Source organism: Desulfobulbus sp. (assembly GCF_030824455.1).
In the GTDB taxonomy this organism is placed as follows: domain Bacteria; phylum Desulfobacterota; class Desulfobulbia; order Desulfobulbales; family Desulfobulbaceae; genus Desulfobulbus.
This window is the reverse complement of record NZ_JAVBXR010000018.1, coordinates 1-57,671: the sequence shown is the minus strand read 5'-3', so window position 1 is coordinate 57,671 and position 57,671 is coordinate 1. Positions and strand designations below refer to the sequence as shown.

The 57,671-nt window shown below is 57.1% G+C and carries 55 protein-coding genes (1 of these 55 running past the window's edge); 48 read left to right on the top strand and 7 right to left on the bottom strand.

Annotated features, from left to right (window positions below):
• The 44 genes from nuoF to ribD all read left to right on the top strand — a co-directional run.
• Positions 1–1,245, top strand: partial view of an NADH-quinone oxidoreductase subunit NuoF gene (gene nuoF, locus RCH93_RS03250; protein ID WP_306546880.1) — the 3' portion only. The gene continues 27 nt to the left of window position 1, outside the view; the window shows 1,245 of its 1,272 coding nt (coding positions 28–1,272); its start codon lies beyond the left edge, outside the window; it ends in the stop codon at positions 1,243–1,245.
• Positions 1,246–1,262: 17 nt separating this feature from the next.
• Entirely contained in the window at positions 1,263–2,825 is a 1,563-nt protein-coding gene (locus RCH93_RS03245) for a 2Fe-2S iron-sulfur cluster-binding protein (RefSeq protein ID WP_306546879.1), read from the top strand.
• On the top strand, positions 2,812–4,098 hold the full coding sequence (locus RCH93_RS03240; RefSeq protein ID WP_306546878.1) for a complex I subunit 1 family protein: 1,287 nt from the start codon (positions 2,812–2,814) through the stop codon (positions 4,096–4,098). Before RCH93_RS03245 ends, RCH93_RS03240 begins: the two co-directional genes overlap by 14 nt.
• 13 nt (positions 4,099–4,111) lie before the next feature.
• The gene (locus tag RCH93_RS03235) at positions 4,112–4,636 is read left to right on the top strand and encodes an NADH-quinone oxidoreductase subunit I (RefSeq protein ID WP_306546877.1); all 525 of its coding nucleotides are present in this window, start codon (positions 4,112–4,114) and stop codon (positions 4,634–4,636) included.
• Positions 4,637–4,640: 4 nt separating this feature from the next.
• Positions 4,641–5,150 (top strand): NADH-quinone oxidoreductase subunit J, encoded by a 510-nt coding sequence (locus RCH93_RS03230; RefSeq protein WP_306546876.1) that lies wholly within the window; start codon positions 4,641–4,643, stop codon positions 5,148–5,150.
• Complete coding sequence (gene nuoK / locus RCH93_RS03225) at positions 5,147–5,443, top strand: NADH-quinone oxidoreductase subunit NuoK (RefSeq protein WP_306546875.1); 297 nt, start codon at positions 5,147–5,149, stop codon at positions 5,441–5,443. Before RCH93_RS03230 ends, nuoK begins: the two co-directional genes overlap by 4 nt.
• 4 nt (positions 5,444–5,447) lie before the next feature.
• Complete coding sequence (gene nuoL / locus RCH93_RS03220) at positions 5,448–7,349, top strand: NADH-quinone oxidoreductase subunit L (protein WP_306546874.1); 1,902 nt, start codon at positions 5,448–5,450, stop codon at positions 7,347–7,349.
• Between the two features lie 12 nt (positions 7,350–7,361).
• Positions 7,362–8,885 (top strand): NuoM family protein, encoded by a 1,524-nt coding sequence (locus RCH93_RS03215; RefSeq protein WP_306546873.1) that lies wholly within the window; start codon positions 7,362–7,364, stop codon positions 8,883–8,885.
• Positions 8,886–8,915: 30 nt separating this feature from the next.
• Entirely contained in the window at positions 8,916–10,319 is a 1,404-nt protein-coding gene (locus RCH93_RS03210) for an NADH-quinone oxidoreductase subunit N (protein WP_306546872.1), read from the top strand.
• A 412-nt stretch (positions 10,320–10,731) separates the two neighbouring features.
• Positions 10,732–13,266: an ATP-binding protein gene (locus RCH93_RS03205; RefSeq protein ID WP_306546871.1), complete on the top strand. Its 2,535-nt coding sequence runs from the start codon at positions 10,732–10,734 to the stop codon at positions 13,264–13,266.
• Positions 13,263–14,966, top strand: coding sequence for a hypothetical protein (locus RCH93_RS03200; RefSeq protein WP_306546870.1), 1,704 nt, complete (start codon positions 13,263–13,265; stop codon positions 14,964–14,966). Before RCH93_RS03205 ends, RCH93_RS03200 begins: the two co-directional genes overlap by 4 nt.
• A gap of 43 nt (positions 14,967–15,009) precedes the next feature.
• Positions 15,010–15,381 (top strand): hypothetical protein, encoded by a 372-nt coding sequence (locus RCH93_RS03195; protein ID WP_306546869.1) that lies wholly within the window; start codon positions 15,010–15,012, stop codon positions 15,379–15,381.
• Positions 15,378–15,647 carry an HPr family phosphocarrier protein gene (locus tag RCH93_RS03190; protein ID WP_306546868.1) on the top strand — a complete coding sequence of 90 codons (270 nt, stop codon included), beginning with the start codon at positions 15,378–15,380 and terminating at the stop codon, positions 15,645–15,647. Before RCH93_RS03195 ends, RCH93_RS03190 begins: the two co-directional genes overlap by 4 nt.
• A 1-nt stretch (position 15,648) precedes the next feature.
• Positions 15,649–17,448, top strand: a complete 1,800-nt coding sequence (ptsP, locus tag RCH93_RS03185; RefSeq protein WP_306546867.1) for a phosphoenolpyruvate--protein phosphotransferase — start codon at positions 15,649–15,651, stop codon at positions 17,446–17,448.
• Positions 17,445–18,458 carry a thiamine-phosphate kinase gene (thiL, locus tag RCH93_RS03180; protein WP_306546866.1) on the top strand — a complete coding sequence of 338 codons (1,014 nt, stop codon included), beginning with the start codon at positions 17,445–17,447 and terminating at the stop codon, positions 18,456–18,458. The genes ptsP and thiL overlap by 4 nt, the downstream gene beginning before the upstream one ends.
• A gap of 1 nt (position 18,459) precedes the next feature.
• A complete protein-coding gene (locus RCH93_RS03175; protein ID WP_306546865.1) occupies positions 18,460–21,012 on the top strand; it encodes a PEP/pyruvate-binding domain-containing protein in 2,553 nt (850 codons plus the stop codon).
• A gap of 3 nt (positions 21,013–21,015) precedes the next feature.
• Positions 21,016–22,059: a dual specificity protein phosphatase family protein gene (locus RCH93_RS03170; protein WP_306546864.1), complete on the top strand. Its 1,044-nt coding sequence runs from the start codon at positions 21,016–21,018 to the stop codon at positions 22,057–22,059.
• A 9-nt stretch (positions 22,060–22,068) separates the two neighbouring features.
• Positions 22,069–23,538 (top strand): sigma-54 dependent transcriptional regulator, encoded by a 1,470-nt coding sequence (locus tag RCH93_RS03165; RefSeq protein WP_306546863.1) that lies wholly within the window; start codon positions 22,069–22,071, stop codon positions 23,536–23,538.
• Positions 23,538–23,936 carry a YkgJ family cysteine cluster protein gene (locus tag RCH93_RS03160; protein WP_306546862.1) on the top strand — a complete coding sequence of 133 codons (399 nt, stop codon included), beginning with the start codon at positions 23,538–23,540 and terminating at the stop codon, positions 23,934–23,936. The genes RCH93_RS03165 and RCH93_RS03160 overlap by 1 nt, the downstream gene beginning before the upstream one ends.
• A 278-nt stretch (positions 23,937–24,214) precedes the next feature.
• On the top strand, positions 24,215–24,691 hold the full coding sequence (locus RCH93_RS03155; RefSeq protein ID WP_306546861.1) for a hypothetical protein: 477 nt from the start codon (positions 24,215–24,217) through the stop codon (positions 24,689–24,691).
• Complete coding sequence (locus RCH93_RS03150) at positions 24,688–26,253, top strand: nitrogen regulation protein NR(II) (protein ID WP_306546860.1); 1,566 nt, start codon at positions 24,688–24,690, stop codon at positions 26,251–26,253. The genes RCH93_RS03155 and RCH93_RS03150 overlap by 4 nt, the downstream gene beginning before the upstream one ends.
• A 32-nt stretch (positions 26,254–26,285) precedes the next feature.
• Positions 26,286–26,657 carry a response regulator gene (locus RCH93_RS03145; protein ID WP_306546859.1) on the top strand — a complete coding sequence of 124 codons (372 nt, stop codon included), beginning with the start codon at positions 26,286–26,288 and terminating at the stop codon, positions 26,655–26,657.
• 17 nt (positions 26,658–26,674) lie between these two features.
• Positions 26,675–28,387 (top strand): GAF domain-containing protein, encoded by a 1,713-nt coding sequence (locus tag RCH93_RS03140; RefSeq protein WP_306546858.1) that lies wholly within the window; start codon positions 26,675–26,677, stop codon positions 28,385–28,387.
• Positions 28,388–28,572: 185 nt separating this feature from the next.
• Complete coding sequence (locus tag RCH93_RS03135) at positions 28,573–29,814, top strand: sulfite exporter TauE/SafE family protein (RefSeq protein ID WP_306546857.1); 1,242 nt, start codon at positions 28,573–28,575, stop codon at positions 29,812–29,814.
• A 25-nt stretch (positions 29,815–29,839) separates the two neighbouring features.
• Complete coding sequence (locus tag RCH93_RS03130; protein ID WP_306546856.1) at positions 29,840–30,229, top strand: sulfite exporter TauE/SafE family protein; 390 nt, start codon at positions 29,840–29,842, stop codon at positions 30,227–30,229.
• A gap of 651 nt (positions 30,230–30,880) precedes the next feature.
• The gene (locus tag RCH93_RS03125) at positions 30,881–31,288 is read left to right on the top strand and encodes a PilZ domain-containing protein (protein WP_306546855.1); all 408 of its coding nucleotides are present in this window, start codon (positions 30,881–30,883) and stop codon (positions 31,286–31,288) included.
• Positions 31,289–31,399: 111 nt separating this feature from the next.
• Positions 31,400–32,218 (top strand): ABC transporter permease, encoded by an 819-nt coding sequence (locus RCH93_RS03120; RefSeq protein WP_306546854.1) that lies wholly within the window; start codon positions 31,400–31,402, stop codon positions 32,216–32,218.
• A complete protein-coding gene (locus tag RCH93_RS03115; RefSeq protein WP_306546853.1) occupies positions 32,215–33,000 on the top strand; it encodes an ABC transporter ATP-binding protein in 786 nt (261 codons plus the stop codon). Before RCH93_RS03120 ends, RCH93_RS03115 begins: the two co-directional genes overlap by 4 nt.
• Positions 33,001–33,018: 18 nt before the next feature.
• Positions 33,019–33,471, top strand: coding sequence for an outer membrane lipid asymmetry maintenance protein MlaD (gene mlaD, locus RCH93_RS03110; RefSeq protein ID WP_306546852.1), 453 nt, complete (start codon positions 33,019–33,021; stop codon positions 33,469–33,471).
• 13 nt (positions 33,472–33,484) lie between these two features.
• On the top strand, positions 33,485–34,249 hold the full coding sequence (locus RCH93_RS03105) for a VacJ family lipoprotein (RefSeq protein ID WP_306546851.1): 765 nt from the start codon (positions 33,485–33,487) through the stop codon (positions 34,247–34,249).
• Positions 34,250–34,288: 39 nt separating this feature from the next.
• Positions 34,289–34,924: a phospholipid-binding protein MlaC gene (locus tag RCH93_RS17880; protein ID WP_373693249.1), complete on the top strand. Its 636-nt coding sequence runs from the start codon at positions 34,289–34,291 to the stop codon at positions 34,922–34,924.
• Between the two features lie 156 nt (positions 34,925–35,080).
• The gene (locus tag RCH93_RS03095) at positions 35,081–35,596 is read left to right on the top strand and encodes a DUF177 domain-containing protein (protein ID WP_306546849.1); all 516 of its coding nucleotides are present in this window, start codon (positions 35,081–35,083) and stop codon (positions 35,594–35,596) included.
• Positions 35,597–35,676: 80 nt separating this feature from the next.
• The gene (gene rpmF, locus RCH93_RS03090; RefSeq protein ID WP_373693248.1) at positions 35,677–35,865 is read left to right on the top strand and encodes a 50S ribosomal protein L32; all 189 of its coding nucleotides are present in this window, start codon (positions 35,677–35,679) and stop codon (positions 35,863–35,865) included.
• An 11-nt stretch (positions 35,866–35,876) separates the two neighbouring features.
• A complete protein-coding gene (gene plsX / locus RCH93_RS03085) occupies positions 35,877–36,887 on the top strand; it encodes a phosphate acyltransferase PlsX (RefSeq protein ID WP_373693247.1) in 1,011 nt (336 codons plus the stop codon).
• 16 nt (positions 36,888–36,903) lie between these two features.
• Positions 36,904–37,881, top strand: coding sequence for a beta-ketoacyl-ACP synthase III (locus RCH93_RS03080; RefSeq protein WP_373693251.1), 978 nt, complete (start codon positions 36,904–36,906; stop codon positions 37,879–37,881).
• Positions 37,882–37,900: 19 nt separating this feature from the next.
• On the top strand, positions 37,901–39,049 hold the full coding sequence (locus tag RCH93_RS03075) for an acyl-CoA dehydrogenase family protein (RefSeq protein ID WP_306546845.1): 1,149 nt from the start codon (positions 37,901–37,903) through the stop codon (positions 39,047–39,049).
• Between the two features lie 14 nt (positions 39,050–39,063).
• Positions 39,064–39,843, top strand: a complete 780-nt coding sequence (locus tag RCH93_RS03070; protein ID WP_306546844.1) for an electron transfer flavoprotein subunit beta/FixA family protein — start codon at positions 39,064–39,066, stop codon at positions 39,841–39,843.
• Between the two features lie 39 nt (positions 39,844–39,882).
• Positions 39,883–41,073 (top strand): electron transfer flavoprotein subunit alpha, encoded by a 1,191-nt coding sequence (locus RCH93_RS03065; RefSeq protein WP_306546843.1) that lies wholly within the window; start codon positions 39,883–39,885, stop codon positions 41,071–41,073.
• The gene (gene fabG / locus RCH93_RS03060) at positions 41,070–41,819 is read left to right on the top strand and encodes a 3-oxoacyl-ACP reductase FabG (protein WP_306546842.1); all 750 of its coding nucleotides are present in this window, start codon (positions 41,070–41,072) and stop codon (positions 41,817–41,819) included. Before RCH93_RS03065 ends, fabG begins: the two co-directional genes overlap by 4 nt.
• Before the next feature lie 85 nt (positions 41,820–41,904).
• A complete protein-coding gene (acpP, locus tag RCH93_RS03055; protein ID WP_306546841.1) occupies positions 41,905–42,138 on the top strand; it encodes an acyl carrier protein in 234 nt (77 codons plus the stop codon).
• A 16-nt stretch (positions 42,139–42,154) separates the two neighbouring features.
• Positions 42,155–43,393 carry a beta-ketoacyl-ACP synthase II gene (fabF, locus tag RCH93_RS03050; RefSeq protein ID WP_306546840.1) on the top strand — a complete coding sequence of 413 codons (1,239 nt, stop codon included), beginning with the start codon at positions 42,155–42,157 and terminating at the stop codon, positions 43,391–43,393.
• Between the two features lie 21 nt (positions 43,394–43,414).
• Positions 43,415–43,840, top strand: coding sequence for a ribose 5-phosphate isomerase B (gene rpiB, locus RCH93_RS03045; RefSeq protein WP_306546839.1), 426 nt, complete (start codon positions 43,415–43,417; stop codon positions 43,838–43,840).
• Between the two features lie 115 nt (positions 43,841–43,955).
• A complete protein-coding gene (gene nrdR / locus RCH93_RS03040) occupies positions 43,956–44,420 on the top strand; it encodes a transcriptional regulator NrdR (RefSeq protein WP_306546838.1) in 465 nt (154 codons plus the stop codon).
• A gap of 14 nt (positions 44,421–44,434) precedes the next feature.
• Positions 44,435–45,541, top strand: a complete 1,107-nt coding sequence (ribD, locus tag RCH93_RS03035) for a bifunctional diaminohydroxyphosphoribosylaminopyrimidine deaminase/5-amino-6-(5-phosphoribosylamino)uracil reductase RibD (RefSeq protein ID WP_306546837.1) — start codon at positions 44,435–44,437, stop codon at positions 45,539–45,541.
• Between the two features lie 87 nt (positions 45,542–45,628).
• Here the strand turns inward: ribD and RCH93_RS03030 are convergent, their stop codons facing one another.
• From RCH93_RS03030 to RCH93_RS03020, 3 genes are read right to left on the bottom strand one after another with little or no spacing between them, the layout of a single operon-like run.
• Positions 45,629–46,966: a sigma-54 dependent transcriptional regulator gene (locus RCH93_RS03030; protein WP_306546836.1), complete on the bottom strand. Its 1,338-nt coding sequence runs from the start codon at positions 46,964–46,966 to the stop codon at positions 45,629–45,631.
• Positions 46,936–48,159: a nitrogen regulation protein NR(II) gene (locus tag RCH93_RS03025; RefSeq protein ID WP_306546835.1), complete on the bottom strand. Its 1,224-nt coding sequence runs from the start codon at positions 48,157–48,159 to the stop codon at positions 46,936–46,938. The genes RCH93_RS03030 and RCH93_RS03025 overlap by 31 nt, the downstream gene beginning before the upstream one ends.
• Positions 48,159–49,307 (bottom strand): iron-containing alcohol dehydrogenase, encoded by a 1,149-nt coding sequence (locus RCH93_RS03020; RefSeq protein WP_306546834.1) that lies wholly within the window; start codon positions 49,305–49,307, stop codon positions 48,159–48,161. The genes RCH93_RS03025 and RCH93_RS03020 overlap by 1 nt, the downstream gene beginning before the upstream one ends.
• Before the next feature lie 657 nt (positions 49,308–49,964).
• On the opposite strand from RCH93_RS03020, the gene RCH93_RS03015 reads away from it, so the two are divergent.
• The 4 genes from RCH93_RS03015 (at position 49,965) to RCH93_RS03000 (ending at position 54,280) form a co-directional block, all read left to right on the top strand.
• Complete coding sequence (locus RCH93_RS03015) at positions 49,965–50,198, top strand: hypothetical protein (RefSeq protein ID WP_306546833.1); 234 nt, start codon at positions 49,965–49,967, stop codon at positions 50,196–50,198.
• Between the two features lie 8 nt (positions 50,199–50,206).
• Positions 50,207–51,202 carry a hypothetical protein gene (locus RCH93_RS03010; RefSeq protein ID WP_306546832.1) on the top strand — a complete coding sequence of 332 codons (996 nt, stop codon included), beginning with the start codon at positions 50,207–50,209 and terminating at the stop codon, positions 51,200–51,202.
• A 117-nt stretch (positions 51,203–51,319) separates the two neighbouring features.
• Positions 51,320–52,258 carry a DUF1848 domain-containing protein gene (locus RCH93_RS03005; RefSeq protein WP_306546831.1) on the top strand — a complete coding sequence of 313 codons (939 nt, stop codon included), beginning with the start codon at positions 51,320–51,322 and terminating at the stop codon, positions 52,256–52,258.
• A gap of 228 nt (positions 52,259–52,486) precedes the next feature.
• Positions 52,487–54,280: an NAD-dependent malic enzyme gene (locus RCH93_RS03000; RefSeq protein ID WP_306546830.1), complete on the top strand. Its 1,794-nt coding sequence runs from the start codon at positions 52,487–52,489 to the stop codon at positions 54,278–54,280.
• A gap of 106 nt (positions 54,281–54,386) precedes the next feature.
• Here the strand turns inward: RCH93_RS03000 and RCH93_RS02995 are convergent, their stop codons facing one another.
• The 4 genes from RCH93_RS02995 to RCH93_RS02980 form a co-directional block, all read right to left on the bottom strand.
• Positions 54,387–55,583: an amidohydrolase gene (locus RCH93_RS02995; protein WP_306546829.1), complete on the bottom strand. Its 1,197-nt coding sequence runs from the start codon at positions 55,581–55,583 to the stop codon at positions 54,387–54,389.
• Positions 55,584–55,705: 122 nt separating this feature from the next.
• A complete protein-coding gene (locus RCH93_RS02990) occupies positions 55,706–55,951 on the bottom strand; it encodes a hypothetical protein (protein WP_306546828.1) in 246 nt (81 codons plus the stop codon).
• Between the two features lie 21 nt (positions 55,952–55,972).
• The gene (locus RCH93_RS02985; protein WP_306546827.1) at positions 55,973–56,356 is read right to left on the bottom strand and encodes a hypothetical protein; all 384 of its coding nucleotides are present in this window, start codon (positions 56,354–56,356) and stop codon (positions 55,973–55,975) included.
• A gap of 185 nt (positions 56,357–56,541) precedes the next feature.
• Entirely contained in the window at positions 56,542–57,444 is a 903-nt protein-coding gene (locus tag RCH93_RS02980) for a homocysteine S-methyltransferase family protein (RefSeq protein WP_306546826.1), read from the bottom strand.
• Positions 57,445–57,671 lie beyond the last annotated feature (227 nt).

The window sequence follows — 57,671 nt, the reverse complement described above, 5'->3', positions numbered from 1 at the left end:
TTTGATATACCGGACGCTCATAAGATTGAAGTGGCCAAGGAGCACGGCGCCTACGCGACGCTCGACAAGGTCTTTGCCATGCAGCCCGAGGAAGTTATTGAACTGGTCAAGGCCAGCGGCTTAAGAGGCCGCGGCGGCGCTGGTTTTCCCACGGGGCTGAAATGGAGCTTCCTCCCCAAAAACATCGACAAGCCGGTGTATCTGGCGGTCAACTCGGACGAATCCGAACCGGCCACCTTCAAAGACCGGTACATTCTGGTGCGCGATCCGCATATGCTGATCGAAGGCATCATCATCTGCTGCTACGCAATCAAAAGCCAGGCCGCCTACATCTATATCCGCGGCGAATACACCACCCAGGTCAAAGCACTGCAGGCCGCCATTGATGAGGCTTATGCAGCCGGCTATCTCGGCGAATCCATTGCCGGGCGCGACTACAAGCTCGACGTCACCGTGCATCGCGGCGCCGGAGCCTATGTCTGCGGCGAGGAAACCGCGCTGCTCGAATCCATCGAAGGCCGGAAGGGCCAACCCCGAAGCAAACCACCGTTTCCGGCGGTTGAAGGTCTGTACGGCTGCCCGACCATCATTAACAACGTCCAGAGTATAGCCTCTCTGCCGTTTATTCTGGCCAATGGTCCCGATGCCTACAAGGCTTACGGCACCGAAAAGAGTCCCGGAACCCATTTGTTTGGCATTTCGGGTTTAGTAAAGAAGCCCGGCATGTATGAATTACCCCTGGGACTGCCGATTCTGGAAGTTATTGACAAGGTTGCAGGCGGTCTGCGGGATGGACGCACGCTGAAAGGCGTTATTCCCGGCGGTAGCTCCACGCCTGTACTGACTCCCGAAGAGGCCCAAACCGTCACCCTTGACTACGAATCCATGGCTGCCCACAAAACCATGTTCGGTTCCGGCGGCATTGTTGTTCTCGACGACACCGTGGATATGGTGAAGCTGGTGGAGAATCTTATTTACTTCTACCATCACGAATCCTGCGGACAGTGCACACCCTGCCGCGAGGGCCTTGGCTGGATGCTCAAGATTGTCAAAAAGATTATTCGCGGCGAGGGAACAACAGCCGACATCGATTTGCTGACCGAATTGTGCGATAACATCGAAATGAAAACAGTGTGCGTACTTTCGGCGGCTTGTACCATGTCGACACGCAGTTACTTGAACAAATTCCGGCATGAATTCGAGGCGTACGTCAGTGGCGGCGCTTCAAGTCAGACCGCGATGTAACGGGGATAAGGGTTACCATGGCTGATAAGGTAAAACTGTTTGTTAACGGACAGGAAGTAGAAGTTGAATCAGGCAAAAATCTGATCGACGCTATTGGTGCTGTCGGCATTGAGATTCCCCATCTTTGCTACCATCCGGCGCTTGGTGCAGACGGCAATTGCCGCATGTGCTTGGTGGGTATCGAAGATGGCAGACCTCCTCTCGTCCCGGCATGCAAAACACGGGCAGCTGAAGGCATGAAGGTGCAGTTGGATACGGACAAGATCAAAAAAATCCAGCGCGACATTATGGAGCTGGAACTGATCAACCATCCGATCGACTGCCCCATCTGTGATCAGGCCGGCGAGTGCAAGCTGCAGGATTATTACATGAAATACGACGGTCAGAAGAGCCGAATGACCGTCAAACCCGTGCTGAAAGCCAAAAAAATGGATTTCGGCTGCGGCGTGGTCCACGATCAGGAACGTTGCGTGCTCTGCGCCCGCTGCGTTCGATTTACCCGGTTGATCACCAAAACCGGGGAACTTGGCATTGTCAACCGCACCGACTACGCGCGGGTCAACATTTTCCCGGGGCGGCCGCTTGCCAATCGTTATGCGCTGAATGTGGTTGATTTGTGTCCGGTCGGTGCAATGACCAGCGCTGATTTCCGGTTCAAACAACGGTCCTGGTTCTTGACCAAGAGCAAGGGCATCTGTCGCGGTTGCAGCAAAGGCTGCAACATCTTCATTGATCACAATCGGGAAAAATACAAGGACGACGTTATTTACCGCTTCCGTCCGCGTCTCAACGAGAAGGTCAACGGCTACTTTATGTGCGATGCAGGCCGGATGACCTACAAGCAGGAAAACGACAATCGTTTAACCGTCGCCCTGTTGGATGGAAAAGAGACGGGGCTGAACGAGGCTGTGGAAGCCTTGCGTCGCGCCGTTAGTCAGGCCAAGAAGATCGTCTGCGTCATCTCGCCCAATAATTCGCTGGAGCAGATGTTCGCCATCCAGAAATTCGCCGCAAACTGCAATGCTGCAGTCAGCGGATACAGCGACGGCTACGTCATAGCCGGCGACGGCGACGATTTCCTGATTCAGGACGATAAATCAGCCAACCGCGCCTCGTTTGCTCTGTTGGGCATTGACGCCTCCAAGGCCGGTTTTGACGCCGCCGTCAACGGAGCCGACCTGCTGATCTGTTTCCAAAACGATCTGTCGCTCAGCCTGACCGCTGATGCGCTCAACGCTTTGGCCGGCAATTGCAAACTGGCCTATCTTGGAAGCAACATGGACGCCTGTGCCGAAAAGGCCGCTATCGCCCTGCCGGTAGCCTCCGCAACCGAGGACGCTGGAACCCTGGTCAACGTCGACTCCATTCTTCAACAATATGCTGTTGCGGTTGTCAAAAACACACCCGCTTTCGATATGATTCACGTCGTCAGCCAACTTGGCGGCGAGATCAAAAATTGCTTCGAGGCACGCGCCGGCTTAACAGCCGCCGTTGCCGCCTTGAAAGGGATTGATCTGGAGCAGGTTCCCGGTGAAGGATTAGCATTAACCGTAAGCGAGGTCCCCAATGTCGCAGCTTGATATCCTCTTAATCGTTCTCAGGGTTGCCTTCGGGGCGTTCGTCCCGCTCTGCTTCATTGCGGTGCTGGTCTGGATGGAACGTCGTGGAGCCGCCTACTTTCAGGATCGTTCCGGTCCCAACCGCGCCAACATTTTTGGCTTCCGGGCTGGCGGACTGGTGCAAAATCTGGCGGACGCCGTCAAATTGATCACCAAGGAAGACGTTGTTCCCGGCCACATCACTCACAAGTTTTACTTTGTGATAGCTCCGGTGATTGTTTTCCTCATTGCGCTGGTTTCCTTTGCCGCAATTCCCTTTGCCGACGTTCTGATTCTCGACGGTAAAGAATACATTATGCAGGCCATCCCCACGGACCTCGGCATTCTTTGGTTCCTGGCCGTGGCCGGGTTTGCAGTGTACGGCATCATCCTGGCCGGTTGGTCTTCCCATAACAAATACGGTGTTCTCGGCGGCTTGCGGGCTGCGGCGCAGGTCATCAGCTACGAAATCCCCATGGGACTGGCCGTTATCAGTGCGTTGATTGTATACGGCACCGTCAATCTCACTGAGATGGTTCAATTCCAAGGGCAGCTGCTGTTTGGCTTCATCCCCATGTGGGGGGTTGTACTGCAACCACTTGGAGCCATTATCTTTATCGTGGCGGCTTTTGCGGAAACCAACCGCACCCCCTTTGACTTGGCCGAGGGTGAAAGCGAGCTGGTCGCCGGTTTCCACGTCGAGTACAGCTCGATGAAATTCGGCATGTTCTTCATGGGTGAATATGTGGCCATGTTCACTTCCAGCGCCATCATCGTCAGCCTCTACTTCGGCGGATTCCAGATTCCCTGGCTTGCCACAGACGCCTTGGTCAACAATACGCGTCTGGTCTCCTTTTTGCTGATGCTTCTGCTTCCAGTCCTGGCTCTGTTGTTCGGCGCTTGGATGAGCAAGAACAATCGCAGCCACTACCCGCGGGAAAACGACCCCAGGGTTCGCGAAGCCAATGTCTACGCTAAGATCATGTGGGGACTGGTCATCGCTCTTGAGTTGCTGCTTGTCATATTCCTGATTTCCGGATCCGGCGGCATGGCGGCGCGAATACTGACTGCGGGACTGCAGATCGTTACTTTTCTCGTCAAAGTAACCTTCATGTGCTTCGTTTATGTCTGGGTTCGTTGGACGTTACCTCGTTTTCGCTATGATCAGTTGCAGAAATTAGGTTGGCAAACACTCTTGCCGCTTTCGCTGCTGAACATTTTCGTTACAAGTGCAATCGTCGTTGCATTGAGTTAAGAGAGGAGCTGGCATGAGTGGAAAAATTAAAATAATGGAACGTAAAGGCAAAGACCTTTACGAACGGCTGTATCTGATTGAGGTCTTCAAGGGAATGGCCGTGACCTTTGGTCACTTCCTGTCCAATCTCCTTGACAACTCAAAACTGTACGTCCGACATTACCCCGAGGTGAAACCTGAGATCACCGCGCGCTGGCGCGGTCGGCATCGGCTGACCAAATATGAAGACGGGACCATGAAATGCGTGGCTTGCTTCATGTGCCAGACCAACTGCCCCGCCAAATGCATCATGATTGAAGCCGGCGAGCGCGTTGACGGCAGAACTGAAAAAATGCCGGTCAGATTTGACATTGACCTGCTTGAATGCATCTATTGCGGCTACTGCGTTGAAGCCTGCCCAATGGACGCCATCCGGATGGACACTGGCATATTTTCAGTCACCGGTGACGAGCGAAAATCCTTTGTCTTGAAAATTACGGATTTACTCGAAACTCCCGGTGCATTCACCGAAGAAGAGTATAAAAAAGGGGGCGCTTGATATCATGTTTGCCGACGGGCTGTTTTTAGGATTCGCCGTACTGGCTGTGTTGGGTGCGGCCGGACTGGTAGTGTTTCGACATCCGATGAACGGAGCGATGAGCTTTGTCGTCACGCTGATTTCTCTGGCGGGATTGTACGCGTTGCTCTCTGCGAAGTTGATTTTTGCCCTGCAACTTATTGTGTATGCAGGCGCCATCATGTCGCTCATTGTTTTCATTATCATGTTTTTAAATATTCAACCCAGCGATCTCCCCAAGGAAGAAACCAAATTGGTGTACATCCTTGGCGGTTTGGCGGTGGTTTTACCCATTGGGCTTTTCCTGGCCAAGATCGTCAAAAGTCTGCCGCTCAGTTCCACTGCTATTCTCGGCAACGATTTTGGCGGCGTCAAACAGGTTGGATTGCTGCTGTTTAAGGATTGGCTGGTGCCCTTTGAAATCGTTTCCATTCTGTTGTTGATTTCTTTGATTGGCGCAGTCGTCCTTGCAGGAAAGAAGGAGGCCGTCAAATGATTCACAGCTACCTGTATTTGAGCATCATCCTTTTTTGCTTGGGCATTGTCGGCGTTATTTCCAGGCGCAACGTGTTCACGGTCTTTATGTCCATCGAATTGATGCTGAATGCGGCGAATCTCGCTTTTGTCGCATTTGCTCGGGTCCATGAAAGCATGGACGGACATGTTCTGGCAATGATGGTTATGGCGGTGGCGGCCGCAGAAGCTGCACTGGCGCTCGCCGTTGTAATTTTACTGCACAAACATAAGAGTAAGCTCGACACCAACGTGTTTAGCCTGCTGAAAGGGTGATTCCATGGGACAAAGTGTACATTATCTGGGTCTGATACCGCTTTTTCCATTGATGGGAGCGGTGTTTATCGGACTGCTCCACGTCTTTACCTGTAAAAACGCCAAGCTGCCTGAAAAGGTGTATGGCCTGCTTGCCTGTGTTGGACCGGTGCTGTCGTTTGTAATGGCGCTCAAAGTGTTCTTTCAACTTAAAGCTTTGCCTGTTGACGCCCGTTTTTTGAGCCACAATGCTTTTACTTGGTTCAGCGTTGGCGATTTGCACATCAACATGGGCTTCCTGGCTGATCCGCTGAGTTGCCTGATGTTGTTGTTCGTCACTCTGATCGGCTCGTTGATTCATATCTATTCGATCGGCTACATGAGCGGCGACAAGAATTACGGCAAATTTTTCGCCTACATGAACTTGTTCTTGGGCAGCATGCTGGTGCTGGTGCTTGGCGACAGTCCTGTGGTGATGTTTGTCGGTTGGGAGGGCGTTGGTCTCTGCTCGTACCTCTTGATCAGTTTCTACAGCGAAGACACCAACAACGTGCTGGCCGGCAACAAGGCCTTCATCGTCAACCGCATCGGCGATCTTGGCTTTGTGCTGGGGATGTCCTTTCTCTTCTGGGGAATTGGCGCTTCCGGTTTTGACTATCTGTCGCTCAAGGCCAACATTCATCACTTAACTCCCGCCATCGCCCTGACCGTCTGCCTGTTGCTGTTTGTCGGCGCCACCGGCAAATCGGCCCAGATCCCGCTCTATGTCTGGTTGCCCGACGCCATGGCCGGCCCAACCCCGGTTTCAGCCCTCATCCACGCCGCAACCATGGTCACCGCCGGCGTCTATATGGTTGCTCGTTTCAGCTTTCTGTACGCCCATGTGGAATTGGCCGGTGACATCGTTGCCTGGGTGGGCATCCTGACCGCCTTGCTTGCCGCCATTTTCGGTATGTTTCAGAATGACATTAAAAAAGTGCTGGCATATTCAACGGTCAGTCAGTTGGGCTACATGTTCGCCGGCGTTGGCGTCGCCGCCTACTCCGCAGGCATCTTCCACGTATTCACCCACGCTTTCTTCAAAGCGCTGCTCTTCCTTGGCGCTGGTTCAGTGATTTATGCCATGCACCATGAGCAGAACATCTGGAAGATGGGCGGGTTGAAGGCCAAGATGCCCAAAACCTACCTCACCATGGTGATCGGCGCCCTTGCGTTGGCCGGCTGTCCTCCGTTTTCCGGCTTTTTCAGCAAGGACGAAATTCTGTTCAGCGCCCTAGCCACCGGTCATTACGGCATCTGGGCAGTGGGGCTGCTGGTGGCCTGCATGACCGCCTACTACACCTTCCGGATGATTTTCGTTGTCTTCCACGGCGAGCCGCGTGACCAGCACGCCTTCGATCACGCCAAGGAATCGCCTGCGGTAATGACCGTGCCGCTGATCATTCTGGCAGTTGGCGCCGCCTTTGCCGGTTTCCTGAATATGCCTGGGGTACAAACAGTTTCCCACTGGTTGGCTCCGAGTTTAACCGAGCATCATCCCCACGCCAGTTCCTTTGTCCTTGTTTTTGCCATGGCGACGAGCATTGTCGCTTTCCTGGTGGGCATCAAAATCGCCTACTCGAAATTTGGCAAAGGCGCTGCAGAACCCGTGTTCTCCGGTTTCGAGAAATTCGCCTACAACAAGTTTTATGTGGATGAATTGTACAACGCAGTCATCGTTCAACCATATAAGGCCGTCGGCTCCAGCATTTGGAAGACCATCGAACCGAACGTCACCGATGGACCAGTTAAGGCTGTGACCCGGCTGTATATGATGATTGGCACGGCTTTCAAAGTATTCCAGGTCGGCTACGTCAGGATTTACGCTATATATATGATCGTAGGGCTGAGTCTCATGAGCCTGTTCCTCTCTCAATCGTTGAACTGATAAGGTGAAAGAATGTTCGCACATGTCCTTTCCGTCATAATCTTTTTACCCATCATTGCCGGGTTGCTGCTGCTTGCAACCCCGGCAAGCAGGAATATTGCTCGATTTACAGGAATGATTGTCTCGTTGGCAGCCCTTGTCTTGAGCCTTGATCTGTACATGGGGTTCCAGTCCACCGGTCATCTTGAATTTGTCGAGAACATTCCCTGGATCGCATCCCTAGGCGTTTCTTATGCGCTGGGCGTGGACGGCATCAGCCTGTTCATCCTGATGGCTGGTTCGGTCCTTCTTCCCATGGTCTATTTCGTCTTTGCCACCAAGGAGAAGGGCTATTACGCCAACCTGCTGATTGTGCAGGGCGCAATGGCGGGCGCGGTATGCGCCGCCGACATGATTCTTTTCTACATCTTTTGGGAAGTCATGTTGCTGCCGGTCTTTTTCATGCTGGGTTTGTACGGCGGCCCCAAACGGTTGCCGGCAACCCTAAAGATCACCCTGTACACCATTGCCGGTTCTTTGCTGATGCTGGCCGCCATCGTCTACCTCGGCGTCAGCTATCATGCCCAGTTTAATGAATGGAGCTTTGCTCTAGACAAAATGGCGCAGTTGAATTTGTCCGGACGGGTTGCAGCTGTCGCTTTCTTTGGGTTTATGATCGCCTTTGCCATCAAAATCCCGCTGTTTCCTTTTCACACTTGGTTGCCCGACGCCTACACCGAAGCCCCAACCGCAACGACCTTTGTGCTTTCCGCAATCATGGCCAAGATTGGCGTCTATGGCGTCATCCGATTTGTGGTTCCGGTTTTTGATCAGGAATTTGCCCGGTTTGCGGTTCTCTTGGCTTACTCTGGCGTCATTGGCATGATGTATTGCGGCATTGCCGCGATTACGCAAAAAGATTTCAAACGAATGTTGGCTTTTTCCTCGGCCTCGCATATGGGCATCATCGCCTTGGGCGTGTTCTGTATGAATGTTCAGGCCTTGACCGGCTCCATTTATCAAATTGTCGCTCACGCCACCAGCACCGGCGTGCTCTTTCTCTTTGCCGGTATTCTTGAAGAACGCACGCAGACTCGCACCATCTCCGATCTCGGCGGCATTGCCGCCAAAGCCCCGGTCTTTGCCCTGTATTTCGCCATCGCCATGCTGGCCTCGGTTGGTTTGCCGGGCACCAGCGGGTTCATCGGCGAATTTATGATCATCCTCGGCGCGGTCAAATTTAACACCGCCGTCGGCGTGCTCGCCGGCACTACCCTGATTATCGGCGTCTGCTACATGCTGTGGATGTTTCAGCGGGTCTTTTTTGAAAAAGCCACCCCAAAATCTGAAAACTTTAAAGATTTCAGTCTCATTGAAGGGTTGGCCTTTTTACCCGTTATTATCCTGATCATTGTGATGGGCGTCTATCCGCAGCCCTTCCTCAGCAAGATCACGCCTTCCACCGCGCTTCAGTTTGCATCCGCTGCTCCTGTTGTCGCCCAGGCCGCGTCCGCCACCAATGCTCACCTCCCTGAGCTCACCATTGAACAGAAATAAGGCCGGATTTCCATCATGACGAACGATTTAATGTTACTAATGCCACTGATTATCGTTGGTGCAGGGGCGATCCTGTTGATGCTCTCCTCTGCCTATCAAAAATTAACGCATGAAATGGCGGCTTATGGCAGCGCACTCGTTTTTGCCGTAGCATTTCTTGTTCAACTCAGCGCCTGCATCACCGGCAACGCGGTGCTTTTTTCCGGAGCCTTCAACGGCTTGCTGGTAGCGAGCAGTTTTTCCAAGGCCGCTGGATTGATCATCCTCGCCTGCGGTTTTTTTACCGCCATGAGTTCCCATACCTATTTCAAACAGAATGATTTTTGTAGCCCGGAATACTACAGCCTGATGGTCTTTGCCGCTTCCGGCATGTTGCTGCTGACCATGGCGCAAGAACTGATCACAGTGTTTATCGCTTTAGAGATCATGTCCTTGGCCATCTACATTCTGGTTGGGTATGACCGCAAGAATGTCATCAGCACTGAGGCGGTGTTGAAATATCTCATGCTCGGCGCTTTTGCCGGCGCCTTTCTCACCATGGGCGCCGCGTTTGTGTATGGCGCGACCGGAAGCACAAAATTCGTCAAAATAGCCCAGTATGTAGCCGCCCACGGGTTTATGCAAACCCCGGCCTTGATCGGCGGTTCATTTTTCATTCTGGTAGCTTTTCTCTTCAAAGCCGCCGCATTTCCCTTCCATGCCTGGGTTGTCGACGTCTATGACGGCGCGTCGGTTCCTGTCACCGGTTATATGGCAACCGGGTTGAAAACTGCGATCTTTGCAGTGTTTGCCAATTTTCTGGTGCTTGATGCCTCATTGCAAAGCGGCTGGATCACCTACCTGTTCTACATTGCCGTCTTCACCATGTTTGTCGGCAACCTCATCGCGATCGGTCAGCAATCGCTGAAAAGAATGTTGGCTGCATCGGGCATTGTTCACACCGGTTATCTGCTGATCGCTTTGGTGGCCGTGAGCACCAAAGACTTCACCGGCAGCGTGATCGCCTATTATTTGGCGGCGTATGCAGCAAGCACTTTGGGCATCTTCTGCGCCTTGTCGTATTTAGGCGGCGCCGGCGAGAAACGGAGCACCTTTGACGACTTCAAAGGCTTGGCCAAGTCTCGACCCTACTCCGCCGCCGCTGTCAGCGTCTTCCTGCTGTCGATGGCCGGCATCCCGCCGACCGCTGGCTTCATGGGCAAATTTTACATCATCACCAGCGCCATTGAAGCCGGCCAGGTGACTTTGGCGGTGTTGGGAATCGTCAGCAGCATCATCTCCATGTGGTACTATCTGCGACTGATCATCAACATGTACTTCTGTGAAGCCGAAGAACAATTTGGCGAGGCGGTTCCGTCTAATTTGGCGCCCATCTGCACCTTTGTCCTTGTGGTGTGCGTTTTTGCAATCAGCTTGTATCCTGTGGTCATCTGATCGGCAAGCAGATTGTCTCGAGCGTTCGCGCTCCAGACAATCATCCCCAATCATTCATCTGCTGGTAATTAACGGCCTTGGGAGAATACTTCCAAGGCCGTTTTGATTTTTCAAGAATCTGGCAATCCTTCGGTAGTTCTCCCTTATTGTGAGGTTTGGTTGCCGTAAGCGTCATTCTTCATTGCTTGACAGTTTGTGCAGGCTGGGTAAAACGAGTTCTGCATCATCACACAGGGCCTTCTTTCGACTGCCGCTTTTGTAACTCTTGGTCAGAGAGGCTCGGGCCGTCAACTCCACTCGCTCAATTGATGCACCAACGCCAATGATCCGACAGTCGCCTCACCCCGCCTTCACTTTGCTTGACCAACCGCGTAGCGTTCGTCAGAGACTTGCGTTTATTGGCGCATTCACTTTGCTTGTTCTCATTGTGGTCGCCGTAGGCGCCGATCAACTGACCCTGTTTCTGCATCGGGTCGAACAGGCGCCCATTACCGATAACTTGGTGTTGGAATTAAACACCTTTGTGGTCGATGATTATAAACACGCTGTTCTGGATCTCTCAAAAAGTCTTGAAATTGGCGAGGTTTGCACCGGAAAATCTTCGATTGACAACCCTTCGCTGCTGCGGGTGCTGAATACGGCCCAGGGCGCACTCAATGTGGCGCTGGTCTACGTGATGGACGCCGAGGGAACCGTCATCGGATGCTCCAACAATCCGGAGGAGCAAAGCTTGACCGGCCAGCAGTATCGCTTCCGGCCGTATTTTATCCATGCCATAGCAGGCTCTCCGTATTTTTATCCAGCCGTCGGCGTCACCACTAAACGCAAGGGGTTTTATTTTAGCGCTCCCATCATGGGCGCCGAGAAGGGAAAACCCATAGGTGTTGTGGTTATTAAAACTCGCAGTGAATCAGTCGATTCCTTTTTTTCGGCTTTGCAAGGCAAAATGGATGCGCTTTTGCTCTCAAAAGACGGCGTTGTTTTTGCCTCGACCCATGACGACTGGAATTTGAAAACCGCCTTGCCGCTTGACCCCGGGCAGTTGCGCGAAATCACCAACAGTCGTCAGTTTGGCGATCAGCCTCTGCAACCGTTGACCTTTTCTCTGGAAAAACCCATCGTTTCTGTCAATAATGGCCGAACTCTGGCTGATCGGCAATCGCTCCCTTTGGACGGTTGGCAGATCGCCACATTGCAGCCGACTCCCTTTCCTTGGGCTTTGGTTCTGCTGTTGGACAGCATTGTCCTTTCGTTAGGCATCCTCAGCGGCGTCATTGTTTTACACTCCCAGAAAGAGGAAGATCTCGCTCATCAGGTGCTCGCCGGTCAAGCAGCCAGCGACCGCGCCGAAGCCGCCCGCCAGACCTCTGAACTCGAATTGGAGACAATTTTCAGCGCCAGCCTGGTGGGTATTGTGTTGGTGCGCGATGGGCGAATCGTCAACGTCAACCACCGCATGACCTCCATCTTCGGGTACAGTCGCGAAGAAATATTACAGGGCGACATTCGTCAATTTTTCCCCGGTCGTCGCGCCTTTCGCCGTTTTGTCCGCAGACATCTGCACCTCTTGGCTGTGGGCGACGTCGAACAGGTCGAATACCAGTTGAAGAAAAAAAACGGGGATTTGATTCCCTGCACCCTGAGCGGCAAGGCGATCTCGCCGCTCAATCTCGCCCAGGGCACCGTCTGGGTTATTGAAGACATTTCCAAAAGAAAGGCGGTGGAGGATGAACTGGATCGGGCCCGGAAGTTGGCTGAATCCGCCAGCATCGCCAAAGGCGAGTTCCTCGCCAACATGAGTCACGAGATTCGCACCCCAATGAACGGCATTATTGGCCTGTCCAATATCTTGTTGCGAGAACCCTTGCCTGAAGCCCAGCGGGAACATCTGGAATTGATCCAGCGTTCGGCCATCCGATTGATGACCATTATCAACGACATTCTCGATTTTTCCAAGTTGGAAGCCGGCCGTTTTGAGCTCGATCCGCAACCCTTTTGCCTGCGGACTCTGCTCAAAGAAGTCATCCAACCAATGGAGTTGACCGCTCAACGCAAAAATCTGGCACTTCGCCTGACGGTTGATCCCACCACTCCTGACATGCTGGTCGGCGATCAAACCAAGTTGATGCAGGTTCTGACCAACCTGGTTGACAACAGCTTGAAATTCACCCGCAAGGGACAGGTGACATTGGAGGTCGGCGTACAGGACAAGGACGACGAGGAGGCGCAACTGTTGTTTGAGGTGGCGGACACCGGCATCGGGATTGTGCCAGTTTATCATCCCAAGGTGTTTGAATCCTTTTCCCAGGCCGATTCCTCCCATTCCCGTCGTTTTGGCGGCACCGGCCTGGGCTTGTCGATCTCTAAGGGGTTGGTGGAATTGATGGGCGGGGCCATCTGGTTTGAGAGCGAACCGAGCAAGGGGACCCGATTTTATTTTACCCTGCCGATGGTTTTCCCCAACCAAGGCAATGGGCGAACAACGAGACAACAGAAAACGCACTCTCCCCAGGTCGGGTTGGCGGACTCCGGTCAGGGCAAGCGAATATTGGTGGCCGAGGACGAGTACATCAACAAAATTCTGATCCGCACTCTGCTCGGTCAGGCCGGTTATCACGTCACCGTGGTCTCCAATGGGCGGGAGGCAGTGAACGCCTGGCGAGGCGGCGTTTTTGACTGCATCCTTATGGATATCCAAATGCCTGAGATGGACGGGTACGAGGCGGTGTCCCGCATCCGCGAGGCCGAACAAACCGACCAACACATCCCCATTATCGCCATGACCGCGCACGCCATGACGGGAGACCGGCAAAAATGCCTGATAGTCGGCATGGATGATTACGTGTCCAAACCCATTGACGGGGCTTCGGTGCTGCAGTTGTTGCGACATTATCTGCCAGAGACGACGTCAGACGACGCAGCCGGTGCGGCGGAGAAAGCTCTATGACTCGGCTGGCCGCGTTGTTGCTGCTTTGCTCCGTTTTTGGCCTTGGCGGGTATCTGCTGAGCGTACGCATTCAACCTGCAGTCGACCTGATTGAGTATGTGCCCGCCGAAGCCACCGCCTTGGCTGAAGGGGAGAATTTCGCCCAGACCTGGGCGTTGTGGCGGCATAGTTTGGTGGGCGAGAAATTGCATCAGACCGATTTTCCGGCGCTGCTTGTCAAGCTGGGATGGGAACAACCTCTTGCCGACAGCCTTGCGACGCTGCTCGCCCAAATGGAGCGCTGCGGTCAGATTGCCGCACTTGGGCAAGTGTTTGCCCACAAGGCGGTGGCGGCCCTGGTTCCAGACTCGTCCGCAGAGCATCTCTTGACCGACCCCCTGGAGCGGTTGGTGGTGATCGTTAATGTCGGCAATGGCGGTGCGCCGCAACAGTGGGCTGAGGAGTTGTTTGGCGTTGTCCGTTCGCGCAGCGTTCAACAGTATCAGAATGCGACGCTGATTACCCTGCGGTTCGACGACGAGCGAGCGCTGACCTACTGTCTGCAGCGCGGCGTGCTGATTGCCGCCTTGCGTGAGGAGGTGGTGCGACGCTGCGTCAGTCAATCTTTGCAGCGCATGGTCCAGGTTCGCACGGGACTCCAGCTGAACCGGCAGTATCAGCGGCTCAGAGCCCTGGCCGGCGCCTCGCCTGATTTTTTCCTGTACGCCGATGCCGCAGCGCTTCCCGCCTTCCACCCAGTGCTGCAGGACTGGGGACAAGACCTGGAAGGCCTGCAGCCGCTCCATCTGGCGATTTTTCATCGCGCCCAGGCCAGTCGGCTGGGAATAGTCGCCTTGGCCGACAAGGAGCAGCTCGCCGCGTTCATCCGTCGCCATCAGTTGGCCGAACCGGTCGACGATCCGTCTGTGCCGCATGTCTCCTCGGACACCGATTTTTCCCTGTGGACCAACTGGTTCCAGCCAAAAAAACTCTGGAATCTTGCTCAACTGAAGAGCCCTCCCGAGATTGTCGGTCTGATGTCGTTGTTTGCCCAGTATCTGACAACCGCCACAGGGCAAACCATGGATTCTTTTTTTGATGTCTTCGGCAGCGAATTCGGGGTATTCATTAACCAGCAGCGGGCGCCCCATCAATCAACAAGTTCCATGGCCTGCGTATCGGTTGCGCTTCGCGATCCTGTGCAGACGGCCAACGCGCTCAAAGCGCTGACGGCTGGACTGCAGGCGGTCACCGTCGTGGCGGACGGCACGGAAATCGTTTCAGTGGTCATGGCCGGCGGCTTGCTGCAACCCGCCTATGCCCTGGTTCGCAATCAGCTGGTCCTTGCCGACAGCGTGGAGTTGATCGAACAGTTGCTGCGGCGGAGCGGCGAGCAGGCGACGGCGGCGACGGCAGGGAAGGAGCGCGGCGGCCGGACTGTGCGCGAGCGATGGGGCAATTTTTTTCTTTTTGTCCGCACCGGATCCCTGGCGGAGCGGTTGCTTCCGGTGTTGACCGTGCTTGCTAAAGAGAGCCGCGAGAAAAACGAAATGATTGCCCCGCGCGCCCGGCTGCTGTTGCAGGAAATGGTCCTGCCCTTGCTGTCAGGCCTGCGCGGCGTTGAAGTCAGCCGTCTGCGCGGCTACCTCTATGAAGATGAAATGCTGCTTGAGTTGGAATACGCTCCGCCGCAGACGGCATTGCCTCTTCTTTCACGATAACGAGCATTAGGGAATGGCCGCACGGTCTTCCCAGAGAAACCGTATGGAACAATTGGTTGGCGAACTCAAAAAAATCATGTCGTTGAAATCAACGACCACCGTAGGCGACATTGTTCTGGTCGCCGCTAAAAAGCCGCAGATGCTCGTGTATGCGATGGTCGGCGACATCGAACGCGACCAGACCCGCAAGGCGGAGTGGTGGCACGTCACCCTGCACCTGCTGTCCATACCGATGCAGACCGTGGTTTGGACCCTGCGCACCGCCCAATTCACCGGTCAGGAAATTTTTACCATGGGCGGGGAAGGGCGTTTTATCCAGGCGGTGCGATTTGACTCTCCCGCCAAGCCCACTCCGCCGGTTGAGGAAAAAAGCAAGGGCGGAGAGCGCCGTCCGGGCTTGCGGATTGTCAAATGACCACCTGCGCGAGCGATCTGGTGGTGGGCAACGAGCGCGGCATCCACGGCCGGGTGGCCACCCGTCTGGCGGAAGTGGCTTCGGAGTTTGCCGTGGTGTTGCAAATTCGCCGCGCAGAGGAGACTGTCGAGTGCTCCTCGATTCTTGACGTGCTCTCCCTGGCCCTGGTGCAGGGATCGGAAATCAGCGTGCAGGCCGTGGGCGAGCAGGCCGAGGCCGCAATGGCGGCCGCCGCAGAATTGATCACCGCCCAGGAAGATCCTTGAGATGACAGAGCAGGCAATGGACGACAACCGACAACCGGTTTCCCGCACCCTGCAGGGCATCGGCGTTTCTCCCGGTATTGCGGCGGCCAGGGTCCTGGTCATGAAACGTCACGCCTGGCGGGCAGGCTGGCGGCATCTGCCCGACGACCATGTCGAAAAAGAGGTCGAACGGTTCCTCCTGGCCATCCGCACCGCCGGCGCCGAGCTGGCGCAACTGCGGGAAAAATTGGCCGCCGATCTGGCCGACGCCCTGTCGATCATCGACTCCCATCTGCTGATGCTCAAGGACAAGATGATCATCGAGCGCACCGTGGCCATCATCCGCCGCAACAGCGTCAATGCGGAGTGGGCCCTGGCCCAGGCCCTCAGCGAGATCAAGGAGCGCTTCGAGCAGATTGACGACCGCTATATTCGCGAGCGGTACGCCGACATCAAGCATGTGGCGGATCGGGTTTTCGGGTTGCTGACCGGCCGGGAACACGACGGCCTGGGGGGCGACGACCTGCCCGTTATCCTGGTGGCCAATGATTTTTCCCCGGAGGACGCCCTGCGGATGCAGGCGGGCAACGTTCTTGGCTTCCTCACCGAAAAAGGGGGCGTGACCTCCCACACCGCCATCGTCGCCCGGTCGCTCAACATCCCTGCGGTGGTTGGTTTGGAACACGCCACCTCGATTCTGGCCACCGGCGATCTGATCATCCTTGACGGCCGCACCGGGCAGGTGACGCTGCACCCGGAGCCCTCGGAAATCCGACGACGTCAGGAAGGCAACCGGCGCAACCACGCCAAGGCCGACGATCTGGACCGCTATATCCACCTGGCCTCGGAAACCGAGGACGGCTATGTGGTCCGGCTGAGCGCCAACATCGAGATGCGGCAGGAACTGCCCGCCGTGCTTCGCTACGGTTCAGAGGGCATCGGCCTGTTTCGCAGCGAATTTGACTATTTTCAAGGCCAAGAACCGCCCAGCGAAGAACAGCTGCTGGCCACCTACCGGCAACTCCTGGAAACCATGGCCCCGCATCCGGTGACGGTGCGCACTCTGGATGTGGGCGGCGACAAGTTTCTCCACAGTTTCCCCGGCAACGGAGCCTGGCTTGATCAGGAACGCAATCCGGCCCTGGGGCTCCGTTCCATCCGATTTTCTCTGTACGAACGGGACCTGTTTCGCATTCAACTGCGCGCCCTGTTGCGGGCCTCGGTGTACGGCCGGCTGCGCATTCTTCTGCCCCTGGTCTCCGCCTTGAACGAAGTGCGTCAGGCCAAGGCCGTGATTGCAGGGGTGATGGAGCAACTGGCGGAGGAATCGACGCCTTTTGCGGCCAACGTCGAAATCGGCATGATGGTCGAGGTGCCCAGCGCTGTGGTCATGGCCGACGTCTTTGCGCGGGAGGTCGATTTTTTTGCCATCGGCACTAACGATCTGATTCAGTATTCGCTGGCCATCGACCGCGGCAACCAGTATGTGGCGCACCTGTACGAACCGTTTCATCCGGCGGTGCTGCGGATGATCAGGCAGACGGTCGAGGCCGGTCACGCCAGCAACATTCCGGTGTCGCTCTGCGGCGAGATGGCCGGAGACGGGCTCTGCGCCCCGGTGCTGATGGGATTGGGCCTGGACGAACTGTCGATGCGGCCCGCCGTCATCCCCCGCATCAAACGCATGCTGCGTCATTCGCGCAGCAACGAGTTGCGCAACCTGGCCCGGCAGACGCTGGAATGCGAGGATAGCGAGCGCGTCCGCGAGTTTTTGGCCGCGACCTTGCCCCATTTTTACCCCAAGGATTTCTACCAGTCGTGAACGAACGTCAGATCATTGAATACATCACCGCCCTTGCCGGACCGGCCGATGGGCGACTGCTCCAGGGCATCGGCGACGATTGCGCCGTGGTCGACAAGGACGGCCGGCGCGTCTGGCTGCTGACCATGGACACCTTGATTGAGAACGTCCATTTTGATTGCGCCTTCCATCCTCCTGAACAACTGGGTCGCAAGGCGGTTGCGGTCAATGTCAGCGACGTCGGGGCCATGGGCGGCAGACCGGTGTTTGTCCTCCTTTCGGTGGGCATGCCCCGGGGGTTTGACGAATCCTGGTTTCGCGCCTTTGCCCAGGGCCTGACTGCGGCCTGCCGGGAATACGGCTGCTTCCTGATCGGCGGCGACACGGTCGCCAGCCCCCAGGGGCTTAATTTTTCCCTGACCGTGATTGGCGAAGCCGAGGCCAGTCAGGTGGTGTACCGCAGCGGGGCCCGGCCCGGAGACACCGTCTGGGTCAGCGGCCCGCTGGGATACGCCGCTGCCGGTCTGGAACTGTTGCGCCGGGGATTGGCGCCGGATGCGACCGCCTTTGCGCTGTTTCGCGAGAAGCATCTCAATCCGACCGCCAGGGTGGAACTCGGCTGCCAGTTGGCCGAGAGCGGCTTGGCGCACGCGATGATGGATCTCTCCGACGGCTTGGCCACTGACCTTGCCCATCTGTGCAAACAGTCCGGAGTGGGCGCGCGTCTGCGGGCTCGCGATTTGCCGGGCGTGGCCGCCCTTGCCGAGGCGGCGCGGTTGGTCGGTGCGGACGCCGAGAGCTGGGCCATTGGCGGCGGCGAAGACTATGAGCTGCTGTTTACCGCAGACGCCGACGCGCACGACCAGGTGCAGGATCTCGGCCGTCGGTGCGGATTGTCTCTTTCGCCAGTCGGAACCGTGGTTGCCGGCGAGGGCGTCACCCTGATCCGGCCAGGGGCCGACGGCGTGATCGAGGAAATTGCGGTGGCCTATCAGGGGTTTGATCATTTTCGCAGCAGGGCGGGGGGGTAGGATGGAGGTCGGCGCGCTGTTCAAGCACTGGTCGCTGCGGTTGCTCGCTCCGGACCGGATTCTGCAACAGACCTACGAGGCCTTCAAAACCCTGCTGGCCTTTGACGGCAAGTGCCACGAACTGATGGCCGAGTTCGAGTCGCTCTACCACGAGGGGCGGCGCGAAGACTTGGCCCGGACCCGGATTCGCTGCCGGCAACTGACCGAGGCCGTGGCCGGCATGGTGACCGCGCTGGAGCGAATGCGTCCTGGTCAGGCGGGCGTGCTCCGCGACTATCTGCGCAAATACGAATTCTACATCCAGCTTCTGCTGGCCCCGCCCGAGCGTTTCCTCATCCCGCCCTTTGCCGTCGCCCACGACGAGCTGATCGCTTCCTCCCTTGTCGGCAACAAAAGCCAGCGCCTGCTGCAACTCAAACACGCCGCCAAGGCCCAGGTTCCCGAAGGCTTCACCATCACCGCCGTCGCCTTTGACCTGCTGGTTGCCCACAATCAGCTGCGTCCGGCCATTGATCTGCTGCTGGCCGGGATTGATCCCGATTCCGCCGCCGGCATCGATGAGATCGCGCAGGCCCTGACGACTCTGGTGCGGCGCATGGAAATTCCCGAGCCGGTGCGGCAGGCCATCCTTGGCCAATACGATCAACTGGCTGCTTTCAGCCCTGGAGGCGAACCATGGGTGGCGGTGCGTTCCTCGGCCCTCCACGAGGACGGCGTCCACAGCTTTGCCGGTCAGTATCACACGGTGCTCGGCGTCAACCGGGAGGGGTTGCTGGCGGCCTACCTTGAGGTGCTGGCTTCCAAGTATACGCCCCAGGCCCTGCTGTACCGCCTCCACGCCGGACTTGGCGACGAGGAGGCGGCCATGGCGGCGCTGGTGCTGGTGATGGTCGACGCCGTTGCCAGCGGCGTGGTGTACACCCGCGATCCAGCCAGCGAGGACGATGCGTTGCTGGTGCACAGCATTCACGGGTTGGGGTTGCCCCTGGTGGGCGGCGAGGTTGTGCCGGATGTGTTTGTGTTTGCCCCGGAGAGCGCGACGCCCGCCCCCGTCGTTGCCGGGTCGCAGCGGATCCGGCTGGTTCTGCGCCGGGGCGCGCTTAGCGAAGAACCGCTGGCGCAGGACGCGAACACCCTTTCGCTCAGTCTAAAACAGGCCATGCGTCTGGCGGCAATGGCCAGAGGCTTGGAGCTGTTTTTTGAAGGTCCTCAGGATATTGAATGGGCCATGGACGCGGCCGAGAATTTTTATATCTTGCAAGCGCGGCCGTTGCGCCTTGGCCCAAGACAGGCGAGCGGGCCGGTTCCGGAGGCCGTCGCGCCGTCCGCCGATCAATGCGCGCCCCTGCTGGTCGGAGCCAAACGGGCCGCCGGCGGTATTGCCCATGGGATCGTGCAATGTTTTGATCATACGCTGCCCGCCGACCTGCCGACCGGTTCGATTTTGGCGACCCGCCACATCGCCCCGTCCCTGGTCCGCTACATGGACAAATTGGCGGCCGTGATTTGCGAACAGGGTTCGGTAACCGGCCATTTTGCCACGGTCTGCCGGGAATTCGGCGTAGTTCTGCTGGTGGAGGCCGCCCAGGCCTGCAGCCTCCTGTCCCAGGGGATGGAGGTGACTGTCGACGGCTATGCCGGCAAGGTCTATCCCGGAAAAATTCCAAGCCTGCTGGCGGGCGGCCAACAGCGGGAGGCCCACAAAGATTCCGCCTACGCCCGCAGGCTGCGCGCCCTGATGGACCATATCACCCCGCTGCATCTGCTCGATCCGAACTCCTCCGACTTCCGGCCCCAGTCCTGCCGTTCGCTGCACGACATCATCCGCTACGCCCATGAAAAGGCGGTGCAGACCATGTTCGGCCTGGGCGACATTGCCGGCGGCGCCTCCTCCCACTGCCGCAAACTAGCCACCGAACTGCCGCTGGACATCTACCTGCTTGACGTGGGCGGCGCCTTTGCCCAGGACGCCGCAGCCGAGATCGCGCCCGAATTCCTTCACGCCGCGCCCTTTCTTGCCCTCTGGCAGGGGCTCAGCCATCCGCAGATCGATTGGCAAAGTCACCTCCATTTTGATTGGCAGGGATTTGGCGACATGGCCCTCTCCGGCGGCATTGCCTCCGGCGGCTCCAGGGATTTCGCCTCCTATGCGGTGATCAGCCCGGATTATCTCAATCTCAACATGCGCTTTGGCTTCCATTTTACCTTGATTGATTGCCTCGCCGGCACCGACAGCCGGGCCAATCACTGCCAGTTGCGTTTTGCCGGCGGCGGCGGCGACTATCAGGGCCGGTCGGCGCGGATTGTCCTGCTGCACCGGATTCTTGTTCGCCTGGGGTTTGAGGTGAGCGTTCAGGGCGATCTGCTCGACGCCCGGATGATCGGCTGTTCGGCTGCGGAACTCCAGCGCCTGCTGGTTGAGGTGGGCCGCCTGCTGGGCATGACCAAACTGCTTGACATGGTGCTGCGCGAGGAGGACGTCGACTTGCGAGTGCAGCAATTTTTCCAGGGGGCTGATTGGCAAAACACCCCCGCAACCCCTGAGCGTTTATAGCCCATGTACCAACTGCACTGGATTACTGATCATCTCGCCGCCGGCCACGCCCCCATGTCCTATGAGGATCTGGATTCGATCCGCGAGCAGGGGATTGGCGCCATTGTCAACCTCTGCGGCGAGTTCTGTGATCTGCACCAGATTGAGGAAGGCAGCGGCTTTGAGGTCTATTATCTGCCGGTGGTCGACGAGTGCGCCCCGGATTTGGCGGCCATGGAAAAAGCCTTGGACTGGATGGACGAGGCTATCTATCTCGATAAAAAAGTCCTGGTGCACTGCCGCCTGGGGCATGGCCGCACCGGCACCTTCATCGCCGCCTATCTGCTGCGGCGGGGGTTTGATTTTGGGCTTGCGGAAAAGACCATGCAGGACAAAAACGCCAAGCCGGCCACCTATGAACAGCGCCGTTTTTTGAAGAAATACGGCAAACAGGTCGGACCGTTGCAGACCGTGTCGCCCAAGATCGACAACCGGCCGGCGGAGGACGCGTCGCCGCTGCTCCAGGAGTATGAACGCCTGATCGCCCGGTTTGCCGTGCAGTTGGGCGCAGGCGAGGATCAGCCCTGCTGCGGCCGGGGCGCCAACGAGTGCTGCCGGCAGCCCTTTGAGCTGCTGTTGATTGAGAGCATGCATCTCAGCCAGGCGGTTAACCGCCGCCTCAAACAGGAGCAGCGTCAGGCAGTGATTGAACGGGCCTTTGCCCTGGCAGGTCGCCTCAAAGAACTGCACCACCGGCAACCGGGGCTCAGCGCCGAGGCGTTGGTCGGCGCCTTTCCCGAGGAATTCTTGCAGTGTCCGCTCCTGGAGGACGATCACTGTCTGGTGTTTGCCGACCGGCCGCCGCGTTGCCGGTACTGGGGCGCGGGCAACTTTGAGGCGCAACGGCAGACGCTGGTGCAGGCCTTAGCCGATCTGTCGCGGCAGGCCTACCAGTCCCTTACCGGTTGCGCGCCGCCGGCGGACAATCTCTGCTTTTCCTCGGCCGACACCCTTTCCGGCAAGTTCGTGCAGCTCTATTTTCAGGCCATGATCGGCAAAAACGGGTAACATGGCGCCATGAATGCAACCCAACAACCCAAGGTGCTGGTCGTTGACGACGAGCGCGACATGCTCAACCTGCTGGCTAAGGTGTTGGTCAAGAAATGCGGCTGCAGCGTAGCCGTCGCGACCTCGGCCGAGGAGGCGCTGGAAATGGTCCAAGTCGATCCGCCCGACGCCGTGCTCACCGACATCAAGATGCCGGGCATGGACGGGCTGACCTTTCTGCAGCGGATGGGCGCAATCGACCCGGCCGTCACCACCATCCTCATGACCGGTTACGGCACCATCGAAATGGCGGTGCGGGCGTTGAAAGACGGGGCCTACGATTTCATCGAGAAGCCCTTTGACAACGAGCGCATCATTCGCACCATTGGCCGGGCGGTGGAACGGACCCGACTGTTGCGCGAGAATGTGCAACTCCAGAACCGGCTCTGCGACCAGGACCAGTTCCACGGTTTTATCGGTCGCTCCCGTCGGCTGGCCCAGACCGTGGAACTGCTGCGGCGAATTGCGCCCAGCAACGTCACCGTGCTGATCCGGGGCGAGTCCGGCACCGGCAAGGAACTGGCGGCCAAGGCCCTGCACGCCATGAGCCCCCGGGCTGCGCGGCCGATGATCACGGTCAACTGTCCGGCCCTGCCTGAACATATCCTGGAAAGCGAGCTGTTCGGCTACCGCAAGGGGGCCTTCACCGGCGCCGACCGCGACAAAACCGGCCTGTTTGTTGAGGCCGAGGGCTCGACCATCCTGCTCGACGAGGTCGCGGACATTCCGGTGAGCGTGCAGACCAAGCTGCTGCGCGTTCTGCAGGAAAAGGAGGTCCAGCCCCTGGGGCAGAACAAGACCTTCAGCGTCGACGTCCGGGTGATCGCCTCAACCAACCAGGATCTGGAAGCCAGGATCCGGCGGGGCGAATTTCGCGAGGATCTTTTCTATCGCCTCAACGTCATGACCGTTGTCATGCCGAGTTTGTCGTCCATGGCCGGAGACATTCCCCTCCTGGCCCAGCATTTCCTGGATCGGTACAGCCGCGAGCACGGACGCGACAACCTGGAATTCAGCGCCGAGGCCCTGCAGTCGCTGATGCGGCGTCCCTGGCAGGGCAATGTTCGCGAACTGCAGAACGCGGTCAACCGGGGGGTGCTGCTCTGTCGCGGCGCGGTCATTGAGGAAGACGATCTCTGGGACGATCAAGGGGCCTTTGCCGACCCGGAGGACGACGTTGCGGGGCTGGCTTTGGCCGTGAAAGCCGTGGAAGCCGTGAAAGCCATGGAGGGGAAAGAGCCCCTGGAGGTGTATGGCCAACTGCCCTATCGCGAGGCCAAGAACATCGTGCTGCATCGGTTCAACGCCGCCTATCTGGCGGCGGCGCTCAAGGCGGCGGGCGGCAACGTCACTGCGGCGGCACGGACCTGCGGCATGGAGCGGCAGGCCTTTCAGCGCCTGCTGCGTCGCTACAACATGGAGTCGAGGAGTTTCCGCTGATGCCCAACACCCCGGAAAATTACACGCTGGCCCGCAACAAATCCTTTTGCAACTTCTGCCCCGGCTACTGCTGTTATCGCCTGCCCGGCTCCACCCTGTATCTCCACGCCGAAGACATCAACCGGATCGCCCGGCATTTTGGCGTCAGCGACGGCGAGATCCGCAATCGCTACCTGGAGAATAAAAACACCTTCAAAACCAGGGAAGACGGCTCCTGCATCTTGCTGGCCAACGACCGGATGTGCAAACGCTGCACCGTCCATGAGGCCCGGCCCACACAGTGCCGGGAATTTCCCTACAACAACCCCTGCCCGTATCTGGAAAACCCCGGCCTGCTGGAAATGATCCACCCCCGGATTGAACAGGGGCTGGCCGTCGCCGGCGACGAAGGCAGATAACTTCGTCGCTTTTTTCCATTCAGGAGCCCGAGCCTGATCCGGGCTCTCTTGTCGGCGTTGCCGGCGCATCTCTTTTGTTTCTCCTGCAACCTATTTGTTGCACCTGTAGCTGGTTTGGATTGCCGTCACCCGGCGATCTTGTTGGCTGTGATTTCAATATTTCCTTATATCTTCAACTGATAGTTCTTTTTTGTAGCTTTGGCTTATTCTGGCCTGGAGCATGCTTAGGCTCGGGCAGATGGACAAAGTTGCATGGAACCGAACTCCGGAACGGATTGATGAACAACACAATCAACATCGCATTGCTGCTGACGTTGCTGCTGCTCGGCCTGACGCTGCCCGGGGAGGCCCACGCCCTCCAGGTGCACGGCGAACCCGAGGGCTTGTACGTCCATCAGATGGCCCATTTGCACTACATCTTCGCCTTGGGCTATTTCTTTTGGGACATCCGCCGGACCTCCTTTACCGGCCGGGGCTGGCGCTATCTGCAGATGTTCTGCGTGTTGATGGCCTGCTGGAACGCGCTGGCTTTCATGGGTCATCTGGCCGGCGCCTATCTTGACCCAGCGGCACTGTTGCAGACCGAATGCTACCTGCAAACCCGCCTGCTCAGTCCCTTCACCCTCAATAAATACCTGTATTTCGTCACCAAACTTGATCATTTGATTTATGTTCCGGCCCTGTTTTTTCTCTTTCTCGGCCTACGCTCCTTTTATCATTCGGTGGCAAAATCAACGCAGGGGGGCGGGCAATGAACGGCTTCCCCATGTTGCCGACCATTATTGTCGATATTGCCGGTTCGGCCGCCAATATCCTCTTTTCCTTTCTGTCTCTTTGGTACGCGTTTCGCCTCACCCGACTGAAGCCTGAAAATTTTCTTTGGGGCTACCTCTTTTACGTCACCCTGGCCATCACCGCCTTTGCCATTTCCCGGGCCGTTGGCCACATCGCCAAGGAGGCGTTCTATATCGCCGGCAAAGCCGACCTCTGGCAGGCGATTGCGCCGTATTCCGGCGGCGTCAACACCCTGTGCATGATTTCGGTGGCGGCGGTGATGATCTTCTACCACAAAGGCGTGCAGGCCTATGAGGCGATAGAGCAGGAAGCGGCCAAACTCAAACAGTCGAAGATCCGGTTGACCCAGGCCGCCCGCGAACTGAGAGAGCTGAATCTCAGCCTTGAGGACAAGGTGGAAGAACGGACCGCCGAGTTGTCCAAATCGGAGAAGAAATTCCGCCATTTGTTCACCGCGTCCAAAGACATGGTGTTTTTCTCGGACCGCAACCACACCGTCCAGGATATGAACGCCTCGGGTTCGGAAATGCTTGGCTATTCCCGTCATGAAACCTCGCTGCTTACCCTGCCTGACATCTTTCGTCACGAGGGCGACGTGAGCGTCTACGCCAAGATGTTGCAGTTGGACGGCTACATCCGCGACCTGGAATCTGAATTCAAGAAAAAAGACGGGTCCACCATCTACGTGTTGATTTCGGCCACCGCCCTGCACGACGAGCAGGGGCAGATCATCGGTTCCGAGTGCATTGCCAAGGATCTGACCCGGCTCAAGACCATGATGGAGCAGTTGGTTTCCAGCGAAAAAATGGCCACGGTCGGCCAGATGGCGGCTGGCATTGCCCATGAAATCAATACGCCGCTGGGCATCATTTTGGGATACGCCCAGTTGATGATGGACGATTTTGACAAGGATTCAGAGACCTACCAAAATCTGGAGGTGATCGAACGCCAGACCCAGGCCAGCCGTAAAATCGTTGCCGACCTGCTCAAGTATTCCCGTCAGTCGGGCAGCGCGCGGGTGTCGGTTGATCTCAATGAAATCATCGAAGACGCCGTGGCCATCACTGAACACAGCCTCAACCTCAGCCACATCAAGGTGACGCTGGAATTGGCGGCGGATCTGCCGCCGATCATTGGCGACCCGGAGAAGTTGCGGCAGGTGGTGGTCAATCTGATCAACAACGCCCATCACGCCATGGAACAGTGCGAGGAGGGCGGTCAGTTGCTGCTCCGCACCCGCCATGATCGGGCTGCGGGCAAGGTGATCGCCGAAGTCCGCGACACCGGGCACGGCATCCCCGAACATATCAAAGCGAGAATTTTCGATCCCTTTTTCACCACCAAACCGGTGGGCAAGGGCACCGGGCTGGGCCTTTCCGTTTCCTACGGCATTATTCAGGAACACGGCGGAACCATTGAGATAGAGAGCCCTGTGGCCGGGCCGGACAAGACGCTGCTGCAAGGAACCTTGTTCCGGCTGGCGCTGCCCATGGTCGAAGAAACAGCGGCAATTCAAGAATAATCGGCAAAACCCAAGCTGTTAAGGAGGAAAGCATGGCTGAAATACTCACCCTGGACGATGTGCTCGACGCCACCGTTCTCGTTGGCAAAATTCTTAAGAAAAAGGGGCACGTGGTGCACACCTTCACCGAAGAGGACGAGGCCATCGCCTTTGCCCGCCAGCATCCGGTTGATCTGGCGATCCTTGACATCAAGCTGAAAAAAATGAGCGGCATCGAGGTGTTGGCAATTCTTAAGGAAGACAATCCGGCTATGCGGGTCATCATGCTCACCGGCTACCCGACCGTGGAAACCGCCCGGGAGGCCATCAGTCTGGGCGCCGACGAGTACTGCGTCAAACCGATCGACCGCCTTGAGCTGGAAGAAAAGGTCGAAAAGGTCCTGGCGGCGCGGCAGCGATCCTGAACAAATCAGCGAAAACCATGGGCAGCATACAGACAACCGATGATCCGGGCGGCGCAAACGGCGGCCTGTCCCGTGAGCAGCAATTTCTGGCGGTGTTCCAGAAGGTCACCCGCTTGACCTCCCTGGCCCTTGACCACCAGGAGGTGATGGACACCATTGCGCGCGGCCTGCCCGAACTGCTGGCCATCGACGCCTGCACCATCCGCCTGATCGACGCCTCCATCGGTTCGTTTGTTTTGGGCGCGGCCCACGGGGTGTCGCTGGAGTATCTCTCCCGCGACGTGATCGATTCCGAAGACACCATGGCCATGATTCGTTCCGGCTATCCGGTGTTCAGCGACCATGTCGACCAGGATGCGTTTCTGCCCTTTCATGCGGCTGCAAGTCGCGAAGGCGTCAAGAGCGTGCTGACCTTGCCGATTCTCTACCAGGGGGCGCTGATCGGCATTATGCGGCTATTGACTCGAAGCGCGCGCAGTTTTGCCTCCGAGGAGATTTCGTTTGCCATGGCCTTGGCCGAGCAGGTGGGGATCGCCATTTCCCACGGCCGGATGTTCAAGGAAATGGAGGCTCAACTGACCTTTCTCCGCGAGATTCAGGGCATTTCCGCTTTGGTTAACTCCACCCTCGATCTGGACGGCATCCTCAACGCTCTGGTTGAGCGGGCGGCCCTGACCATGCGGGCCAAGGGTTGCACTCTGCGGCTGATCGATCCTGAATCCGGGCATTTGCAGTTGGCGGCGGCCCATGGCGTTTCCAGCCGATACCTGCGGCGCGGCGAGGTCGAAAACGAAGGCGCCATCAAGATGGTGCTTGCCGGCGAACCGGTGGCCGTCTACGACGTCAGCCACGATCAGCGCATCGACTATCACCAGGAGATGGCGGACGAGGGCATTGTTTCGCTTTTGGCGGTTCCGATCAAGGTCAACCGTGAGGTGATTGGGGTGATGCGCATCCTTACCGACGCGCCCCGGGTGTTTGCCGACGCCGAGGTCCGCTTTTTGGTCACCCTGGCCGAGGTTGGCGGCACAGCCATCCGCAATGGGCGCAACTATCGCCGCATCAACCTGTTGCTGGAAGAGATCAGGGTGCATGAAACCTTCCTGGGGAACATCATCAACAGCCTGCGGCATCAGGTGCTGGTCCTGGATTGCAACCGGCGGGTGGTGCTGGCCAATAAGGTGTATCTCGACGCCGCAGGTAAAAAGGCGGACGAGGTGGTTGGCATGGAGTACCAAGATTTGTGTCGATCCGCGGACTGCGCCTGCCCGGTCGATCAGGTTTTGGAGGGTGTGGAGATGCGGCCCTTTGTCCAGGAATTCCGGTCTGCCGACCAGTCTCAGTGGTTTGAACGCACGGCCTCGCCAGTTTTTGATGCTGATGGCCAAGTGGAGTACGTGGTTGAAATTATTCGTGACATCACCAGCGAGCACATGCTGGAGGCGGAAAAAATCCAGAGCGGCAAGCTGCAGGGCATCGTCGAGTTGGCCGGCGCCGTGGCCCATGAAATCAACAGTCCGCTCTTTGCGGCCTTGGGCACGGCGGAACTGCTGATTGAAGACTGTCAGCAGCCGGAACTGCGCGAGGAGTTGGCGGTGATCATCCGCAATCTGAGGCAGATTGGCGAGTTGACCCGGAAGATGACCGCGATGACCGGATACACCAGCCGGGAGTACGTGGGGGAAAGAAAAATAGTGTCGTTTACCCAAGACGCCAAGGACTGCCGTTGACGGCGTAAAGAGGAGGTGCGAAGCGCGGAAAAAGGGGGAGCAACCCGTTGCCGGCGCAGGATAAATCGCCAGGAGCGATTTTGCCTGATGGGAACGGGAACAAACAATTGCGTGTAAACAGTGCGCCCGATGCCGACGACCGGCCTCGGACGGACCGAATTGAATACAATCATAGGAGATTGAGCATGAAAAAGAAGGCAGGAATGATGCCATGGCTTTTTGCGGCAATGGTGGTGCTTTTGGGAGTCAACACCGCGAACAGCGAGGAGACGGGCGCGCAGGCTCCACCGCAGGCGGCTGCAGCCGTGGCCGCGCCGACCATCGTCCTTGACAAGGCCGAACTCAACAACGGCGGCTCCATCAAAGTGAGCGGCCAGGCCCCCGCCGGCAAGCCGGTGTTCCTTGAGGTTTGGGCCGAGGATCACACTGTGCGCGCCAACCGTTTTGACAGCGAGGTTGACAAGGAAACCGGCAAGCGCCCCTATGTCTTCTACATCACCCAGGACATGCCGGCCTATTACAAAACCTTTGTGCCCAAGGAACTGCAGCCAAAGATTGACGAGGCCAAGAAGAAAGGCAAAAAATGGAGTTATTCTGAACTGCTCAAAGATCTGGGCGCCGACGTTGCCTATACCGTCCCTGCAAAAGCCAAGATTGAGCGCTATCAGTCGACCTTGATGGCCAGCGTTGTCGGCAGTCGCGGCACGCTGCTCGACGCCATGGACGACAAAGAAAACAAAAAGCGTTCCATGCAATTAGTGAAGGCCCGTTTCCAGAGCATCGACAAGGTGGTGGCCGCAGCCGTTGACGTCAAACCGGACGGTTCCTATACCGCTGACATCAAAATTCGCGAAGGACTGGCGCCAGGCAAATACACGATTGTGGCCGTTGTTGACAAAAAGGTGAAGAGCGAGCCTGCCACCTTTGACAACAAAATTGCCTTCCCTCTGGTCTATCTGGAGAACGCGGGCACCAGCCTCAACATTTTCTATCCGTTTTTCCTCTCCCTGGGTGTTGCCATCTTCGGCGTGCTCATGGGCGCGGGCGGCGGTTTCATCATGAACCCACTGCTTCTGGCCCTGTTCCCGGCCCTGCCGCACACCATCGTCGCCGGCACGGTTACCCCGACGGTGCTTTTTTCCCAGGGCAGCGGCATCTATAACTACTCGAAGATCAAATTCATCAATTGGAAACTTGGTTGCGGCATTGGTTGCGCCATGCTCCTGGGCGGCTTTATCGGCCCCAAACTAACCGAGATGATCACCCTGGATCAGTTTAAATTCGCCTTTGGCTGGATTCTGCTCATCCTCGCCGCCTTGATGCTCTGGCAGACAACCCCTGGCTATTTGGCCAAGAACAAGAAGGAGCAATCCATTCTCAAAGAGTTCAAAAAACGCGCCGAAGAAACAGCCAAAGGCAAAAATTAAGGGATCATTCGAGGAGGAATCCGTTATGAAAATAGAATTTTGGGGACAGGAATTTCAGGTAAACATGGTGGTTGGCTGCATCGGCGGTTTTCTCATCGCCATCATGTCTTCGATGTTTGGCTTTGGCGGCGGCCCCTTTATGGTGCCGCTGATGACCGTGGCCTTGCGTCTGCCGATGTACCTGGTGGTCGGCAGCTCGCTTTTGGCCATCTTTTTCAACACCTCGGTCAGCACCATGCGCCACTATCAGTTTGGCAACTTTGATCTGTACTTCTTTCTGGCCATGTTTCCGGCTGCGATCCTCGGCGGCTATATTGCGCCGCAGATCGCCAAACGGGTCAGTCCGCTGGTCGTCAAGCGGATTGCTTGCCTTGGTTTGGTGTTGCTGGCCCTGAACCTGCTGGGCGTGTATTGATCTGATGCGCCATAACGTGCGGAACAACTCCTGTTGAACTGCGCAAAAAGGCGGCATGTCCTTCACGAGGAAGAAAGGTCAGGACGGCATTGCCGTTCTGACCTTTTTGTTTGCCAAGATGCAAAACATTGCAGTGGCGGGCGCGTGTTGCCTGCAGGTTCTCTGCTGTTTTTTTTCGGACGTTGTGCTTGTTTCCCTCATTGCAAGGAAATGCGGCTGGCTTTTGCGATAGGACTGAGGCGTAACTATGGCAAGGAGGGCGCCCTGAATGAGGAAAAGCGTCACGTCGCCAGCGATTGCGGCCGGATTGGCTTGATGCGGTCGAAATGGATTGTGATCCAGGAAGGATCGGGGAGGATCGGCAAAAGCATTGGCGAAATCGCCGACCAGAGGCTGTCTTCACCGACGACACCCGCCAACCGCGCGAGAACTGTTTACAGGTCGGGGCGGACGGGTTTATCGTTAAGAGTGCTTAATTCCCTGAAATCATAAATATGGTTGTTGGTCTAGTTCGCTCGTGAGCCTTGTCGATTCTGCGGGCGACCAATGCCGGATCGGGTTACAAAAGAGAATTACCACTTGCGATAATCCCAGGAGGATGCGATACTAAGATCAAATTTATTTGAAATTTACCAACGCTTGGGGTTGAAAATGACGATTGCCGCACCATCAATGTTCAACCCAGAGAAACGCAAGCATGTCCGGGTGCGTTTTACCCGTGACGTCCGAGTGTTTGCCACCGGGAAAGCCTGCGGTCAGTTCTCAGTAAAAAATCTCAGTTTAGGCGGTCTACTTATTGAAGGCCCCCTTGACGTGCCCGTTGGCGGAGATTGTCGGCTGGAAATCCATGAAACTGGGCGGCGTTCCAGTTTGATTTTGAATTTTTGCGGAAAAATTCTCAGAAACGAGGGAAACGGCGTTGGCATACGGTTTACCGGCATGGAGGAGGACAGTTTCATGTTTCTCCAGACCATGGTCCTCTACTCTGCCGATGATCCTATCGAAGTGGCTGAGTGTTTTCTTGATGATTTTGCGCCCGACGCAGCATCCATTTGTTAATCTGATCCAATTTATAATGAGAAGTTCAAGCCGGCCGGCCTATGGTTTGAGCTTCTTTTTTTCTGTCGCGGGGCCATGTCTGGGCTTCGAAAATTGGCCGACGAACCTTACATGAATCAAACTGAACAGAAACCCGTATCGTTGCTTCGAATTGTCGGCGGGATAGGCGATTCTGCGCTTTATATCCTAACCGATCTTGGCAGGATGGGGATTTTTCTCTTCTTTTCCCTGATTGGACTGTTTAAGCAGCCTTTCCGCTTTAAGGAATTTGTCAAACAACTGGCGTTCATTGGCGCCGGATCGCTCACCGTTATTTTTTTTACCGCCCTTTCTTCCGGGATGGTGCTTGGTCTCCAGGGCTACTATTCCCTGCATAAATTTGGCGCCGAAGGCATGTTGGGCTCGGCGGTTTCTCTCACGCTGATCATGGAGTTGGGCCCGGTGCTGACTGCGTTGATGGTGGCCGGACGGGCTGGATCGGCGATGTGCGCCGAGATTGGCATCATGCGAATTTCCGAACAGATCGACGCCCTTGAATGCATGGCGATCGACCCCTTCCGATATTTCATCTCTCCCAAATTTCTTGCCGCTTTGATCTCGGTTCCGTTGCTGACTGCCGTGTTTGACGTGGTGGGCATCATGGGCGGGTATCTGGCCGGAGTCAAACTGATGGGGGTCAACGGCGGCTCCTTTTTTGCCGGCATGGAGCAGAGCGTCACCAGTCACGACGTTCGTTTGGGAGTGATCAAATCGGTTGTTTTTGCCGTGCTCCTGGTGTGGATCTGCACTGGCCGCGGCTACTTTGTGCAAAAAATTCGCGGCGCCGGGTTTGGCGCCGAGAGCGTGAGCAAGGTGACGACCCAGGCCGTGGTGCTGTCGTCGATTTCAGTGCTGATTTTTGATTATCTGTTGACGGCGGTGCTGTTGTGAGCGACGAGACGACTGTGTCCGGGGAGTCGGCCATCCAGTTTGTCGAGGTCTGTAAATCGTTCGGTGAACGAAGCAAGCGTCATCTGGTGCTTGATCGAGTCTCTTTTTCCGCGCCTCGCGGCAAGACAACGGTCATCGCCGGCGGCAGCGGGCAGGGAAAGAGCGTGATTTTAAAATTGATCCTTGGTCTGTTGCGCCCGGATTCCGGCGAGGTGCTGATCGGTGGGAACAACATATCGAGCATGGGCTACAAGGCCTTGCAGGCCCAGAGGACGTTGTTTGGCGTTTTGTTCCAGGGCTCGGCGCTGTTTGATTCCCTGACCGTGTTTGAAAACATTGCCCTGCCGCTTCGCGAGCGCACCAAACTGACCGCCGAAGAAATTCGCAGCCGGGTGGCGGCAACCCTTGAACAATTGGAATTAACCGGACATGAGGATAAGTTTCCCGCCCAACTGAGCGGGGGCATGAAGAAACGAGTCGGCCTCGCCAGAGCCTTGCAGTTGGAGCCGGAAATTGTCCTGTTTGATGAACCCACCACAGGGCTTGATCCGGTGATGACCAGGGAAATCTACGAGTTGTTTGTTCAAACCCAAAAACGACTTGGATATACGGCGGTCATTGTCAGCCACGATATTCCGCAAATTTTTACCCTTGCCGATCAGATCATTCTATTGAACAAAGGGGAGTTGGACGTTTTCACTGATGCGTCCCAAATTCCATTTTCTACCAAACCCAATATTCGCGAATTTGCCCGTTTGGTCATGGGGCAGCAGACCGCTTAAAGGGGCAGGAGAGAGACAATGACCAATTCACGCGTGGAAATACTCGTTGGTTTTTTTCTGATCATCGGTTTTCTGGCGCTCGCCTGGCTTGCGCTGCAACTCGGCGAAGTGCCGTGGTTGACCGGGGCAAAAACCTATACGCTCAACGCCGAATTCAACAACATTTCTGGAATAAAATCCGGAGCGGATGTCCAAATATCCGGCGTGACCGTGGGCAAAGTGCGGCAACTCCGGCTGAACAAGGAGAATCAGGCTGTGGTCAGTATGCAACTTGACCTCGGCGTGGCCATACCGGTGGATTCAGTTGCCTCTGTCAAATCCCAGGGCATTATCGGCGACAAATATATCCAAATCACTCTGGGGGGGGATGAAACTGTGTATAAGGCCGGGGAAGCTGTTGTGGATACTGAGTCCGCTGTTGATCTAGAATCCCTTATTTCAAAATTCGCCTTTGGTCAGGTGAGCAAATAGAACGGGGCAGTGCATGCATCTAAGACGTCTTCATCCGTTATTGCTGGAAATCAGTCTGTCGATCGCCGTCTCCTTGGCCGTGTTTGCGGGACATGCCGCAGCTGATGATTTTTTAAACGACGAAAGTTACGAGGACAAAGTCTCGACGGACGTTCCCGACCCGATTGAACCTGTGAACCGGGCGGTGTTTACCTTCAACGACAAGGTGTACACGTGGGTGTTGGACCCTGTGGCCACGGGGTACAGCAAGGTGCTGCCCGCGGACATTCGAGGGTGTATAGGTAATTTTTTCTATAACCTCGGTGAACCTGTTCGCTCGGCCAACTGTTTGTTGCAGGGGAGATTCCGCGATTCGGGACTGGCGCTGTCCCGTTTTGCGCTCAACAGCATCTGTGGAGTTTTTGGTTTGGCCGATACCGCTTCGCACGAGTTCGGCATTGCGCCAGTCAAAGCGACGCTTGGGGAAACGTTTTCGGTGTGGGGGATAGGCGATGGGTTTTACCTGGTGGCCCCGTTGCTGGGGCCGTCTACTCTGCGAGATTTTACCGGTTCCGTAGTTGACTCCTATGCTATGGCTGCCTATTATCCATGGGGCAGCGACGAGGTCAGCCCGGTGGTTCCCTTTGGGGTCAACACTGTCAATCGCACCTCGTTGCATCTCGGCGAATATGAAGACCTGAAATCTATGAGTTTTGACCCGTACGTGGCGTTTCGCAACGGTTACTTTCAGATGCGAAGCAAGTCGCGCAATCACTCTCAACCCAACAACCAACAGTAAGGCGATAACCCGGTGGCGACACCGGGGCAACGGTGTGGCATGCAGCGCAAAAATCTAATATTTGGCGGACTTTTTTTTCTTTTATCACTCTTCTTCAGCTTGTCGGCGATGCCGGCGACGGCTTCGACTCCCCCTGATCCCATCGAACAGTTCCAGCCTTTTTTGGACAAGGTCACGGCTTTGCTTGCGGATCCCGCTCTGAAAGCGCTTCCCAAGAAGGAGCAATGCCAGCGAGTGATCAATGTTGTTCGGGAACGGTTTGATTTTCGCGAAATGAGCAAGCGCGTCTTGGGCCAGCAATGGCGCAACCTCAGCGACCAGGAGCAAGATCAATTTGAGCGCCTGTTTACGCAATTGTTGCAATACGCCTATGTTGGAAAAATTGATGACTACTCCGGGCAAAAGGTTGAGTTCACCCAGAAGCGAATCAAAGGCGAGCGGGCGGAGGTTCAAACCTTGCTGGTTGACAAAGATCGATCCATACCTGTTTCCTACATCCTTGTGCTCCGGGGCGATCAGTGGATGGCCTACGATGTTGTGGTTGAGGGGGTAAGTCTGGTGCGGAACTACATGGAGCAATTCAAAGAGATTTTGCAAAAGGAAGAGTACGCAGGATTGATTCAACAAATACAAAGCAAAATCAGTCAGTTTGAGCAGCAGCACAAGCAGTCTTGAGTGTTCGTAGGCAAGACCGCTTTTCTTTTCCGGAAGATTTTTCCCGACTTCGATTTCATTTTCTGTTCTTTTTCCTTGGCGAAGTCTTTTTTTTTATGTATAATTTTCCGTTTCACCGGAAAATGGTAGTCGCGTAATCCGTGAGGGGCACACGTAATGCAGATCAGGTTCGACGAAATCTCCCCACAGGGCAGTCGTTACGAGATTAAAGGGGGAGAGGTCCTCGCGGATCAACAAGATTTTGTGGTGAGAGCCCCCCTGGACGCCCAGTGCGCTCTCAGTCGCAAGGGAGACGCTAAGGTCGCGCTGACGGGGCGTCTGCAAGTCGCCTTGTCGCTTGTTTGTGACCGTTGTCTTGGTCAGTATGATGTTGATCTGGAGAGTGATTTTCAGGTTCTGTTTGAGGTCGAATCTGCGGAGTCCTGGCGGGTTAAGGATTTGGACGCCAGAATTGCCGATCTCGACAGCGAGATGCTTGATGAGCCGGTTATTGATCTTGACGATGTGGTGCGACAACAAGTATATCTTGCGCTCCCTATGAAAAATTTGTGCTCGGAGGCGTGCAAAGGCGTGTGTTCCCAATGCGGAACGAATCTAAATGTTGCAGCCTGCGATTGCGTCGAAGAGAGAAAGGCGTTGCCTTTTGCGGCCCTTGCGCGGTTAAAAAAATAGCGTTATTGAAATAATAATCCAAAAGCACGTAATCTCGGATGGTTGCCGGGGTATGAGCTGCGGATGTAATGGAGGACACAATGGCTTTACCGAAAAGAAGGCACTCGTATTCACGGACAAGACAACGGCGGGCTCATGATTTTCTCACCAAGCCCAATGTCGGGAAGTGCCCTGAGTGCGGCGAGCCGAAAATGCCGCATCAGCTTTGCGGCGGGTGCGGCATGTATAAGGGCCGAAACGTCATCCGTCTCGAGGAAGAACTGAGTTAATAGGCACTGCTGTGAGAATAGCCCTTGACGCCATGGGTGGCGACCGGGGGTCAGAGATGGCGATTCAAGGTGCGCTTGCTGCGGTATGCGACAGGAGAGATCTTCATGTCATCTTGGTTGGCCCCCGCACCCTTTTAGAGCAGCAACTCGCTGAACATGCCCGCAGTTCCGGCGATGCGTTGAGCCGCATTTCCGTGCATCACGCCTCTGAGGTCATCACCATGGATGATTCGCCGGTTGACGCCGTGCGAAGGAAGAAAGAGTCGACGATTATGGTCGGCTTTGACCTAGTGAAGAACGGCGAGGCGGATGCGGTTGTTTCCGCCGGCAATTCCGGGGCGACCATGGCTGCGGCAATCAGGAAGTTGGGCCGTCTGCCCGGTGTTTCCCGTCCCGGTATTGCTAGTTTTTTTCCAACGTTGAAAAAGCCCGTCATGCTGATGGACATCGGCGCAAATGTTGATTGCCGTCCCCAGCATCTGTATCAGTTCGCCGTCATGGCCTCTTCGTGCTCGCAACTTTTGCTCAACCATGACCGGCCGCGGATTGGACTGCTCAGCAACGGCGCAGAAACCGGCAAAGGGAATGCGTTGGTTAAAGAAACTTACGAATTGCTGAAGCAGAGCCCCTTGCATTTTATCGGCAATGTTGAAGGTCGTGACGTCTACCGGGGCGACGTCGATGTTGTTGTTTGTGATGGTTTTGTCGGCAATATTTCCCTGAAGATCAGTGAAGGGCTTGCTGAGGCGGCCATGCAGATGCTGAAGCGGGAAATTATGAAAACGTGGCGCGCCAAGCTCGGATATCTTTTGATCCGCGACGCCTTAGCAGGATTTAAAAAGCAGGTGGATTACGCTGAATACGGCGGGGCTCCCTTGCTCGGCATTGACGGGACCGGCATCATTTGTCACGGCGCCTCCAATGCCGTCGCCATTCGCAACGCCATTGAGGTTGCCGCCAACATGGTCCGCAATCGGATCAATGAAGCCATCGTTCAAGCCTTGGGCGAATACGCCGCTTGAAAAAAGCAGGATGTTCATGAATAAAGCAGTTATTTTAGGGACCGGTTCCTGTCTTCCGGAACGGGTAGTGACCAATGCCGACCTTGAGAAAATGGTCGACACCACGGACGAGTGGATTACCTCCAGGACCGGAATTAGCAGCAGGCACATTGCCGGCGAGAACGAGCAGAATTACCAATTGGCGACCAAAGCGGCCCGCCGGGCGCTGGCGGTCACAGGCATAGACGCCCAGGAGTTGGATCTGATTATTGTCGCGACCATTTCGTCGCACATGATCATGCCGTCCACCGCGTGCTTTGTCCAGGCTGAGTTAGGCGCGGTGAACGCGTTCGCCTACGACATTAACGCCGCCTGCGCTGGTTTCACCTATGGGCTTGACCTCGCGAGCAACTACATTCAAAACCGACCGGATATGAAAATCCTGTTGATCGGCGCTGAAACGCTCTCGGCTCGGGTCAATTGGGAAGATCGGAACACCTGCGTACTGTTTGGCGATGGCGCGGGAGCCGTGGTGCTGAGCGGATCGAAGGACGGCAGGGGCGTTTTTGGCAGCAGTTTGCACGCCGACGGCAAGCTGTGGAACCTGCTGTGTATGGACAGTCCGGAAAGCTTGAATCCGGAATTACGGCATGATGCATGGCAGGGCACCCATATTCGCATGAGCGGCAGCGACATTTTCAAGCACGCTGTTCGCATGATGGAAGACTCGGTCACCGGGTTGTTGCGAAAACACGACCTTTCCATCGCCGACATTGGTCTGATGATTCCGCATCAGGCTAATATTCGCATTCTTAGCAACCTGCGCGACAGGTTGGGAGTGCCCGAGGAAAAAGTATTTATCAATCTCGGCAAACGCGGCAATACTTCTGCGGCCAGCATCCCGATCGCCTTGGACGAAGCGCACAGGCAGGGACGATTGGTGCGTGGAGACATTGTATTATTGTGTACCTTTGGCGGCGGTCTCACTTGGGGCTCGCTGCTGTTGCGTTGGTAAGACGTTAAGGAGAGGATTTGTGGATTATTTTTTCACTGAACAACAACAGATGATCATCGATACCGCCCGGGAGATCACCAACGAGAAAATTATCCCGGTTCGCGCCGAACTTGATGAAAAGAATCAATTCCCCCGCGAAATTCTTCAGGACATCGCTAAAGCTGATCTGTTCAGCATTTTTGTCCCAGAGGAATATGGCGGGTTTGGCGGCGGTTGCTATGAGATTGTGCTGGCCTTGGAGGAACTGGCGCGTGGGTGCGTTGGGGTGGCGACCAGTTTTGCCGCCAGCGCTCTGGGGATTTTCCCCGTACTGGTTGCCGGAACCCCCGAGCAAAAGCAAAAGTACATGCCCGACATTGCCAGCGGCGCGCGTTGGGCGGCCTTTGGACTCACTGAAGCCAACGCCGGCAGCGACGCCTCGGGCATCCGCACCACCGCAATTTTGGACGGCGACGAATGGGTTTTAAACGGCACCAAGCAGTGGATTACCAATGGCGGCGAATCGCAGATTTATACAATCGTCGCCCTTACTGATCCCGCCAAGGGGGCGCGTGGGGCTTCGATATTTATCGTTGAAGACGGCGATCCCGGATTTTCCTACGGCAAAAAGGAGGATAAAATGGGCATCCGCTCTTCCTCCACCCGAGAGCTGATTCTTAAAGATTGCCGCATCCCCCAGGATCGAATGGTGGGCAAAAAAGGCACCGGCTTCATCACCGTGATGAAAACGCTCGACATGTCCCGCCCTGGCATTGCCTCCTTGGGCATCGGTCTGGCGCAGGCCGCCTTGGATGAAGCGGTGACCTACGCCAAACAGCGGGTTCAATTTGGCAAGCCGATTATCTCTTTCCAGGCCGTGCAGCACATCCTGGCGGACATGGCAATCCAACTTGAAGCCGGCCGCGCCCTGGTGTATGCCGCCGCCCGCCACATCGACAGCAATCCCAAGAATATGTCCAAAGCATCTTCCATGTGCAAGGTTTTTGCCACAGACATGGCGATGAAAGTGACCACCGACGCGGTGCAGGTGCTAGGCGGATACGGTTACATGAAAGAGTACCCGGTGGAAAAGATGATGCGGGACGCCAAGATCCTGCAGATCTATGAAGGCACCAACCAAATCCAGCGCAACGTCATTGGCCAGGAACTCAATAAAGAATACTCCTGAGAGATTTTCGGCACATGAATATAATTGTTTGCGTCAAACAGGTTCCGGACGCCAAGGATGTCCGCCTTGATCCCAAAACCAACACCTTGGCTCGGGAAGGGGTGGAGTCGATCATGAACCCCTACGACCGTCACGCCTTGGAAGAGGCGGTTGCCATCAAGGAACAACTCGGCGGCGTGGTGACGGTGCTCACCATGGGCCCGCCGCAGGCCGAGGCTGTTTTGCGCGAAGCCATTGCCTGCGGCGCCGACGAGGGCGTTCTGGTCTCTGATCGGGCTTTTGCCGGGGCCGACACCTGGGCGACTTCCTACACGCTTGCCAAGGCAGTGCAAACCATCGGCGCTTTTGATCTTATTCTCTGCGGCAAGCAGGCCATTGACGGCGACACGGCTCAGGTCGGGCCTGGTTTGGCCTGTCGCTTGCGTCTGCCGTTTGCCGCCTGTGTGCAGAAAACCCGCGCTGTAACCGCTGAGGCTATCGAGGTGGAGCGCATGATGGACGACGGTTTTGATGTCCTTCGTCTGCCGTTGCCTGCCTTAATGACTGTCGTCAAGGACGTCAATGAGCCGCGGGTCGCCTCCTTGAAGGGAAAAATGAAGGCCAAAAAGGCGGAGATTAAACGATTTTCCGCCGCCGACATTGGCGCTGATCCCCAATGTATCGGCCTGGCAGGCTCGCCGACTCAGGTCGTCCGGGTGTTTTCGCCGGAACCTCGCGGAGACCGCAAGGTTTTTACCGGAAACGTCGCGGAACAGGTCGACCAGTTGGTTGAGTGCCTCAAGGCGCATCTGTAAAGCTCTTTCTCTCTCCCCCGATCAACCTGGTTTTTTTCTATGCTGATTATTGATAGCGACAAGTGTACGGCCTGTGGCGTTTGCGAGACAAGTTGCGCCTTCGGGGCCATCAGTGTTCCGTCTGATTGCGCCGTTGTCAACGATTCCTGCACCTTGTGCGGCGCTTGTGTGGAAAATTGCCCGGCCGACGCCTTGCGCATCGATGTTGCCGAACGCCGCGCCTCCGTTAACATTGGCGAGTATGCGGGGGTCATGGTGTTTGCCGAATATCGTCACGGCAAGGTCGCCCCGGTGAGCTATGAACTGCTCGGTATTGGCCGAAAACTTGCCGACCAACGCGGAGTCAAGCTCAGCGCCGTACTTCCTGGCGGATCTGTGGCGGCCTATGCCGACGATCTGATTGCGGCCGGCGCGGATACTGTTTTTCTGGCGGAACATCCAATTTTTGAACAATTCCGGGAAGACGTTTACGCTGGCATTCTGGAACAGGTGATCCGCGATCAGCAACCCGAGGTGGTGCTTGCCGGCGCCACCGCCATTGGCCGCTCCGTCATTCCCTACGTAGCCACCGCCATTGACGCGGGACTGACCGCTGATTGCACGCGATTGGAAATTCGGGAAGCGGACGGCATGCTGCTGCAAACGCGCCCAGCCTTTGGCGGCAACATCATGGCGACTATTGAATGCCCCCACACCCGACCGCAAATGGCGACCGTCCGGCCTAAAGTCATGGCTCCCGCCATACCGGATCTCTCCCGCGTCGGCCAAGTAGTGCCGGTCCAGATACCGCCGCACTTGCTGCAGTCGCAGATTGAAGTGCTTGAGACCGTGGTCAACACCGAGGATCAAGTCAACATTCAGGAAGTGGAAACGCTGGTTGCCGGGGGCCGCGGTCTGGATTCGCCCAAGGGCTTTCAGTTGATTCGGGATCTGGCCAACGAGCTTGGCGGCGCAGTTGCCGCCTCCCGCGCTGCGGTCGACTCCGGATGGATACCGTATCCGCATCAGGTCGGCCAGACTGGAAAAACCGTCAGTCCCAAGTTGTACATTGCCTGCGGCATTTCGGGAGCCGTTCAGCATGCGGTCGGCATGCAGTCTTCAGAAATTGTCGTGGCCATCAATCGCGACAAGAATGCGCCCATCTTTGACATCGCCACCTACGGCGTGGTTGGCGATCTGTACGAGGTGGTGCCGCAATTGATCAAACGGTTACAGGAGATCAAAAAATGAGGCTGGAGAATTTGGTTGCGCTTGTCACCGGCGGCAGTCGAGGCATTGGCCGGGCCATTTGCGTGAAATTGGCTTCATTGGGCGCTGTGGTGGGGATCAATTACGTCTCCAACCCTGCCGCGGCCGAGGAAACCCTGCAACAGATCACAGCCGTCGGCGGTACAGGCTTTACCGTCCGATTTGACGTGGCCGACGCTGAAGCGGTTCAGGAAAGCATCAAAGAAATTATTGCGACCCATGGTCAGGTCGACATTCTGGTCAACAATGCAGGCATCACCCGCGACGGTCTGATGGCGCGAATGAAGGAAGACGATTGGGACAGCGTGCTTGACACCAATTTGAAAGGGGCGTTTCTCTGCAGCAAGGCGGTGATGCGCGCGATGATGAAAAAACGGTGGGGCCGCATCATTAACGTCTCCTCCGTCGTCGGTTTTGTCGGCAACGGCGGGCAAGTCAATTACGGAGCTGCCAAAGCAGGTCTGACCGGTTTAACCAAATCCATGGCAAGGGAGTTGGCGGGACGGAACATCACCGTTAACTGCGTGGCGCCGGGCTATATCGTCACCGATATGACCGACGACCTTGCTGAAGATGTCCAGGAGGCCCTCAAGGCGCAGATTCCGCTCGGCGTTTTGGGAACGCCTGAAGATGTGGCCGCCTCGGTGGGATTCCTGGCTTCAACTGACAGTAATTACATTACGGGTCAGACCCTGCACGTCAATGGCGGCATGTACATGGGCCATTGACAAGGGGTGTCCGAGTAACTACATATTCGGGCATTGTTTTTTTACAGAATAACTAACTACAGGACTAATTTGAGGAGAATAAACAATGGCTGTTGAAGATAAAATGATCGACATCATCGTCGAGCAACTGAGTGTTGATCGTGACAAGGTGGTTTCCGGCGCTTCTTTTGTTGATGATCTCGGCGCGGATTCTTTGGATCTGGTTGAGCTGATCATGGCAATGGAAGAGGAATTCGACGTCGAAATTCCCGATGAAGAGGCGGAGAAAATCGTCACTGTGCAGAACGCCATCGATTTTGTCGCCAAGATTCAAGGCTAAGACAAGGTAGGTCAGTGTGAAACGACGGGTCGTTGTAACAGGGATAGGCTTGGTCACGCCGCTAGGCATTGGCACCGAACAGACGTGGAGCGCCTTGCTTAACGGACAAAGCGGGGTGGGACCGATTACTCGCTTTGACGCCTCTGATCAAGCCTCGCAAATCGCCGCCGAGGTGAAGGGATTTAATCCTGAAGATTGGTTCGAGAAAAAGCAGGCAAAAAATCTCGACGCTTTTGTGCAGTATGCGGTGGCCGCAGCTGATATTGCCTGGAAAAACAGCGGCCTGTCGATCACCGACGACAATGTCAACCGGGTTGGGGTCATCACCGGGTGTGGCATGGGCGGTTTGCCCACTATTGAAGAATATCACGGTGTCCTGATGAATAAGGGGCCGAGGAAGATCACCCCGTTTTTTATTCCTCGGGTCATTCCCAATATGCCCTCCGGGCACATTTCGATGCGCATCGGTTGCAAGGGCCCTAACCTGACCCAGACAACCGCCTGCGCCGCAGGAACCCACGCAGTGGGCGAGGCGTTTCGCCACATTGTCTACGGCGATTGCGACGTGGCGATCACCGGCGGCGCGGAATCGGTCATCTGTCCGCTTGCCGTCGGCGGCTTCAGCGCCATGAAGGCCCTTTCGACCCGCAACGACGATCCGGCCACCGCTTCACGCCCCTTTGACAGGGATCGGGACGGGTTTGTTATTTCGGAAGGCGCCGGCATACTGGTGCTGGAGGAGTTGGAGTCGGCGAAACGCCGCGGCGCGGTTATTTACGCGGAGGTTGTCGGGTACGGTCAAAGCAGCGACGCCTATCACATTGCCGCCCCCCCGGAAGACGGCGAAGGAGCGGCTCGTTGCATGGCGGCCGCTTTGCGCGACGCGGGAATGAATCCTGAGGATATTGATTACATCAATGCCCACGGCACTTCCACCCCGCTCAACGACAAGTGTGAAACCCAGGCGATTAAAACCGTTTTTGGCGCCCATGCCTATAAACTGGCCGTTAGTTCCACCAAATCGATGACTGGCCACATGTTGGGAGCGGCCGGCGGCATCGAGGCGGCCTTTTCCGCCCTGACCCTGCACCACGGCATTATTCCGCCCACTGCCAATTTACAGACGCCGGATCCGGACTGCGATCTGGATTATGTGCCTCTGGTGGCCCGCGAGAGTCGACCCAATACCGCCATGTCCAACTCTTTTGGCTTTGGCGGCACCAATGGGGTTGTTATTTTCAAGCGCTACGCCTAATCTTGTCGCCGAGGAAAGACGATGAACATTGCCATGGGCTGTGATCACGGCGGATTCGCCTTGAAACAGGAGATACTCCAATTGCTTGCCGAAGGCGGACATCAAATTAACGATGTCGGCTGCGATTCGGAAGCGTCGGTCGATTATCCTGATTTTGCTGACAAGGTGTGTGCCGCGATACAGGAGGGCCGTTCGTCCTGTGGGATTCTCATCTGCGGCACAGGCATAGGTATGTCGATTGCCGCCAATCGGCACCGCCATATTCGCGCTGCCTTGTGCCATGAAAGCCTGACCGCCAGATTGAGCCGGGAGCACAACGATTCCAATGTTCTCTGCCTGGGGGCACGGGTGCTGGGCGTCGCCATTGCCTTGGATGTCGTCCGGGCGTGGCTTGCAACCGATTTTGCCGGAGGCCGCCATCTGCGAAGGATCAGCATGATGGGGTGATCGTTTTCCCCTCGGCTTTACATACCCAAACCGGCACGCTTTTCTGTAAAGCTGCCGGTTTTTTTTATGGTGAACAACTCTTTCTCATGTTTATGAAAATAAGGCTGGGTGCGTCATGAAATGTCCCTATTGCGGCCATTTGGATAGCCGGGTGATTGATTCGCGGATCAACAAAGACAAGACCATCACCAGGCGGCGCCGGGAATGCGACGCCTGTCAGCGCCGGTTCACCACCTATGAGCGGATTGAATTGATGCTGCCGATGCTGATCAAAAAGGACGGCCGGCGTGAGGCGTGGGATCGCGGCAAGATTGTGGCTGGTTTGGAAAAGGCCTGCGAGAAACTGGCGGTGAGCATGACCGAGATTGACGCCTTTGTTGACGGCATTGAGCAGAAGTTGCAGGATTACGGCAGCAAGGAGATTCCCACCAGCCAGATCGGCGAATGGGTGATGGAAGCGTTGCCGGCGCTTGACGAGGTGGCCTATGTACGCTTTGCCTCGGTGTATCGCCAGTTTAAGGACGTCAATGAATTCATGGACGAGTTGAAGAGTTTTTTGGGCGAACGGGGCAAACACTGAGAGTGAGGGGCGCTATGGGCAACGAACACCACCGTTTTATGCAGATGGCCTTGGACGAGGCAAAAAAAGGTCTGGGCCGCACTTCGCCCAATCCTGCGGTGGGCGCCGTTGTTGTTGCCGAGGGCGAGGTCGTCGGGCGAGGCTATCACCAAAAGGCCGGCACTCCCCATGCCGAGGTGCACGCCCTTGCCGACGCAGGACCGGCGGCCAAGGGCGCGACCCTGTACGTCACGCTTGAGCCCTGCAACCACACCGGAAGAACGCCGCCCTGCACCGAGGCAATTCTTCGCGCCGGCATTGCTGCGGTGGTTATTGGCATGTCCGACCCCAATCCGCAGGTGACCGGCGGCGGCGCTGAGCGTCTGAAAGCCGAAGGCGTCGAAGTCCGCAGCGGGGTGTTGGAGTCGCAATGTCGCGCCTTGAATTATCCGTTTATCAAGCACAGCGCCACGGGGTTGCCTTGGGTGATCATGAAGGCGGGGATGAGCCTTGACGGCAAAATGACGCTGCTGCCAAAGCAGGGTGCGGCAATGACCGGTCCTAACGCCAACCGGTATGTGCACCAGTTGCGCAACCAAGTTGACGCCATCTTGATCGGAGTGGATACGGCGATTATCGACGACCCCAGTCTGACCACGCGCCTTGAAGGCGTTGTCGCGACACGGGATCCGTTGCGGATTGTTCTCGACACCCATTTGCGTCTGCCGCCAGAGGCCAGCATGCTCGCCCAACAGTCGGCAGCGCCGACCTGGGTGTTCTGCGGCAAAGACGCCTGTTGCCAAAAGGAGGCGTTGTTGACCCGCGCCGGCGCTGCGGTTCATCGCCTGCCTGTCGACACAGCCGGCTGGGTGGGGCTAGTCGCAGTGCTCCAATTTTTGGGGCAACAAAACATTACCTCCGTGCTGGTCGAGGGCGGCGCCGGCATACACGGCGCCATGTACGGCCAAGGCCTTGTCGACGAGGTGCAGCTGTTGTATGCGCCCTTCATCGCCGGCGATCATGGAACGCCGCTTGTCCGCGGCTACAGTCTGGACAGCCGTTCGGCCGCGCCCGCGTTGACCGACATTGCAGTGCATAAACTGGGCAACGACATCCTGTTCAAGGCCCTGGTGTCCCGCTAACTGATTGATCCTCTCGCTCAGCCTTCGTGGGTTGGGCTCCGTTCGTCGGCATTGTCTTCTTCTCCTCCATACGCTGTTTGCCGCCTTCTATTCGATGGCGTACTGGGTCAGCTTCCGGTAGAGGGTCTTGCGGCTGATTCCCAGCGTGTCTGCAGTCTTCTGGCGGTTGCCGGAGTAGAAGTCGAGCATCTTGAGAATGTGTTGTCGTTCCACCGATTCCAGGGTCAGGGCGGCGCCGTTGCTTTCCGAAGATTCCACCAGTTCGCGCGGCAGGCAGCGTTCGGTGATGATGCCGTTTTCAGCCAAAATGATTGAACGCTCGATGACGTTGCGCAGTTCCCGGATGTTGCCCGGCCAGTTGTAGCGCAGAATGCAGGCCATGGCCCGCTCGACGATGCGGTAGTGAGTGTTGTCCGGGCTGAGGGTGGCAAGGAAATAATCCACCAGCAGGGGGAGGTCTTCCTTGCGATGTTTCAACGAGGGAATTTCAATGCTGAAGGCGTTGATGCGATGGAAAAAAGCCTCGTTAAATCGGTTGTTTTCCACCTCTTCGGCTAGGTGGCGATTGGTGGCGAAGAGAAACCGAATGTTCACCTTGCGCTCCTCCTTTTCACCCACCCGTCGATAGGTGCCGGTTTCCAGCACCCGCAGCAGCGAGGCCTGCACCTCAAGCGGCAATTCGCCGATCTCGTCGAGAAAAAGAGTGCTGTCGTGGGCAAAGGAAAGCAACCCTTCCCGCGACTCGTTGGCGCCGGTAAACGACCCTTTGATGTGGCCGAACAGCTCACTGCGCGCCAGTTCCTTCTGCAGGGTGGCGCAGTTTTTGATGATCATCGGATTGGCGGCCAGGGGCGAGCGCTGATGGATCAGGCGGGCGACCACGTCCTTGCCCGCGCCAGACTCGCCGGTGATCAACACCGGAATGCGGGCCGGGGCGACCTTGTCGATCAAAAACTGGATGTCGCGCATGGCCTGGGAGTTGCCGATAAAGCGCACCTTGTTCTGCTCCTGACCGGTGCTGTGGCGAAGCATGGCGTTTTCGCGGGAGAGCAGCACCCGTTGATGCGCCTTTTCCACGATCAGGTCGAGCCGGTCGAGGTTGAACGGTTTGCGGATGAAATCGCAGGCCCCCAGCTTCATCGCTTCCACCGCGATGTCGACGTCGCCGTGTCCGGTGATCATGATCACTTCGATATGGGGAATCGATTCCCGTATCTTGATCAACAGTTCCAGGTCGGAAACATCCGGCAGCCACAGATCCATGATGATGACGTCAAACCAGTGGTTCCGCGCCATGGCCATGGCCTCGGCGCCGTCGGCGGCAGTGACGATCTCGCGCCGGCTGTTGGCCAGTTCCTTTTGCAGCAGTCTGCGAATCGACTCTTCGTCGTCGATTACCAGGATGGAATATTTTTCTTTGTCCATTCTTCTTTTATGCCTGGAAGAGCAACCCTGAACGCCGAGCCCAGGCCAACGGCGCTGGTGACGGTGATCTCTCCATGATGGTTTTTTACAATTGAATAACAGGTGGAAAGCCCGATGCCGATGCCCTTGCCCACGGGCTTGGTGGTGAAAAAGGGTTCAAACAGTTTGTCCTGGACGCCCAGGGGGATGCCGCAACCTGAGTCTTCGATGACCAGCGTCACCCCGCCCGCCTCGTCGGTGTGGGTCTTGATCAGAATGGAGCCGCCGTTGCTGGTGGCGTCCAGGGCGTTGGTCAACAGATTGATGATGACCTGTTTGAGCTGCGACTCGTCGCCCAGGATGTGCGGCAAGTCGTCCAGCAGTTCAGTTGTGACGGTCAGATCCTGCTGCTCCTTGAAATGATGTTTGAGGATAAACAGGGTGTCGGTGACGCACTGATTGAGATCGACCTGACTCAGACTGGAGGCGGTGGGGCGGCTGAAGGTCAAGAGCGTCTGGACAATGTCGCGGCAGCGCAAGCATTCCTTGATGATGGTCTCGGTGTACTCCTTGAAGTCGCCGTACATGTCGTCGTCAATCTTGCCTTCAAGACGGATGATTCGCCGCTTCAACCCTTGGGCGAAGCCGTTGATCGCAGTGAGCGGATTGTTGATTTCATGGGCCACGCCAGCCGCCAGTGCCCCGACCGTGGCCATTTTTTCGGCTTGATAGAACTGGGCCTGAAATTCTTTTTCCAGCGTGACGTCCCGCTTGAAGAGCAGTACCTGACGCTCGCCGGTAAGGCTGGTTTTCAGCGGCGAGGCAATGATCTCGTAGTGCTTGAAGTCGTCGTTGACCTTGTAGATGCAGAGATCCTTGACGATTTCATCCTGGTCCAGGGCGCGCAGCGCCGGGCAGTTGTCGCAGCGTCCGTCCCTGCCGCGAAAGATTTCATAGCAAAAGCGACCGATGGGGTCGATGCCGGGAAACCAGTCGGTGAACACATGATTGACCCGCTGGATGCTCATGTCCTCGGCCAACACCACCATCAGGTCGGTGATTCCGTCGAGCAACGCCTGGATTTCTTTGCGTTTTTTCTCTAGCTCGAGGTTGGAGCCCTTCAGTTGCTCAACCTTTTGCTGCAACTCCTGGTAAAACCCGAGTTTGCAGTGCTCGATGCCGACCAGGTCCTCAAGAGTGGTATAGTGGGGCATCACCACACCTCCTCACAGATTCGCAGAAACTCCTCCCAGGTGGCCGGCCGTGGATTGGTCAGGTTGCAGGCGTCTTGCACCGCCATTTTGCAGAGTGATTCCAAGTGATGCCGTTCGCTTTCCGGAATCAGTTGGCTCAGGCGCAGGGCCACATCGAACGAAGCAAAAAATTCATCGAGTTTTTCGATGCCGGCCAGGGCCGTGTCCTGGTCCGATCCCACCTGGCGTTTGAGGATCAGGCGGCCAATGTCGGCCATGCGTTGCAGGTTGACGCCCATGTTGAAGCGCATGACGCTGGTCAGCAGAATCGGATGCACCACCCCGTGCCGCATGTCGAAATGGCCGCCCAAGGCGTGCGCTAAGGCGTGTTCGGCGCCGAGACCAGCGTTGCTGAAGGCCATCGAGGCCGAAACCGAGGCAATGCTCAACTGCTCCAGCGAATCGAGCGAACGGGTGGCGACCGCGCGTTGCAGGTTGGCCAGGATCAGATCAATGGCCCGAAGCGAGTGAATTTCGGTGAAGGGCGAGGCAATGCGCGACATATAGGCCTCGATCGCGTGGGCCAGGGCATCGACGGCAGACTGGATGATCAGCGATTCGGTCTTGGTCCGCAGGATCAGCGGATCGACAATTGAGATGTTGGGCACCAGCGTCCGGGTGATGATGGACATTTTGACCCCACGCTTCATGTCGGTGATAATGCAGAATTGGCTGATGTCCGAACCGCTGCCGGCGGTGGTGGTGATCAGCATCATTGGCGGCAGTGGGCGCTGCACCCGGTTGGCTCCTTCGTAGTCGCGTATCCTGCCGCCGTTGCTGGCAATAATGGCGATGCCCTTGGCGGTGTCCATGGCGCTGCCGCCGCCGATGGCAATGATCACGTCGGTGCCGTTTTTCAAATAAAACTCCGCCCCCTGCTCCACCTGAAAGTCGCGTGGATTCGAGGTGACGCCGGGGTAATAGACCCACTTGATCCCCTCTTTTTCGAGGATGTCCATCAGGCGTTGCAGCCATCCCGCCTCTTCAATGCCTTCGTCGCTGACCAGGAAGACTTTTTTGGCGCCGAGGCGCAGGGCGCACTGGCCGGCGTAGTTGAGGCTGCCGCGGCCAAAGATAATTTCAGGAATGGCGAATTTGGTAATATCCATGAATCCGGTTCTGCTTGAAGAGTTCTGGTCGAGTACCTTAAAGACCGGGGCCATTTCCAGGCCGCCGCAGGAGTGGGGTTCGATTGCCTGAGCCTGATGTAAATCTGCGGCAGGCTTGGTTGGGGAAACGGAGGAGCGTGTTCGTGTTTGCGCCGCAAACTTTTCCTTACAAGGCAAAGGTACAGTTGCATCTTTCATGCCGGGTGATCTCCTGGTGGGACCTGACAACACAGCGGACACGGGCGAGTGGGTATAAATGACCCTCTCGACTGCACATACCATCGAACAAGAAAGGCTCTTTTTGACAAGAATAGCACAGATGGATGCAGAAGCGAAGAAAAGATCGGGTCATTGTGACTCAAAAGCATGGTCGAGGCGAGGCGCGATGACTCGCGTTTGGCCGGAAGGAGCCGCGAAACACCCCAGCGTACGCCCCAATAAGAGCGAATTCGGCTGCAATGCGTTGCCCTTCGTCTCTTTTGCCGGTGCGATTGCCGCACCGGTCACTCAATTCGTGCACAATTAATTTTCACTGCGCCTTGTTTTCGTCGACAACGACGTGATACACTTTTTCTATTCGCAAAGGGTGTGTTTCCGGCAAACGCGGAGAGGGCGAGATCCGGAACACCCGTGACTATGCTGAGGAGGCAATCGGGTATGAGTGTTCCCCCAAAAAGCAACCCACGGTGGGCCGACGTTGTCACTGGTCGGAAGACGTACACGCTCAAATTTTTAGCTGCCAAAATTTTGCTCGGCCGGGTGGTGCGCACGGTCAGCGCGGCCCCAACACCCGAAAATGTCCGCGACGCCGTGGATCAGTTGTTTGCCATCTATGAAAAGAATGCATCCAGCCCGTCGGCGCAGGAAGACATCAAAATCATTTTCGGATAGGAGGAACCATGCAACAGAACATGTACAGTGTCGTTGAGGTTGAAAAATTCATTGCTGAAGGTCGCACGCTGCTCTTGGCCGGCGAAGAGGCCTTGCTGCGTCAATTGCCCAAAGGGCAGTGGATTGGCGGCACCATCCCCTATTTCATCACCCCGTCTGAGGGTGGCGCCGTCTCCCAGGATAAAATTTTTGTCACCGACATTTCGGCCGTGACCGCATCGGCAATCACCTCGGTCTACGACCAGAACGGACTGGGCAAGGTGTACACCGACGCCGAGGGCAGCGGGTTCAGTTTTATCATCCTACCGGCGACAAGCCCGGCGCACGCGTCTTTTGCTCTCAATGGCCCCAATTATAAGGATTTTGGCAACCGTCCGCTGATCGGCTGGGTGGCCGGCGTCCATCTCAGCGACTTGGGCAAGGCGACCCCCAAGGTGTTTGACGGCAGCTCTGGCGCCGCCTACGAGCAGGAGGCGGTGGTCATGCATGTGACCCTGCCGCCGGGCAAGTCGGTGGAGGTGGGCATCATCAATATATTTGAGCAGGGCGACGGCGATATGCTTACCTTCGCCGCAGACGGCTTTTCCTGCACCGATGTGATGGTCAACGGCGTCAAAGAAAACTTTGCCGAGTACATCACCCGCAATAATCTCGACACCAAGCTGCCCCTTGTAGCCGATTATTACGGCGCCTTGGTCAACATCAGCTTCCAGAGCGTCGATCCCGGCGGCGAGGTGAAATTCTACGCCCCGGTGTTCACCGGCATCCGCTATAAACACGCCAAGGCGGTGAGCAACTATGCCGCCTCTTTTGGCGAACAACTGCGCAAGAGCAACCTCGATGGACAAAACATTGTCTTTTCCTGCAACTGCATCCTGAATTATCTGTATTCCGAACTGGAAGGCCGCAAGACCGATCCCTTTGTCGGGCCCATCACCTTTGGCGAGATCGCCTATCAGCTGCTGAATCAGACGCTGGTGTATATGGAGGTGCACGACATCTGATTTTTGCGCGAAGATGTGGTACAAAAAGGCCCGGTTGCTCCGGGCCTTTTTTATTGCGGCGAATTTTGTCAGGTCCGGTGGAGGCAGCGCAAAACCAATGAGTCCCAATACCTCTCGATGATTGTCAGCGCCTCCAGACGAACCGACATCCCCGCCTTTTACAGCGATTGGCTGCTCAACCGGCTGCGAGCGGGATACGTGTTGGTGCGCAACCCCTTCAATCCCTTGCAGGTCTCACGGGTTGCGCTGGACCCCGGCGTGGTCGACTGCCTGGTTTTCTGGACCAAGAACCCCGCGCCGCTGCTGCCTCGCCTGGACGAAATCGACCGGCTCGGTTATCCCTACTTTTTTCACTACACCCTCACCGGTTGCGACCACACCCTGGAGCAACACCTTGCAGACATCGACACCCGGATTGCGGCCTTCCGCCGTCTGAGCGAGCGGATCGGCCCAGAGAGGATGCTGTGGCGCTTTGACCCGATTGTCCTGACTCCCGCCCTGGATCCCGACCACTATCTCCGCGCCTTTGCGCAGTTGGCCCAACAGTTGCGCGGATTCACCCGCCAATGCACCATCAGTTTTCTCAGCGTGTATGCAAAGTGCAAACGCAACCTGACGGGACTAGCGTTGCTGCCCCTTGAGGACAGCGAGAAAATCCGTTTCATTCGGGGCCTCGCCGCCCTTGCCGCCCGTTGTGAGATCGAGCTGTGCGCCTGCTGCGACCCATTGTTCACGGAGCAGTGCGGGATCGCTGCGGCCCGGTGCATCGACGAGCGCCTGGTGGCCGACATCCTGAGGCAACCGGTGCGGATCAAAAAAGACAGCGGTCAGCGGCCGGGCTGCGGCTGCGCGGCCAGCGTCGACATCGGTGCGTACAACACCTGCCCGCACGGCTGCCGGTATTGCTACGCCAACGTCAGCCCCCAGGTGGTGGCCCGCAACCACGCGGCCCATGATCCTCGCTCACCCCTGTTGACCGGTGTCCTCAACGGCCGGGAGACCATCACCGAGCGCAGGATGGCGTCTGTGTGTTCGCCCCAGGGCAGGCTTTTTTAAGCAGGCGGCGGGGCAAAGCCGATCAACGCTTCGTCCCGCTGTAAACGTGCAATAAATCCGAGAACCTTGACAGGCAAGCTGCGGCTTTGTAATGCTGCAGGCAGCGGTTATTTTGCCCTTCCGGCCGGCGAACGATCGCTGTTGACCGGGATAAGGCTGCATTGAATGCTGCATTGAATGCGGCATTGACGGCGCGGCGTCCAGGACGCGCGCGGGAGAGGACAGCGTATGTATAAAATAGTGCATGAAAAGGATGAGATGCTCATCCGTTTTGAAAAAGATCTGGTGGACGGCGAAACCCTATCGCGGTTCCTGAGCCACATCAACCTGCGGTCGATGTTGAAAAAGAACGCCGGCGGCGCCGCCAGCGCCCGGATGCGGGCCAGCAACGATCTGGCCGCGTTGCCCACCGGCATTGCCCTGCTGCGCGATCCAGCCCTGAACAAGGGTTCGGCCTTTACCCTGGAGGAACGTGAAACCCTGGGACTGACCGGCCTGCTGCCGCCCCGAGTGCACACCATTGACGAGCAGGTGCAGCGCATCCTCGAAAACTTGCGCAAACAGTCCACCGACATCGAGCGCTACGTCTACCTGATTGCGCTCCAGGACCGCAACAAGACGCTCTTTTACCGGGTGCTGCTCGACAACATCGAAGAGCTGATGCCCATTGTTTACACCCCCACCGTGGGCCAGGCCTGCCTCCAGTTCGGCCACATCTTCCGTCGGCCGCGCGGCATCTACATCACCGCCCGGGACAAGGGCAGGGTGGCGGAGCTGCTCGGCAACTGGCCGTTCAACGACATCCGGGTGATTGTGGTCACCGACGGCGAGCGCATCCTCGGTCTGGGCGATCTGGGCGCCGACGGCATGGGCATCCCGGTGGGCAAGCTGGCCCTGTATTCGGTCTGCGCCGGCATCCATCCCTCGCTCAGCCTGCCGGTCACCCTCGACATGGGCACGGACAACGCCCGCTTGCTCAACGACCCGCTCTACATCGGCCTGCAGCACCCGCGCATCCGCGGCGAGGTGTACGACGAAATGCTTGAGGAATTCGTTCTCGCGGTGCAGCAGGTGTTTCCCGGCGCCCTCATCCAGTTTGAGGACTTTGCCAACCGAAACGCCTTCCGCCTGCTGCAACAGTACCGCGATGAGGTCTGCTGCTTCAACGACGACATCCAGGGCACTGCCGCCGTCACCGTGGCCGGCATGTTCTCGGCCCTGCGCATCACCGGCGGCGATCTCAGGGAGCAGCGGTTTCTGTTCCTGGGCGCGGGCGAGGCAGGGCTTGGCGCCGGCCAGTTGCTGGTCTCGGCCCTGGTCGAGGCGGGATTGTCTGTCGAGGAGGCCCGTCTGCGTTGCTGGTACGTCGATTCCAAGGGATTGATCGTCAAGAGCCGGGACGACCTCAGCGGCCACAAACTGCTCTACGCCCACGACCATCCGCCCATCGCCGATTTCCATGAGGTGGTCAAGGCCTTGAAGCCGCATGCGATCATCGGCGTCTCCGGCCAGCCCAAGCGTTTCACGCCCGAGATTCTGGAGACCATGGCGCAGATCAACGAGCGGCCGATTGTCTTTTCGCTCTCCAACCCGACCTCCAAGTCGGAATGCACCGCCGAGGAGGCCTACACCTGGACCGAGGGTCGCGCCATCTTTGCCAGCGGCAGCCCCTTTGATCCGGTGGTCATCAACGGGCAGAAGCGGTACCCGTCGCAGGGCAACAACGTCTACATCTTCCCCGGGGTTGGCATGGGCGTCATGGCCAGCGGCGCGGTGCGGGTGACGGACGAGATGTTCCTGACGGCGGCGCGGGTGGTGGCCGGCGAGGTCTCCGACGCGGATCTGCAGTTCGGCCGGGTCTATCCGCCTCTGCCGCGCATCCGCGAGGTGTCGCTGGCCGTGGCCGTAGCCGTGGCCGAGGTGGCCTATGCAACCGGACTTGCCGCCAAACCCAAGCCGGATGATCTGGCCGAATATATCCAGTCGCTGATGTTTGAGCCGGACTACCAGAGCTACATCTGAGCCTTTCTCGCGATTGCTCCTTTCCCTTGCCGGCGCGTCTCCGGACGCGTCGGCTGCCGTTTGCCTCTGTTTGCTTCTATAGACGCTTGGCTGTCAGGCGCGCCTGTCACGGAGTTTTTCGATAGCTGCCGCTGGGCGCGCCGTTGACGTAGACGCCTTCCAGATAGGCCAGTTTCCTGGGCAACTGGTGCGGCGTGCCCCGGGTGAGGAGAAAGGTGGCCGGACCGCCGACCCTCAACGCGCCGATCTGCGCCACGCCAAAAAAACGAGCGCCCTGTTCCGAGGCGCATCCAATCGCCTCGGCCAGGGAATAACCAGCCTTGATGAACAGTTTGATCTCCTCAACCACAGACTCGCCATGGAGAATGCCGACGCTGCCGGCACCGGTGGCCACGGCTGTCGGCGTCCCCAAAATCCGTGCCCGACCCAATTGGCCAAGCTGATCGGCGAGCATCGCTTTCCAGTGGACCTCGGCCCCTGGCAGCGCTTTTCCCGGCGCAACATAGCGCAACGAGAAGCGGCAGCAGACCTCGCCGCCGGAGCCTGAGCTGTCCAGCGCGTTTTTTGCCCGCAGCACGCTTGGCAGCCACAGCACCTGATCGGCTGCCATCTTGCGGAGATTTTCCTCGCCCATCAGGTAGCCTTGCTCAATGGCGTCGCAGCCTGCGGCCAGGGCCTCGGCCACAGCCTGCGGTCCATTGGCGACCACCACCGTTTTTCCGCGCCTGGGCTGCGACAGCAGGCTCCGCAGGGCGTCAATGCGCATAACGCTCATGCCTGGCCCAGGACCTTCCACCTGATCTATATCCGGGGAATATTGAATTCTGTGGAACTGACAATTCAAGGCAGGGGTTGGCGCATCATCGGCCGTATTGAGCGGGATCGGAGCGGATGAGCAAATAACGATGGCCTGTTCCTGCGCAGTTGGCGTGCCGCTCCGAGCCAGCAATCCCTCCGGGGTTCCGTTGTCGGCCACGGCCAGCACGCCGTGCGCCAGGCAGTCGCCGATGTGCCGGCGGAACAGGGCGGCCCGTTGCTCGGGATCAGCCGCCTCCACGCTCGCCTGGGTGTTCGGGTCAATCGAAGGCGAACGCGACAGGGCAACGCTGCAGTCCATCAGCGGCGGTACGATGGTGCAGTGAGACAGGTCGTCGATGATTGCCCCAGGCTCGTCGGGTAGTTCGTCTTTCGCGCCCATTGCGGTGATGCGGCCGCCCTTGACCGCCAGATAGACGTTCTTGCGCGCAACCGCGCTTCTGCCGTCAAGCAAACCGCCGGCAACGATGAATCGGGTGGCGTCCATGAAACACTCCGTTGACTGTCAATGGTCGGGTGGGGGGCGGGGGCTCGGACGGAAGCGCGTTGCCCGGTCTCCCGCCTCATTGTGCATCACCGCGCCACAAGAAGTAAACGCTCGTCCCGTCGCTACGGTTTGCGGACAAAATCCTCCAGTTTCGGCTGGATGGTGCAGAATCCGGTCATGCAGTCGCCCACGGCGTTGATCTCCGCTTCCTCCAGGTCGATCAGGGCGGCGATGACGTCGGCCTCGTCCTTGCCGGCAAAAACGCCCTCGACGGTGTGCCAGCCCGATCCTTCCTGAAACTGAAAGCGGCTATGCACTTCGGCCGTCTGTTGCTCTCTGGATAAATCAATGAACTTTGTATTGGCCATGGGGTCCTCCTCTTTCCGCGCTCACCACAAGCTTGAATCGGCTTTGCCGAGAAAGACCTTGGTGCAGATGAGAATGTTGCGAGCGTTGTCGCCGGCCTGGATGCGCAGCAATCCCTCGCGGATAATGATTTTCTTCAGCAGTTCCCGGCCGTTGGATTCATTGTAGTAGATGTCGGCGTCCAGGATGTCCTGCACGTTTTCCGGCTCGGTTTTATCGACAATCAACTGGATGCCCAGTTTGAGAAAGGGATCCTTGATCTGCATCAATTCGCCTTCCAGGGCCAGCAGCCCGCGCTTAAAGGCGACTTCGCCCAGATCGCGCAAATCTTTGACCAGCGGGACCAGGCTTTCCTGATCTTCCCGGCTGCAGGCGGCCTTTGCGGCCAGTGCTAAATCTCGTAACATATGAGGTCCTTGGTGGAGGTTGGCTAAGTGGCGGTTGGCTGCCGGGGAACGCATCGGTTTCCCATGAGGGCCATTGTGCAGAGATTGGCCGCAAAAGAAAAGAGAAAAAGCTGGTGCGGCGCCATGGAAGGCCGTGCATGCACAGGGTGTTCAGGCGGCGTGGCGTTGCCTGAGGCCGCGAAATGTCAGAGTGTTTCTTTCAGCCGTCGTATATGAGCAGGCCCGATGCCGCAGCAGCCGCCGATGATGTCGGCGCCCATCTCCACCCATTTTTTTGCCGCGTCGGCATAGGCTTCTGGCGTTATGACGTCGGCGAACTGCCAGTTGGGCATCACAAAATTGCCGGAATGGGCGTATACGCCGCGTTTGCCGCTCCAGCCGGCGGCCAGTACGGCCAGCCCGGCTGCCGCGTCCTCGGTTTCGGTGTGCATGATGAACGCCGCGTCGGCGCCCATCCCGGCAAAGATTCCGACCGCCTCTGCCAGGCTGTGGCCCTGCTCCCACAACAGAATCTCCCCGCCTGCGTTTTTCACGCAGCTCAAACCCAGCCACACCGGCAATCCCGTGGTCAGTGCCGCTTTGATGGCCAGGGAACCCTGGGCAATGTCCTCGATCATTTCAATAATCAAGAGGTCGGCCCCGGCTTCGGCCAGGATCATGGCCTGTTGTTCATACCACGAAAGCGCCTGGTCAAGCGGCGGGTAACAGAGCTGCGGATTGGCGCAGAAGGTGGTTGGCGCAATCGAGCCGGCAATGGCCACCGGCCCAGCGGCGACCCGGTCGCGCGCCTTGATTGCAACCGCGATTGCAGCGGCGTTGAGGCGACGGAACTGCTCGGCCATCCCGGCGCGGGCCAGCATGTGTCGGGCCAGCGAGAACGAATTGCAGGTGACCACGTCCGCCCCGGCCTGGATGTAGTCTTCATGCACCGCCTGCACAACGTCCGGCGCCGTGAGCATCGCCTCTGCGCTCCAGGCGGCGCTGTTCATCGCTACGCCGCGTTTCTCCAGTTCGCTTCCAGTGGCGCCGTCGAGGAGCACAATCTGTTTGCGGGCTATTTTTTCATCAATAAAATCGAGATTGATCACTGCTTGGCTCCAAAGGTGAAAGATGGAGAGGGGGAGTATTCCATTCCTCAATCAAACGAGGCATGACACACGCAGCAAAATCTCATTGAGGAAGGTGGGGCATTTCGAGCCATAACGAGATTTCTCCTCGCTGTGCTCGTCGAAATGCCCGTTAAAGGGAATTGTCAAGCCGTAACCTGAAAAGCCTTTGAATAATCGAAGGTTTTCTGATGCACGATGAGTGTGTG

Bases quoted from the DNA above. Each gene is read 5' to 3' on its own strand.
- nuoK (WP_306546875.1), top strand. From the start codon at position 5,147: ATGATTCACAGCTACCTGTATTTGAGCATCATCCTTTTTTGCTTGGGC.
- RCH93_RS03125 (WP_306546855.1), top strand. From the start codon at position 30,881: ATGACGATTGCCGCACCATCAATGTTCAACCCAGAGAAACGCAAGCAT.
- nuoL (WP_306546874.1), top strand. From the start codon at position 5,448: ATGGGACAAAGTGTACATTATCTGGGTCTGATACCGCTTTTTCCATTG.
- RCH93_RS03025 (WP_306546835.1), bottom strand. From the start codon at position 48,159: ATGCCCCACTATACCACTCTTGAGGACCTGGTCGGCATCGAGCACTGC.
- RCH93_RS03175 (WP_306546865.1), top strand. From the start codon at position 18,460: ATGGAGGTCGGCGCGCTGTTCAAGCACTGGTCGCTGCGGTTGCTCGCT.
- RCH93_RS03230 (WP_306546876.1), top strand. From the start codon at position 4,641: ATGTTTGCCGACGGGCTGTTTTTAGGATTCGCCGTACTGGCTGTGTTG.
- RCH93_RS03130 (WP_306546856.1), top strand. From the start codon at position 29,840: ATGAAAATAGAATTTTGGGGACAGGAATTTCAGGTAAACATGGTGGTT.
- RCH93_RS02985 (WP_306546827.1), bottom strand. From the start codon at position 56,356: ATGTTACGAGATTTAGCACTGGCCGCAAAGGCCGCCTGCAGCCGGGAA.
- RCH93_RS03030 (WP_306546836.1), bottom strand. From the start codon at position 46,966: ATGGACAAAGAAAAATATTCCATCCTGGTAATCGACGACGAAGAGTCG.
- ribD (WP_306546837.1), top strand. From the start codon at position 44,435: ATGGGCAACGAACACCACCGTTTTATGCAGATGGCCTTGGACGAGGCA.
- RCH93_RS03070 (WP_306546844.1), top strand. From the start codon at position 39,064: ATGAATATAATTGTTTGCGTCAAACAGGTTCCGGACGCCAAGGATGTC.
- fabG (WP_306546842.1), top strand. From the start codon at position 41,070: ATGAGGCTGGAGAATTTGGTTGCGCTTGTCACCGGCGGCAGTCGAGGC.
- RCH93_RS02995 (WP_306546829.1), bottom strand. From the start codon at position 55,583: ATGGACGCCACCCGATTCATCGTTGCCGGCGGTTTGCTTGACGGCAGA.
- RCH93_RS03105 (WP_306546851.1), top strand. From the start codon at position 33,485: ATGCATCTAAGACGTCTTCATCCGTTATTGCTGGAAATCAGTCTGTCG.
- RCH93_RS03245 (WP_306546879.1), top strand. From the start codon at position 1,263: ATGGCTGATAAGGTAAAACTGTTTGTTAACGGACAGGAAGTAGAAGTT.
- nrdR (WP_306546838.1), top strand. From the start codon at position 43,956: ATGAAATGTCCCTATTGCGGCCATTTGGATAGCCGGGTGATTGATTCG.
- RCH93_RS03065 (WP_306546843.1), top strand. From the start codon at position 39,883: ATGCTGATTATTGATAGCGACAAGTGTACGGCCTGTGGCGTTTGCGAG.
- RCH93_RS03010 (WP_306546832.1), top strand. From the start codon at position 50,207: ATGCAACAGAACATGTACAGTGTCGTTGAGGTTGAAAAATTCATTGCT.
- RCH93_RS03000 (WP_306546830.1), top strand. From the start codon at position 52,487: ATGTATAAAATAGTGCATGAAAAGGATGAGATGCTCATCCGTTTTGAA.
- RCH93_RS03200 (WP_306546870.1), top strand. From the start codon at position 13,263: ATGACTCGGCTGGCCGCGTTGTTGCTGCTTTGCTCCGTTTTTGGCCTT.
- RCH93_RS03020 (WP_306546834.1), bottom strand. From the start codon at position 49,307: ATGGATATTACCAAATTCGCCATTCCTGAAATTATCTTTGGCCGCGGC.
- RCH93_RS03135 (WP_306546857.1), top strand. From the start codon at position 28,573: ATGAAAAAGAAGGCAGGAATGATGCCATGGCTTTTTGCGGCAATGGTG.
- RCH93_RS03120 (WP_306546854.1), top strand. From the start codon at position 31,400: ATGAATCAAACTGAACAGAAACCCGTATCGTTGCTTCGAATTGTCGGC.
- RCH93_RS03150 (WP_306546860.1), top strand. From the start codon at position 24,688: ATGAACGGCTTCCCCATGTTGCCGACCATTATTGTCGATATTGCCGGT.
- RCH93_RS03015 (WP_306546833.1), top strand. From the start codon at position 49,965: ATGAGTGTTCCCCCAAAAAGCAACCCACGGTGGGCCGACGTTGTCACT.
- RCH93_RS03155 (WP_306546861.1), top strand. From the start codon at position 24,215: ATGAACAACACAATCAACATCGCATTGCTGCTGACGTTGCTGCTGCTC.
- RCH93_RS03240 (WP_306546878.1), top strand. From the start codon at position 2,812: ATGTCGCAGCTTGATATCCTCTTAATCGTTCTCAGGGTTGCCTTCGGG.
- RCH93_RS17880 (WP_373693249.1), top strand. From the start codon at position 34,289: ATGCAGCGCAAAAATCTAATATTTGGCGGACTTTTTTTTCTTTTATCA.
- acpP (WP_306546841.1), top strand. From the start codon at position 41,905: ATGGCTGTTGAAGATAAAATGATCGACATCATCGTCGAGCAACTGAGT.
- RCH93_RS03170 (WP_306546864.1), top strand. From the start codon at position 21,016: ATGTACCAACTGCACTGGATTACTGATCATCTCGCCGCCGGCCACGCC.
- RCH93_RS03160 (WP_306546862.1), top strand. From the start codon at position 23,538: ATGCCCAACACCCCGGAAAATTACACGCTGGCCCGCAACAAATCCTTT.
- RCH93_RS03140 (WP_306546858.1), top strand. From the start codon at position 26,675: ATGGGCAGCATACAGACAACCGATGATCCGGGCGGCGCAAACGGCGGC.
- RCH93_RS03095 (WP_306546849.1), top strand. From the start codon at position 35,081: ATGCAGATCAGGTTCGACGAAATCTCCCCACAGGGCAGTCGTTACGAG.
- RCH93_RS03190 (WP_306546868.1), top strand. From the start codon at position 15,378: ATGACCACCTGCGCGAGCGATCTGGTGGTGGGCAACGAGCGCGGCATC.
- RCH93_RS03195 (WP_306546869.1), top strand. From the start codon at position 15,010: ATGGAACAATTGGTTGGCGAACTCAAAAAAATCATGTCGTTGAAATCA.
- ptsP (WP_306546867.1), top strand. From the start codon at position 15,649: ATGACAGAGCAGGCAATGGACGACAACCGACAACCGGTTTCCCGCACC.
- RCH93_RS02990 (WP_306546828.1), bottom strand. From the start codon at position 55,951: ATGGCCAATACAAAGTTCATTGATTTATCCAGAGAGCAACAGACGGCC.
- RCH93_RS03145 (WP_306546859.1), top strand. From the start codon at position 26,286: ATGGCTGAAATACTCACCCTGGACGATGTGCTCGACGCCACCGTTCTC.
- rpiB (WP_306546839.1), top strand. From the start codon at position 43,415: ATGAACATTGCCATGGGCTGTGATCACGGCGGATTCGCCTTGAAACAG.
- rpmF (WP_373693248.1), top strand. From the start codon at position 35,677: ATGGCTTTACCGAAAAGAAGGCACTCGTATTCACGGACAAGACAACGG.
- RCH93_RS03165 (WP_306546863.1), top strand. From the start codon at position 22,069: ATGAATGCAACCCAACAACCCAAGGTGCTGGTCGTTGACGACGAGCGC.
- RCH93_RS03235 (WP_306546877.1), top strand. From the start codon at position 4,112: ATGAGTGGAAAAATTAAAATAATGGAACGTAAAGGCAAAGACCTTTAC.
- RCH93_RS03005 (WP_306546831.1), top strand. From the start codon at position 51,320: ATGATTGTCAGCGCCTCCAGACGAACCGACATCCCCGCCTTTTACAGC.
- RCH93_RS03210 (WP_306546872.1), top strand. From the start codon at position 8,916: ATGTTACTAATGCCACTGATTATCGTTGGTGCAGGGGCGATCCTGTTG.
- RCH93_RS03215 (WP_306546873.1), top strand. From the start codon at position 7,362: ATGTTCGCACATGTCCTTTCCGTCATAATCTTTTTACCCATCATTGCC.
- mlaD (WP_306546852.1), top strand. From the start codon at position 33,019: ATGACCAATTCACGCGTGGAAATACTCGTTGGTTTTTTTCTGATCATC.
- RCH93_RS03080 (WP_373693251.1), top strand. From the start codon at position 36,904: ATGAATAAAGCAGTTATTTTAGGGACCGGTTCCTGTCTTCCGGAACGG.